This window comes from Streptomyces sp. NPDC017936 (genome assembly GCF_044328485.1).
Classification (GTDB): Bacteria; Actinomycetota; Actinomycetes; order Streptomycetales; family Streptomycetaceae; genus Streptomyces.
This window is the reverse complement of the sequence record NZ_JBIRHK010000012.1, coordinates 57,672-103,416: the sequence shown is the minus strand read 5'-3', so window position 1 is coordinate 103,416 and position 45,745 is coordinate 57,672. Positions and strand designations below refer to the sequence as shown.

Here is a 45,745-nt window from a genome sequence, read left to right as displayed (position 1 = left end):
CATCGCCTCCCGGTACTCGTCCCAGTCCGGGTGCTCGCCCGCGATGTTGCGGTAGTACTCCACCAGCGGCTCGACGGAGTCGGGGGCGTCGATCACCTCGGCCGTGCCGTCGATCTGGACCCACGGTCCGTTCCACTCGTCGCTCAGAACGATCAGGCTCACCCGTTCGTCCCGTTTGGCGTTGCGCGTCTTGGCGCGATCGGGGTACGTGGACACCACGATCCGGCCCGAGTCGTCGACCCCGCAGGTCAGCGGCGAACCCTGGGGACTGCCGTCGGCGCGCCGGGTGAGCAGGACGGCGCGGTGGCGGGGCCGTACGAAGTCCAGCAGCTCGTCGCGGCCGACGGCGGTGTTCGTTGCGATGTTCGGTGCCATGGAGCCAGCGTAGGGGCAGGACCGGTGCCGTGACCGGTCCCGCCGGTCCTACGCCTGCGGCAGGAACTCCCCCTGCACCGCCTGGACGTCCAGCTCCACCTTCAGCGTCGTCCCGATGGCCGCGATGCCCGCCTGCACGACCTGGTTGTAGTTCATGGCGAAGTCCTCGCGGCGCAGCTCCGCCGTCGCCCGGAAGGCCGCGCGGGTGCCGCCCCACGGGTCGGAGCCGGTGCCGAGGTAGGCGAGGTCGAGGTCGACGGGGCGGACGACCCCGTGCAGGGTCAGGTCGCCGTGGACCGTCCAGCGGTCCTGGCCCGCGGCCGTCAGACCGGTCGAACGGTAGGTGATCTCCGGGTACGTCCCGACGTCCAGGAAGTCGGCGGAGCGCAGGTGAGTGTCGCGCATGCCGTTTCCGGTGTCGATGGAGGCGGCCCGGATCACCGCCACCACCCGGGACTTGGTGACGTCGTCCGGCGCGATCTCGAGGCTCGCCGAGAACTCGGTGAACCGGCCGCGCACGCTGGAGATGCCCAGGTGCTGCGCGACCGCGCCGACCGTGGAGTGCGCCGGGTCGACGGTCCAGGGGCCGGGCGGCGGCAGTTCGGTGCCGCCCTGCCGGGCCAGCGTCACCGTGCCGACCTCGGCCCGCCGGGCGGCGGTGACGAGCGCGCTGGAGGCGGCCGGCGCGTAGCCGACGGCCGTGACGATGACGGTGTACGCCCCCGGCTCCAGGGGAGTGTCGTCCCGCACCGCCCCCTCGGCGTCCGCCTCGGCGCGCAGCACCTGCGAGCCGGTCATGTCGGTCACCGTGACGACCGCGTGCGACACGGCCCATCCGTCCCGCGTACGGATCTTCGCGGTCAGTCCCATCTCTTCCAACTCCTCGGAATACGACCGGCCCGTGGCGGGCGCGCGCCTCCGCTCAGAGCGCGCGCCTCGCCACGGGCCGGGGTTCGACTACTCGCCGGGGTGGGCGAGTTCGATGTCGTGGGCGTCGACGCCGGTGCCGCCCACGGTCAGCGCGGTGGCCACCGGCGGGTAGCCGGTCGCGATGACCGTGTAGTCGCCGCCGTCCAGGTCGGTGAAGGCGTACGCCCCGTCCACGCCGGTCGTGGCCGTGCCGACCACGTTGCCCGCCGCGTCCACCAGGGTCACCCGCGCGTCGGCCAGCGGGCCGTGCGGAGCCCGGACCACGCCCTGGAGGTGGGCCCCCGCCTCGAGGACGACCTCGATCCGGGTGACGCCGGTCGTGGCGATCTCGACGGGCAGCGCGCGCGGCCGGAACCCGGCGGCGTTCACCGCGACGGTCACGGCGCCCGGCACCAGCTCGGCGAAGGAGAACTCGCCCTGCTCACCGGTGGCGCCGGTGGCCAGCAGGTCGCCCCGCACGTCGGTGACGATCACCATCGCGCCCTTGACGGCCTCGCCGGACTGCGCGGCCCGGACCAGGCCGCCGAGCCCGCTGGTGCCGCTGAGCAGGATGTCGTACGCGACCGGCTCGTCGCCCACCACGATCGTGGACGCCTGCGGCTGGAACCCGTCGGCGGAGGCGATCAGGACGTACGACCCCGTGCCGGGCGCGTCCAGGGCGTAGGAGCCGTCGGCCTGGGCGACCGACCGGCCGAGCTGCCGACCCGCCAGCGAGATCAGCGTGACCGCGGCCTGCGGGACGGGCGCGCTCTCGGCGCCGCGGACGAAGCCGCGCACGGGGATGCCGCCGCCGGCGGTGGACGCCGCGGGCGCGTCGGCGACGACGGCCGCGAGCCGCTGCGTGCCCTCGGGGCCCGCCCCGGCCGTGACGGCGGACAGGCCGGGAACCGTCTCCCCGCCGTCGGCCGCGTGCCGCTCGACGGAGGCCGCGGCCGGCGCCTGCGCGGCGGCCGCGTCGTCCGGGGTGGCCGCCTGCGCCATCGCGCCCTTGGTCTTCAGCGGGACCTCCTTGATGAACAGGGTGATCAGGAAGGCGACCAGGGCCAGGGCCGCAGCGATCAGGAAGACGTCGGCGATGCCGTGGCCGTACGCGCTCTCCATGACCGTGCGCAGCGGCGCGGGCAGCGTGTCCATGTCCGGGATCTCACCGGTGGAGCCGGAGCCGGACGCCAGGGAGGCGTACTTCGGGCCGAGGCCGGCGATGCCGTCCTGGGCGTAGTCGGTGATCCGGTTCGCCATGACCGCGCCGAGCGCGGAGACACCGATCGCACCGCCGAGGGAGCGGAAGAAGGTGACCGTGGAGCTGGCGGAGCCGAGGTCGGCCGGGGCGACCTGGTTCTGCGTGCACAGGACCAGGTTCTGCATCATCATGCCGATGCCGAGACCCAGCAGGGCCATGAAGACCGCGGTCTTCCAGTACGCCGTGTCGTACCGGATGGTGCCCAGCAGGCCGAGGCCGGCCGTGACGAGCACGCCACCGCTGACCAGCCAGGCCTTCCACTTGCCGGTGCGGGTGATGAGCTGCCCGGAGACGGTGGAGGAGACGAACAGGCCGCCGATCATCGGGATGGTCAGGACGCCCGACATGGTCGGGGACTCGTCCCGGGCCAGCTGGAAGTACTGGGCGAAGAAGACCGTGCCGGAGAACATTGCGACGCCCACGAACAGCGAGGCGAGCGAGGACAGCGTGATGGTGCGGTTGCGGAACAGCCGCAGCGGGATGATCGGCTCGGCGGCCTTCGACTCGATGAGCACGAAGAGCAGGCCGAGGACGACCGAGCCCGCGACCATCGCGTACGTCTGCCAGGACAGCCAGTCGTACTTGTCGCCGGCGAAGGTGACCCAGACCAGCAGCAGCGAGACGGCGGCCGAGATGAAGAACGCGCCGGCCCAGTCGACCTTCACGTCCCGCTTCACGACCGGCAGGTGCAGGGTCTTCTGCAGCACGATCAGCGCGATGACGGCGAAGGGGACGCCGACGTAGAAGCACCAGCGCCAGCCGAGCCAGCTGGTGTCGGTGATGACACCGCCGAGCAGCGGACCGCCGACGGTCGCGACGGCGAAGGTGGCGCCGAGGTAGCCGGAGTAACGGCCCCGCTCACGCGGGGAGATCATCGCCGCCATCACGATCTGCGCGAGGGCGGACAGACCGCCCACGCCGATGCCCTGCACCACACGGCAGGCGATCAGCATGGCGGGGTTCTGCGACAGACCGGCGGCCATCGACGCCAGGACGTAGATGACCAGGGCTATCTGGACGAGCGCCTTCTTGTTGTAGAGGTCGGCGAGCTTGCCCCACAGGGGCGTGGCCGCCGTCATCGCCAGCAGCGTGGCGGTGACGACCCAGGTGTAGGCGGACTGGCCGCCGCCGAGGTCGCTGATGATCTCCGGGAGGGCGTTCGAGACGATCGTGGACGACAGGATCGCCACGAACATGCCGAGCAGCAGCCCGGACAGGGCCTCCATGATCTGGCGGTGCGTCATCGGCGCGTCGCCGGAGTGCCCGGAGGAGCCTCCCCCGTGCTTGGCGTGAGCCCGCACACCGGTCGGTGTGGTCGTTGCCATGGGCTTCCTTCTCTTACGTAGCTTCTGCGGGTGTACGGGTGGACGATTCACGTACGGGAACGGATGGTGGGCCCGGTGGCCGGTGCGAGGCCGAGCGGCAGTCCCCGAAGCTGGCGCGCAGCCGGGTCATCAGCCGTATGAGCTGGCCGACCTCCTCGTCGGTCCAGTCGCTCAGGCGCTCCGCCATCAGATCGGCACTGCGACGGGACAGGTCGAGGAGCGTCGCCTCGCCCTCGGGGGTCAGGCGCAGGATGCGGGACCGCTTGTCCGCCGGGTCCGGGGACCGGTCGACCCACCCCCGCTCCGCCAGGTGCGCCGCGTGCCGGCTGGTCACCGACATGTCGACGGCGAGCAGCTCGGACAGGGCGCTCATGCGCAGGTCGCCGTGGCGGCCGAGCAGCGCCAGCACTCCCGCCGAGCCCGCCGGACAGTCGGGCGGCAGGATCCGCCCCAGGTCCCGCTTCACGGCCCCGACGGCACTGAGCTGACGTGCCAGCTCCTCGTACTGCTCGGACCGCGCCTGCCCTGCCATCACACCTCCCTGATTTGTTGCTTAGGGCAACCATAGGAGCGCTTGGTTGCTACAGGCAAATAAAACGGGGCCGGTGGCCGCAAAAAGTTGGCAAAGGCAAGTATTGCGGGAGTAAACGTGCTGGTGGGAACGGTCGCGAGCAAGGCGGAACGCGGTCGGACGGGGCGGATCCGGCGTTCCCGGACGGCTCGGCGCCCGGATCCCCCGGCGCCCCGGGACGGACCCGGACGCGGTCGTACGGGCCGCCGGGAACCCCCTCGCACCCGGTGGTTCCGGCTCGCCGGCGAACGCTCCCGCGGCGCGCGGGGGGCCCGGCGCCTCGGCGCGCCCCCCGTGACCCCGGGACGGCGGCCGAACGCGACGCGGAGGGAGGGGGAAGGGGGACGGGGAGCGCCTCGGATGTGCCCGCGGCAACCCCCACTTGGGCCGCCCCGCCCGCTTTCGCTAGTGTCTCGGCCCATGGCTAACACCCAGGGCCCCCAGGGCCACCACGACCCCGCAGGCAGCACCCAGATGTTCCGCGCGTTCGTCGACGAGGGCGCCCCCCAGTCCTCCCGCCAGGCCCCCGCGCCGGCCGGTCCGCGCATCGGTCTGATCGTGGGCGTCGTCGCGGCGGTGGTGATCGTGGCGGCGGTGGCCTGGCTGGCGCTGAAGTAGTCCGCCGGCGAGCGGCCGTCCGGGCCGTCGCCGTCCGGTGGGCGGTGTCCTTCCCACCGCACGGACTGTCCTTCCCACCGCACGGACACGGCCCGCGTCGTCATGCGCGTCCCCCGGGGGAGGCGCCAGGCGTCGAGACACCTCTTCCGGCTCCGCCGCGGGCGGGCGCCTTGACGTGCCGCCCGCCGACGCCGGGGCACCCGAACGGCACCCTCCACCGCCGACGCAGTGGTCCTGCCGTGCCGTGCAGTGCCGTCCGTGGCGGGGCCGGGGTGTCCGCCCGGCCTTCCACCGGCACCAGCCGCACCTCACCCGTGGGCGGAATCGCGGCGGCTCCGGGAGCGTCCGGCGCGGCTCATGACCGCCCCGTAGCCCTCGTCGCGGCCGCCCCGCGCGTCGCCGACGGCGCGCCCGGCACGCCCGCGTACACGACGAAGACCGCCGACGCGCCTGTCGAGGCGCCCCGGCGGCCCGGTGTCCCTCTCGGTCGGCGCATCCGCGCCAGGGGGAGTGCGGCGGGCGGTCCGTCGGGAAGGAATCCTCGGGACCGCCACGGACCGCGTCCGCTCCGGCCGGCCTGCTCGCCGGTCGACTTGCTCGCTCGTCGGCCGGCCTGCTCGTCCGCCGGTCGGCTCGCCCGCCCGCCGGTCCGCGCGGCCCGGCCGGCCCGCGCGGTGAGCCGCTCCGTCCCGCCGGACTAGTCGGAGATCAGGCCCTCGCGCAGCTGGGCCAGGGTGCGGGTCAGCAGCCGGGAGACGTGCATCTGGGAGATGCCGACCTCCTCGCCGATCTGCGACTGGGTCATGTTGGCGAAGAAGCGCAGCATGATGATCCGGCGCTCGCGGGGCGGCAGCTTGGCCAGCAGCGGCTTGAGGGACTCGCGGTACTCGACGCCCTCCAGCGCCGTGTCCTCGTAGCCGAGCCGGTCGGCCAGGGAGCCCTCGCCGCCGTCGTCCTCGGGGGCGGGGGAGTCGAGGGAGGAGGCCGTGTAGGCGTTGCCGACGGCCAGGCCGTCCACCACGTCCTCCTCGGACACGCCCAGCACCGCGGCCAGTTCGGCGACGGTCGGGGAGCGGTCCAGCTTCTGGGAGAGCTCGTCGCTGGCCTTCGTCAGGGCCAGGCGCAGCTCCTGGAGGCGGCGCGGCACGCGCACCGACCACGAGGTGTCGCGGAAGAAGCGCTTGATCTCGCCGACGACCGTCGGCATCGCGAACGTCGGGAACTCCACGCCCCGTTCGCAGTCGAAGCGGTCGATCGCCTTGATCAGGCCGATGGTGCCGACCTGGACGATGTCCTCCATCGGTTCGTTGCGCGAGCGGAAGCGGGCCGCGGCGTAGCGCACGAGGGGGAGGTTGAGTTCGATGAGCGTGTCCCGGACGTAGGCGCGCTCGGGGCTGTCCTCGTCGAGGGCGGCCAGCCGCAGGAACAGGGAGCGGGACAGGGTGCGGGTGTCGATGGTCCCCGTGGCCGGGAGGGCCGGGGCCGGGGCGGCCTCGAGGGCCGTGACGTCGTCGAGCAGGTCGGGCTCGACGGGCGTGACGGGCTCGGCGGGCGCGGACTCGCTCTTCGTGAGCGTGAGCACCTTCGAGCTGCCCTGGTCTGCGGACATGCCACCCCCTTTGGGTCGCGGGACGGTCGCGGCGGACGCTCCCGGAGAGGAAGGTCAGCCTTCACCTGAATACCGGCGCCGAAGCCCCGGCAAACGCGCTTCCGGCAGAATGTCACATGTCGGCAACACGCTGTAGTGACATGTCGACATCTGGGTGACGAATCGGCCCTGGAAGGAAGGGGTGTGACGCTGTTTCAGCATCGTCCTGTCGGGATCCGCCCTGGTGGGCGATTCGCTCGCGACGGTGAGCGTTCGCTCCCGTATTCGGTTACGGAAGCTCCCTCGGACGGGGGGCGCGAGGAGGGCCGCACCCGGGCTAGGCGTCGATCCTGTTCGCCGAGCGCAGCCGCTGGAAGCTGCGGGCCAGGAGCCGCGAGACGTGCATCTGGGAGACGCCGAGTTCCGCGCTGATCTGCGACTGAGTGAGGTTGCTGTAGTAGCGCAGCAGCAGGATCCGCTGTTCGCGTTCGGGAAGTTGGACCAGGAGGTGGCGGACCAGGTCGCGGTGCTCCACGCCGTCCAGCGCCGGGTCCTCGTAGCCGAGGCGGTCCAGCAGGCCGGGCAGTCCGTCGCCCTCCTGCGCGGCCTCCAGGGAGGTGGCGTGGTACGAGCGGCCCGCCTCGATGCAGGAGAGCACCTCGTCCTCGCCGATGCGCAGCCGCTCGGCGATCTCGGCCGTGGTGGGCGTGCGGCCGAAGCAGGTCGTCAGGTCCTCGGTCGCGCTGTTGACCTGCACCCACAACTCGTGGAGCCGGCGCGGCACGTGGACCGTGCGGACGTTGTCGCGGAAGTACCGTTTGATCTCGCCGACGACCGTCGGCATCGCGAACGTCGGGAACTGCACGCCCCGGTCGGGGTCGAAGCGGTCGATGGCGTTGATGAGGCCGATGGTGCCGACCTGGACGACGTCCTCCATCGGCTCGTTGCGGGAGCGGAAGCGGGCGGCCGCGTAGCGCACCAGCGGGAGGTTGGCCTCGATGAGCGCCCCGCGCACCCGGTTGTGCTCCGGCGTGCCCGGCTGGAGCTCCTTCAGCTGGGCGAAGAGCACCTGGGTCAGTGCCCGGGTGTCGGCGCCGCGGCGCTTCTCCGGAACGGGGGCGGGGGCGGATGCCTCCTCCTGGGGCGGCGCAGTACTGGCCGACACGGTCAACGCCACCTCTTCATCGATCAATCATCCGTCAAAAGCGGTCATAGCATCACAAGACATGCGCAGTGTGTGCAAGCACCCGATAACGCCGTGTTGAGGGACAAGTTGGGGCCGGACCAGGCGGTTCGGGACATGCGAAAGCCCTCCGCCGTTCCGGTCGGAGGGCCGCGTGCCGAGGACGGCGTGGGTCAGAACGTGTAGTCCGCGATCACCCAGGTGGCGAACTCGCGCCACAGGGCGACGCCCGCCTGGTGGGCCGGGTGCTCGAGGTACCGCTTGAGCGCGTCCGCGTCCTCGACCGCCGAGTTGATCGCGAAGTCGTAGGCGATGGGACGCTCGCTGATGTTCCAGCCCAGCTCCCAGGAGCGCAGGTCCTCGATCTGGTCGCCCAGGGCGCGGAAGGCGGCCTCTCCCGCGACGACCCGGGGGTCGTCGCGCCCGACCCCCTCGTTGAGCTTGAACAGGACCAGGTGGCGGATCATGGGCACTCCCCGTGCGTGCTACTTCGCTCCGTCGGCGAGCCAGGTGAAGAAGTCACCGACGGCCTTCGCGGCGTCCGATATGCCCTCGAAGCCTATCTGGACGTAGTCCGCGGCCTTGGCGGGGTCTGTGATGATCACGTAGAGCACGAAGACCACGAGTACGTAGACGGCGATCTTCTTGGCGTTCACCGCCACCTGGCCTCCCCTGTTGTGGCCCATGAGGCCCCTGTTGACGGCGGCGAGTGTAACCGTAAGTGCGTTTTACCCACCTCCTCTGCGCGTCCGCGGCGCGTTCGTGCAGCGATTTCGCGCGTCCGTGAACCGATCGGGAGGCCTCGTCCGATGAGGGGGTGAACGCCGCTCCGAGCCCGAGCAAGGGAGAAGACGCATGCTGCACCTGATGGACCTGCCGATCCTCGTGCTGATCGCCCTGGTGGCCGCCCTCTCGCTGTGGGCGCTGATCGACTGCGTCCGCACCCCCGCGGACCGCGTCCGCTTCGTGCCCAAGCTGCTGTGGCTGCTCTTCCTGCTCAACGGCTCGGTCTGCGCGGCCCTCGTCTGGGTCCACTTCGGCAAGAAGCCGGCAGCGGACACGGCGAAGGGCCCGGTCCAGCGGACCGAGCCCTTCGCTCAAGCGCGGTAGCGGAGGGATTTGAACCCTCGGTGACTTGCGCCACACTCGCTTTCGAGGCGAGCTCCTTCGGCCGCTCGGACACGCTACCGAGGGAGACCTTACAGCACGGTGGGCCCTGCTTTGAAATCGGTATTCAACGGGACCGGAAGAACTCGGTGAGCAGTTCCGCGCAGTCCCCGGCGAGAACGCCCTCGATCACCTCGGGGCGGTGGTTGAGACGCCGGTCGCGGACGACGTCCCAGAGGGAGCCGGCCGCACCCGCCTTGTCGTCGCGGGCGCCGTAGACGACCCGGTCCACACGGGACTGGACCAGGGCGCCCGCGCACATCGTGCACGGCTCCAGGGTGACGACGAGCGTGCAGCCGGTCAGCCGCCACTCGCCGGTCCGCGCGGCGGCCCGGCGCAGGGCGACGACCTCCGCGTGGGCCGTCGGGTCGCCGCCGGCCTCGCGTTCGTTGTGGCCGGTCGCGAGGACGGTCGTGCCGTCGGCGGCCAGCACGACGGCGCCGACGGGGACGTCGCCGCCCCGGCCGGCCAGGACGGCTTCTTCCAGGGCGAGCCGCATCGCGGCCCGCCAGCGGTCGCGTACGGGGTCGGGCGCCTCGGCGGCCGTGCGGCTCCCGGGGGTCCGGGGGCTCGCGGGGTCCTGAGGGGTCCGACCCGGATCGGATGCGGTCAGCGGACGGTCTCCAGGACCTCCGAGGCGCCCAGGGCCTCGGCGATCTCGGTGAGCGCGTCCTCGGACAGCGACTTCAGCTCCTTCTCGCCGACGCCGAGGTCGTCGAGGATGGCGACGTCACCGACCGGGCCGTGCGGCACGGCCTCGGCGGCGGAGCCGTCGTCCTCGTCGCCGTCCTCGCCGTCCTCGCCGTCCTCCGTGCCGTCGAGGTCGAGGGAGTCGAGGTCGTCATCGGCGTCGGCGTCCCGGCCGAGCAGTTCGTCGGTGAGCAGGATCTCGCCGTACGAGCTGCGGGCGGCGGCAGCGGCGTCGGAGACGTAGATGCGAGGGTCGTCCTCGCCGTCGATGCGGACGACCCCGAACCACGAGTCCTCCTGCTCGATCAGCACGAGCACCGTGTCCTCGTCGGGAGAGGCTTCCCGGGCCAGGTCGGCCAGATCCGACAGGGTCTCCACATCGTCGAGCTCTGTGTCGCTCGCTTCCCACCCGTCTTCGGTGCGCGCGAGCAGTGCGGCGAAGTACACCGTGACTCTCCCACTGGTCATAGGCGTGCCGGTTGGGGGTCCCCCCGGCGGAGGTTACGGGCGGAGAGAGCTGTGCTCCGAGCCCCACCCACTCGGAATCGTGGCAGAAACAAGGCGTTCAGGGGACGTCTTCGGCTCCCTGTGTCCGGCTGTTTTGATCGCGGTCCGGTGCGTACGTCCGCAAGCAACCCACCAGCGCACTCGTTGCCGCCACGAGCGGATCGTACGCGGATTTCGAGTGCGTCCACGCACGCCCACCCCTCGTAACGCCCGTGGCACCGGCGGTCTTCCCCGTGCGGGCAACGGGCGGGCGGCTACCAGCGGAACGTTCGCATGCGCATCGCGTGTCGCAGCCGGGCGGCCTTCGCCCGGCGCGGCTGGACGCGGTCGCGCAGCTCGCGGGCCTCGGCGAGTTCGCGCAGGAACTGGGCGCGTCGCCGACGGCGCTCGGCCTCGGTCTCCGGCGACTCGTCCGCATCGCGCGCCTCGCGGTCTGGCACGTCAGGCATAGGTCCACCACCCCGGTCCGTCCTGACCACCTTCCCTCCCTGGGGGGATTGATGCCAGCGAACGGCCCCATCGCAGGGGAGAGGCTCACTGTGCGTGCGGACGTCGGGCGGGGTCGGCCCGGTTACTGTTGTGGACATGCGTCTCCACGTCGTCGACCACCCCCTGGTCGCCCACAAGCTCACCGCGCTGCGCGACCGGCGCACGGACTCCGCGACCTTCCGGCGTCTCGCCGACGAGCTGGTCACCCTGCTCGCCTACGAGGCCACGCGTGACGTGCGCACCGAACAGGTCGACATCTCCACCCCGGTCGCCGAGACCACCGGCGTCAAGCTCTCCCACCCGCGGCCGCTGGTGGTGCCGATCCTGCGGGCCGGCCTCGGCATGCTGGACGGCATGGTCCGGCTGCTGCCGACCGCCGAGGTGGGTTTCCTCGGCATGATCCGCAACGAGGAGACGCTGGAGGCCTCCACGTACGCCACGCGCATGCCGGAGGACCTCTCCGGCCGCCAGGTGTACGTCCTCGACCCGATGCTGGCCACCGGCGGCACCCTGGTGGCGGCGATCCGCGAGCTGATCAAGCGAGGCGCCGACGACGTCACCGCCGTGGTGCTGCTCGCCGCCCCGGAGGGCGTGGAGATCATGGAGCGCGAGCTCGCGGGCACCCCGGTCACCGTCGTCACGGCCGCCGTCGACGACCACCTCAACGAGCACGGCTACATCATCCCCGGCCTGGGCGACGCGGGCGACCGCCTGTACGGCGCGGCGGAGTAGCCACCCCGCGGCGGACCGCGTGTCCGCCGCCCGGCCCGGCGGGCGCGGCGTGACGTCGCGGGCGTGCCCGCCGGGCGTCCCGTGAGTCTCCGCCGGGCGACCTGTGAGCTGTCGCGGGCGTCCCGTGAGTCTCCGCCGGGCGACCCGCGAGCCGTCGTCGGCCGCCCCCGCCGGGCGGCGGGTTCCGCGGGCCGGAGTGAGGACGATGCAGCGCGGCGAGGCACGGCCGGGCGCCTCCGCGGGGATCCGGATCGACGTCCGCCCGGATCGACGTCCGCCCGGATCGACGTCCGCCCGGTCCGACGTCCGCCCGGACCGACGACCGGCTGGTTCGACGACTGGCCGGTCCGATGTCCGCCCGGACCGACGACCGGCCGGTCCGACGTCCGGCCGGTCCGACGTCCGGCTGGATCGACGTTCGCCGGGTTCGACGGCCGGCTGGATCGGCGGCCGGTGCCGGGGAACCCGGCCTCGGCGGTGATGTGCGGGGCGCGTTCGGCCGCGTCGGACACCGAGCCGGCGGTGAGTACGTGGTTCCGGCCCGGCGCCTGCGCCCGCAGCACGCCCGGACCATCCCCACCTCGTCGACGGCGGGCAGGCAGAGGTGGTCCCCCCCCCAGGGGCGGGACCGGGCCGTGTCGTGGCCGCCGCCGTTCCCCGCGGGGCCGTCCGCCCGCCGGGTCCTAGCAGTCCTTCTTCGCCGTGGCCTTCTGCGGCTGAGGTGCCGTCAGGGCGGTCAGGGCCCTGGTGGCCTCCGCCTGGCCGGTCAGCGCCTTGAACTCGGTGCCGAGGATCAGGTCGATCGTGGCGCCCGTGCGGGTGGCGTCGGTGCGGCGCTCGGCGGTGGTGAGCTGGGTGGCGAGGACCGGCAGCGAGGTGTTGAGGGAGGACGCGGGGCCGAGCAGCACGCCGGTGCCGGCGACCTTCTTGTCGTACTGCGCGCTCGCGTTGCCCACCTGGCCGACCCGGAAGCCGCGCTTCTTCAGCTCGTCCGCGGTGGTCTTGGCGAGGCCGCTGCGGGTGGTGGCGTTGAAGACGTTCACGGTGATCTGCGCGGGCCTGGGCAGCGCGGCGGGAGCCGCGGTGGCCGCGGGGCTCGCCTTGGTCGAGCAGGCGGTCTTGGAGGCGGCGGCCGAAGCCGTGCCCCCGTCGCCGGTGAAGACGTCGATGAGCTGCAACGTGCCCCAGCCGGCCACACCGATCACCGCCCCGCAGGCGACGACCACGCCGACCAGTCGCCCGCGCCGCCGGTGAGGGCGCATCCGGGGGTATTTGTCCCCCGTGATCCGGTACTTGCCGCCCATGCCGGGGGGAGTCAGCATGCTCATGGGCGCAGCGTAGTGCGCCATGGCTGCCGTGCCTACTAGATGATCATTCGACAGTGCCCAGGAGAACCCGAAAGGGCCAACCGGTTGACGGCGGGGGCGGGTCCGGACGTGCCGCGGGAGCGGGACCGGACGGGCAGCACGGAGACCCGGCCGTCGGACGGGGTCCGTGGCCGGGGCGCGGGAGTCGGTGACTCAGTCCAGTTCCAGCACGCGTGCGTGCAGCACCTGCCGCTGCTGGAGGGCGGCCCGTACCGCGCGGTGGAGACCGTCCTCCAGGTAGAGGTCGCCCTGCCACTTCACGACGTGGGCGAAGAGGTCGCCGTAGAACGTCGAGTCCTCGGCGAGCAGGGTCTCGAGGTCGAGCTGCTGCTTGGTGGTCACCAGCTGATCGAGGCGGACCGGGCGCGGCGCGACGTCCGCCCACTGCCGGGTGCTTTCCCGGCCGTGGTCGGGGTACGGCCGGCCGTTTCCGATGCGCTTGAAGATCACACGGAAAGCCTACCGGGCCAGACGTTCCGGGCGCAGCCATGGCGGCCGAGTGCGACGCTGGAAAAGACATGACGAAGAAGGGCGAAAGGGGAAAGAGGGGGCGCCGGCGCGTCACGCGCGTTATGCACAGGCTGTGGACGAAGGGTCGGCGTACGAGAGGCCCGCGGCTCGGGATCCCGACGGACAACAGCAGGTGGGAGTCCGGGCGGAGGCGGTCGCACCGCCTCCGCGGGCGCGTCAGCGGATCCGGCCGTTCTCCGGGACCTGCCGCGCCTTCGTCCGGTCGGCGGCCGGGGCCGTCTTCATCTGCGGTTTCGGGGTGCTGCGTACGGCCTCGGCGCGCAGCAGCGCGCGCAGGACCGCGTAAGGGTCGGTGGGCATGGCTGTTTCCCTCGCATGTGCCTTCGCGTGTTCCTCGCGGTGTCCTGACTGACCCGCGTGTTCCTCGCGGTGTCCTGACTGACCTCGGCGGGGCCGGTCAGCAGCGCAGGACCACGGTGCGCAGGGAGTCCGGGGCGTACGCCGGCCCGGGCGGCACGGGGAGGGGGCGGCTCCGCGGAACGCCGGGGACGGGGGCCGTGCGGGAGGCGGGGCGCGGGGGTGGTGCGACGGTGCGGTGGGAGGCGTACGAGGCGGGGCGCACGGCCGTGTCGAGCACGTCGTACTCGGCGATCTCGGCGGCGGCCACGGGCGGTGTCGCGCCCGTCCCGGCCGGGACGCCCGGCAGCAGGAGGGCGAGCAGCACCACGACGACCCGCGGCCAGGTGCGGCCGGGCGGGAGGCTTCGTGCGCTGCTCATGGCAGGTCATCTCCCCGCGACACGCGGGGCGTCCAGCACGGTGGGGGCGAGAACCACCCGTTCGGCTCACAGGGTGCGGGGCACCTGCCGGGCCCGGCCGCGGATGCGGAGCGCGGTGACGGTCTCGACCGCGCCGACCACCACCAGCCAGACGCCGCCGACGAGGGTGAGCACGGCGACCGACGCGAACGGCCAGTCGATCATCACGATCCCGCCGAGGAAGGTGACGACCCCGAGGAAGATCTGCCAGCCGCGCGCGGGCGCGCTCCGGTCGGAGACGGCGGCCAGGGTCTGGGTGATCCCGCGGATCAGCCAGCTGACGCCGATCCACAGGGCCAGCAGCAGGATCGACTGCATCGGGCCGCGGAAGCAGAACAGGCCCAGCAGGAGCGACACGGCGCCGCTGACGAAGGCGAGCACCCGCAGCGAGGTCGTCCTGTGGGTGCCGAAGGCCGACACCAGGTGGAAGACGCCGCTGACCACGAGGTAGACGCCGAACAGGACGCCGGCCGCGACCAGGGACGGGCCGGGCCACGCCAGGACCAGGACGCCGAGGACGAGGGAGACGAGGCCGGTGACCAGCACGACCTGCCAGGCCGCGCGCGACAGGGCGTGCAGGGGCCCTTCGAGGGGCGGTTCCGGTTCGTGGCCGTGCGGTGGGGCGGCGGCCGGGGCGTGACGGGCGTGGACCTTGCGGTCGTCGTACTCCGGCCCCCAGGGGGAGCCGGTCGGTGACTCGGTCATGATCCATGCTCGGACCGGGCCGGAGCCGTCCGCCACCCGGCACGGGTCAACCGGCTGAGGCCTGCTTCCGGGCCTTGGCCGCGGCCTTCGCCTCCTGCCCGTGCGCCCGCACCCCGGCCGGCGACTCCGGGCCGGTGATGTCGGCGACGGAGCGGAAGGACTCCGCCTCGCCGTGGACGCCGGCCGCGTCCCGCCGGGCGTCCCGGCGGGACGCGGCCGGTCGTACCCCCGGGTGCGGCCCGGGCCGGTGCGCGCCCTCCGGCGCCGGTCAGTCCGCCCGCCAGTACCCCAGCGCGTGCACCCGCTCCTTCGGGACCCCGAGTTCCTTGCGCACGTACGCCGCCAGGGTGCGGGTCGTACGGGTGTCGCAGGCGATCCAGACGTAGGGGGCGGGGGTGTCCTCCAGCAGGGACGGCAGTTCGGCCTTCACCCGGTCGACCAGGGCCGCCCCGGAGCCCTGGCGGGGGACGGGCCGCAGGTCGTGGCGGCCGGGACCGGCGGGCCAGGGGAGGCCGTCGGCGCCGCCCTCGAACCAGACGGTCGCCGGGGCGGGGCCGAGGGCCGCGAGGAGGGAGTTGATCGCGGGCAGGGAGGCCGGGTCGCCGACCGCGAGGACGCGGGAGGGGGCGGGCGCGGGCTGCTCGAAGCCGGTGCCCTGGACGGTCGCCTCGATGGTGTCGCCGGGCTTCGCCGTCCGCGCCCAGTCGCTGGCGGCGCCCTCGTGCAGGGCGAACTCCAGGGAGAAGGCGCCGGCGGCCGGGTCGGGATCGACCAGGGTGTACGCCCGCTGGTGCGGCTTGTCCGCGTTGGTGAACCACAGCCGCACCCACATCGTCGGGTGGACGCCGGTCGCGGCGAGCAGTCCGCCGTCGGTGAGGCGCAGCCGGCGGTAGTCCGGGGTGACGTCCTGCGCGTCCGTCACGGTGAGCGTGAAATCCTTCGCCCGCATCAGCCTGAGGACCGCGCCCTCCCAGCCCCGCCCCTGCGCCATGGCCCCGTCACCCCTCGCGTACGATTCCTGCACCGATCGATTAGGTAAGGCTAACCTAAAAGGTGAAGGGGTTGCAGGGTGATGAGCGAGACCGACCGACCTGAAGGCGTCTTCCGGGACGCCTGGGGCATCCCGCACCTGCGCGCCGGCGACGCCCGTGCACTCGCCCGCCTCCAGGGCCTGGTCACCGCTCGCGACCGCGCCTGGCAGCTGGAGGTCGAACGCCACCGCGCCCGCGGCACCTCGGCGTCCTTCCTCGGTCCCGAGGCACTCCCCTGGGACCGCTTCGTCCGCCGCGCCCGCCTGGACGACACCGCCCGGCGCTGCTTCGCCACCCTGGAGGAGCGCGATCCGGAGACCGCCGACTGGGTGCGGTCGTACGTCGACGGCGTCAACGAGGGCCTGGCGGCGACCGCCGCCGACCTCGGCGCCGGCGCGCACTCGACTGCGGGCGGCTCCGGTACCGGTACGCGCGCGACCGCGGGTGGTTCTGGCGAGGGCGCGCCTTCGGCCGCAGATGGTGCCGGCGAGGGCGCGCGTTCGACTGCGGGCGGCTCCGGCGATGGTGCGCCTTCCGCCGTGGGCGGCGCCGGCGAGGACACGCCTTCCGCCGTGGGTGGCTCCGGCGAGGGCGCGTCCTCGGCCGCCCCCGGCCCGGGCGACCTCCCCCGCGTCGCCGGCGCGAGCGGTGGGGTCCCGGACGGCGGGCCCGCCCCGGAGTTCCTGCGCGTCGGTCTCGCCCCCGGACGCTGGGAGCCCTGGACCCCGCTCGCCGTCTGGCTCTCCACCCACATCCTCTTCGCCGGGTTCCCCGCCAAGCTGTGGCGCGAGGAGGCCGTCCGCCACCTCGGCGAGGACGCGGTCGGCCTGTTCGCCACCGACGGGCCCGGCACCTCCGGCAGCAACGGCTGGCTGGTCGGCGGGGAACGGACCGGCACCGGCCGGGCCCTCATCGCCGGTGACCCGCACCGCTTCATCGAGGACCCCGGCGTCTATCAGCAGATCCGGCTCGCCTGCGACGAGTTCGACGTCGTCGGGCTCGCCGTGCCCGGCGTCCCCGGCATCGCCCACTTCGGCCACACCGGCACCGTCGCCTGGGCCATCACCAACGCCATGGCCGACTACCAGGACCTCTACCGCGAACGGCTGCGCCGCACCGGCGCCGGGGTGGAGGCCCTCGGCCCCGACGGGACCTGGCGGCGGGTCGCCCGGCACACCGAACTCGTCCGGGTCGCGGGGGAGGAGACCGTCGAGGTCGAGGTCCTGGAGACCGAGCGCGGCCCGGTGATCGCGGGCGGCCCCGAGGGCCTCGACGACGGCACCCCGCTCGCGCTCGCCCTGCGCCACCCGCCCCGCGTCACCGGGGACCTGGGCTTCTCCGCGCTCCTGCCGTTGCTGCGGGCCCGCCGGGTCGCCGACGTCGACCGCGCCTTCGACGTCTGGGCCGAACCGGTCAACGTCGTCCAGGCCGCGGACACCGACGGCGGACTGCTGCACCGGGTCGCCGGCCGGGTGCCGGTGCGCTCCCGGGCCAACCGCGTCCGGCTCGTGCCCGCCTGGGAGCCCGGCCACGAGTGGACCGGCTGGCACGAGATGCCCCGCGCCGGACTCACCGACGGCATCGCGGTCATGGCCAACCAGCGCGGCCCGGCCGCCCCGCTCGGCGTCGAGTTCGCCCCGCCGCACCGCGCCGACCGCATCCGGGAACTGCTGGACGGGCGCCGCACCTGGTCCGCCGACGACATGGCCGCGATCCACACGGACACCCATCTCGCGTCCGCCGCCCCGCTGCTGGACCACCTCGCCGCCCTCGACGACCTGACCGGCCCGGCGGCCGGCCTGCGCGACCGCCTCCTGCGCTGGGACCGCCGCATGGACGCCGACAGCGAGGACGCGGCACGGTTCGCGGCCCTGCGGAGCGCGCTCGTCCGCCGCCTGGCCGCCCAGCCGGCCTTCGCCGCCCTCACCACCCCGCCCGCCTACCCCGAGGTCCTCCTCCCCTGGCTGGCCCTCCTCCCCCGTGTCGGCTACGCCCTCGAACACCTCCTGCGCGCCGAGGACCTCTACGGCATCGACCGGCCGGCGCTGGTCCGGGAGGCCGTCGAGGAGGTCGCCGCGCAGCCGGCCGCCCGCTGGGGCGACACGCACCGCCTCGTCCCCTGGCGGGCCCTGCCCGACCCGGCGCAGCAGGCCCCGGCGCTGTCCGGCGACCACGACTGCGTGCTGTGCACCTCGGCCGTGCCCGGCCTGACCGACCTCGCCGCCCGCGGCCCCGCCGCCCGCTACGTGTGGGACCTGGCCCGCCGCGAGAACAGCCGGTGGGTCGTGCCCCACGGCGCCTCCGGCCATCCCGGCAGCCCCCACCACCACGATCAGCTCCCCCTCTGGCTCACGGGCGAGCTGGCCCCGGTCGTCACCGACTGGGCGCACTTGACGAAGGAGAGCGATGTCTGACCGCTACGTCCACGAGCAGGTGTTCGACGGCTTCGGCACCGTCGGCCTCCGGCCCCTCGACGCCGAGGGCGACGCGGACGTCGTCCACGGCTGGGTGAGCCAGGAACGGGCCCGCTTCTGGGGCATGAACGGCCTGACGAGGGACCAGGTCGCCGAGATCTACGCCCACATGGCGGGCCTCGACACCCACCACGCCTTCCTGGCCGAGCTGGACGGCACCCCGGCCGGCCTGCTGCAGACCTACGAGCCGGCGGAGGACCGGGTCGGCGAGTGCTACCGGGTGGAGCCCGGCGACATCGGCGTCCACGTCCTCCTCGCGCCGGCCGACGGCGGGGACGCGCGGCCGGGCTGGTCGTCGGCCCTGTTCACCGCCTTCGCGTCGTACGTCCTGCTGAGGTTGGACCGGCGGCGGGTGGTGGTCGACCCGGACGTGCGCAACGACAAGGCGATCGCCCGCTTCCTCCGGCAGGGATTCGAGGCCGGGCCGGTCGTCACCCTGCCGGAGATCGACCTGCCGGACGTGTACCTGCCGGAGAAGCAGGCGCAACTGGCGTTCCTGCGGCGGGAGGCGGCCTTCCCCGGGTGACCACCCACGGCCCGGTGACCGCCGAAGACCTCGTCGCCCTCCCCCACGCTCGGCTTCGCTCGCGCGGGGGGACCCCCACCGGGACGGAGCCCATCCCCCGGGAGGGCGGGCTGTTCCGCCGCACCTGGGCGGGGCCCGAGGGGCCGGACGGCCGCCCGGCGGGCACCGCGATCGTCGCCCTGCTCACCGCGGACGACTTCTCGGCCCCGCACCGCCTGCCCGCCGACGAGGTCTGGCACTTCTCCCTCGGCGACCCCCTGGAGCTGCTGCTCCTGGCGCCCGACGGCACCTCCCGCACGGCCGTGCTCGGCCCGGACGTCCTCGGCGGACAGCAGCCGCAGCTCACCGTCCCCGCGCGCACCTGGATGGGCGCGCGGGTGACGGCGGGCGGGTCCTGGACCCTCTTCGGCTGCACCACGGCCCCCGGCTTCACCTACGAGGACTACGAACACGGGAACGCGGCCGACCTCACGGCGCGCCACCCGGACCGGGCCGCCCTGCTCACGGAGCTCTCCCGTCCATGACGCGCCGGCGGGCCGGGCGGCCTGCCCCGGTGCGGAGGGGACCGGCTGCACCGGTGAGCAGGACCGGGCCGCCGTCCGTACGTATCCCCGAGCACACGAGTCCGAGGTACGGAGCGGCGACGTGACTGCAGGGCGCGAGGGCGGACGACGAGGCGGTACGGCCGGGACGGCAAGGACCCCCGGACGCCCCGGAGCCGGCGGCCGCCGGCTCCGGGGGCCGGTGCTGCTGGGCGCCCTGCTGGTCCTGCTCCTCTTCACCGGCGCGGGACCGGCGTCGGCCCACGCCGCCCTCCGCGGCGCCGACCCCGCCGACGGATCCGTCGTCAAGACCGCTCCCCGCAGCATCACCCTGACCTTCACCGAGTCCGTCGGCCTGCTCGACGACTCCTTCCGCGTCCTCGACCCCGGCAACCGGCGGGTCGAGACGGGCGAGGCACGGCACGCGGACGGCCGGGCCGACACCGCGCGGGTCACCCTCCCCGCCGAGCTCGGCACCGGCACCTTCACGGTGGCCTGGCGGGTGGTGTCCGCGGACAGCCACCCCATCGCCGGCGCCTTCACCTTCTCCGTCGGCCGGCCGTCGGCGACCTCGGCGCCCCTGTCCACCGGCCCCGTCGAGGAACCGGCCACCGCCGGCCTCCACAAGATCGGCCGCTACCTGGCGTACGGCGCGGCCGCTCTCCTCGTCGGCATGGCCGTCTTCGTGGCCGTCTGCCGCCCGCCGGACGTCCGCCCCCTGCACCGGCCGCTGGTGGCGAGCTGGTCGGTCCTCACCGGCTCGACCGTGCTGCTGCTCCTGCTCCGCGCCCCCTACGAGACGGGCGCCGGGCCGGGGCAGGCCCTCGACCCGGCCGGCCTGGCCCGCACCCTGGACGGCCGCCCCGGCCTCGCCCTGGCGGCCCGGCTGGCCCTGCTGGCGGCGGCCGCCGTCCTCCTCGTACGACAGCGGCGGCGCGAGCGGCCCGCGCGGACGGACCTGGCCGTCGGCGCCGTCCTCGCCGTGGGCCTGGCCCTGAGCTGGGCCGCCGCCGAACACGCGTCGGCCGGCATCCAGGTCCCGGTCGCGATGGCGTCCTCGGTGCTGCACCTGCTGGCGACGGCGGCCTGGCTCGGCGGCCTGACCGCCCTGCTGACCCTGCTGCGCCGGGACGCCCTCCCGGCTCTCGTGGCGGCCCGCTTCTCCCGGCTGGCGGCCGTCTCGGTCGCCGTCCTGGTGGTGACCGGCGTCTACCAGTCCTGGCGCGGGCTCGGATCCCCCGGCGCGCTGACGGGGTCCCCGTACGGCCGGCTCCTGCTCGCCAAGCTGGTCGCGGTGGCGCTGCTGCTGGCGGCGGGCACGCTGTCCCGGCGGTGGACCGGACGGCTGGTGACGGAGGCGGCACGAGCGACGACGGCGCCGGAGACGACGCCGGCGGGAACGGAGGCACGCGTGCGCGTGGACGCGGACATCGAGAACCGGGCCGCGGTACGGACCCGCGTCCCGCAGCCGGTGGGCGGCCCCCCGCCGCTCGACGGACCCCCGGCCGACGGGCCCCCGGCCGACGACCCGCCGCTCACCCCGGCCGAGGACGCCCACCGGCGCGCCCTGCGCCGCTCCGTCCTCGCCGAGGTCGTCGTCTCGGTCGTGGTGCTGGGCCTCACGACCGTCCTGACCGGCACCCTGCCGGCCCGCTCCGAGGCCGCCGCGGCCGCCGCCGAGCAGTCCGCCGGGCTGCCCGTCGCCTCCGTCACCACCGTCCCCTTCGATCTCAGCGCCCCCGGCACCCCGGGCGCCCGCGGCACCGTCCAGATCACGCTCGACCCCGGCCGCGTGGGCGACAACGCGGTCCAGGCCGTCGTCTACGGCCCCGACGGCGGCTTCATCGGCATCCCCGAGCTGCGCCTGTCCTTCACCCTCCCCAGCCAGGACATCGGCCCCCTCGACGCCAAGCTCGCCGACCGCGGCGGCTACTGGGCCGCGAGCTCCTTCAACCTGCCCATCCCCGGCACCTGGGAGATGAAGGTGACGGTGCGCACGTCGGACATCGACCAGGTGAGCGAGACGAAGACGGTGCGGATCGCGCGCTGAGGGGCCGAGGGTGCCGGGCGGGCCCGAGGGGTCCGCTCAGTGGGCGTACGGCGGCTCGAAGCAGCCGGTCTCCGGGTAGGGGCCGGTGGCCCGCACCTCGTAGTTGCTCTTCTGCACGAAGCCCGACACGCAGGCGTCGTCATGGACGCGCACGGCGACCAGCGCCCCCTCCGGCGTGACGTACCCGCCGTCCCGGTAGCGGGGGAACATCGACCGGACGGTCAGGGTGCCGCCGAGCCGCCTGCCGTCCGGTGCGACGCGCTCCTCCTCGTAGCCGAGCTCGAGCAGGGCCGCGCGCACGGCCGGGGGATCCCACTGCTTCCGCTTCCACAGCCGCTCCAGCACCGGCCGGACGCGGTCGGCCTCCCGCTGGGCGTCACGCGCGTGGGCCGGAGACATCTCGCCCTCCTGCCGGTGGCCGTTGTTCTCGTGGTGGTGGGGTGCGCCGTCCCCGGCCCCGGGCTCCACGTACGGAGAGGTTCCCCCGGTGCTCGGCGAGGCGCTGGGCGCGGCAGCCGGCGAGGAACCGGACGTGGCCCCGCCGGCCACCGGATCCGCGGCGCGCACCTGCCCGCACGCCGTGAGGGTCAGGGAGGCGGCGAGAACGAGGCCGGCACCGGCGAGAGGACGGCGACGGGCGGACGTCGGCAAGGGCATGGGGGTGACTCTGCCAGGCGGGCCGGGACGCCGTCACCAGCCGTTCGGCGGGTGGGTCCTGAGTACGCGTACTCAGGACGGGGCGGGGGAGGTGCCGCCGACCGGCCCTGCCGCCCGACGAACTGTCCGACCGTCACATCAGATGAACGGCGTGTCCGATATGGGCGAAATGGCAGTGCGGGGCATTCTCGACCCGTGTGCGAGGCCGCGCCGGACCCGGCGCCCAGGCCTTCGACGACGACACCGACACGACCCCGGAAGGTGGTCAATGAAACCGACGAGGATCCGCGCGACAGTCGTCTCCGCCGCGCTGGTGACAGTGCTGGCGACCGCGAGCGGCGGCGCCCAGGCCCGGACCGGGGCGGAGGACGCGCCACGGCCCCCGGCATCGGGCGCTCCCCCCGCCACGAACGCCTGCCTGACCCCTGACGGCACCGATCTCAACGCGCTGCTCTCCATCAGGGAACCGATCATCGGTCCCCCCGCCTGCCGGGTGGCGCCGGCGGGTGAGAAGTGGGTGCGGTCGTTCCCGGGCTGGGTCACGGCGCCCGGCGCCGAAGGCGCCGTGTACCCGGCGGGCTACACCCCGTCGCTGCCCGAGCCGACGGACGACTTCGTCCTCAAGTTCCTGGGCGCGCGCATCGTCCAGGACATCGGCACGCCCCGCGAGCGGAGCGTGTCGTTCGGCCCCGAGGTGCTGCGCCTCGTCGTCGTGTCCGGTGGTCTGCCGGTCGCCACGTTCGCCACGCCCCCGCTGCGTCCGCTCAAGCCGGGTCACCACACCTCCACGGTGTTCGTGCGGCTGAGCGCCCGGCACTGCGACGGCCTGGGCACCGACCCCGAGGCCAACTGCCTGCCCGGCGGCGAGACGCAGTACACCGCCGCCACCCCGTTCGAGGTCGTCGAACGGAAGCGCTGAGGCGCGACGGGCCCGTCGGCGACAGGGGCACCGTCGCCGGCGCCACCGTGCCACCGTCGATCGCCCGGGACGCTCACGGCGCCGCGGACGCGGCGGCATCCGTGTGGCGGGAGTCATACCGCGCGAGGTCGCCCGGCGGGTCGGGGAGCTGCTCGGGGAGCCCCCGCAGCCGGCCGGAAAGCCGACCGGGACGGAAACCGAGGCGGGGAAAAGCCAGAGGGCCGGACCGCTTGCGCGGTCCGGCCCTCTGGGCCGGCGGAGGATACGAGATTCGAACTCGTGAGGGGTTGCCCCCAACACGCTTTCCAAGCGTGCGCCCTAGGCCTCTAGGCGAATCCTCCGCCGGAAACATTACATGACCGAGAGGAGTGCTCGCGAACTCGTTCCTCCCGGCCGCCATCGGGTACTGTGGGCGCAGCCCCTCACGCGGCGCTATCTGACTGAACTCCCCCAGGGCCGGAAGGCAGCAAGGGTAGGTCGGCTCTGGCGGGTGCGTGGGGGGCGCTCGCGTTCCCGGGCCCGATCTGGGTGCGTCCGGTTGTCAGTGGGCGCCTATAACCTCGTATGCGTGTCGTCTCTCGCGCTGTACCGCCGCTACCGCCCGGAGTCCTTCGCCGAGGTCATCGGGCAGGAGCATGTCACCGACCCGCTGCAGCAGGCACTGCGGAACAACCGGGTCAATCACGCGTACCTGTTCAGCGGGCCGCGCGGATGCGGCAAGACGACCAGCGCCCGCATCCTGGCCAGGTGCCTGAACTGCGAGCAGGGGCCCACGCCGACCCCGTGCGGGGAGTGCGATTCCTGCCGGGACCTGGCGAGGAACGGACCGGGTTCCATCGACGTCATCGAGATCGACGCCGCCTCGCACGGCGGTGTGGACGACGCCCGTGACCTGCGGGAGAAGGCCTTCTTCGGGCCCGCCCGCAGCCGCTACAAGATCTACATCATCGACGAGGCCCACATGGTCACGTCGGCCGGCTTCAACGCGCTCCTCAAGGTCGTCGAGGAGCCGCCGGAGCACCTCAAGTTCATCTTCGCCACCACCGAGCCCGAGAAGGTCATCGGGACCATCCGCTCGCGGACCCACCACTACCCGTTCCGGCTGGTGCCGCCGGGGACCCTCCGGGACTACCTGGGCGCGGTGTGCCGGCAGGAGGACATCCCCGTCGAGGAGGGCGTCCTGCCGCTCGTCGTGCGCGCCGGCGCCGGCTCCGTGCGTGACTCGATGTCCGTCATGGACCAGCTCCTCGCCGGCGCGGGGGCCGACGGGGTGACGTACGCCATGGCCACCTCCCTGCTCGGCTACACGGACGGCTCCCTCCTGGACTCCGTCGTCGAGGCCTTCGCCACGGGGGACGGGGCCGCCGCCTTCGAGGTCGTGGACCGCGTCATCGAGGGGGGCAACGACCCCCGGCGCTTCGTCGCCGACCTGCTGGAGCGGCTGCGGGACCTGGTGGTCCTCGCCGCCGTCCCGGACGCGGCGGAGAAGGGGCTCATCGACGCCCCCGCCGACGTCCTCGAGCGGATGCAGGCCCAGGCCGGCGTCTTCGGCGCCGCCGAGCTCAGCCGCGCCGCCGACCTCGTCAACGAAGGCCTCACCGAGATGCGCGGCGCCACCTCGCCCCGACTCCAGCTCGAGCTGATCTGCGCCCGCGTCCTGCTGCCCGCCGCCTACGGCGACGAGCGCTCCGTCATGGCCCGCCTCGACCGCATCGAGCGCGGGGTGAACTTCTCCGCCGCCGGCGCCACCGCCATGCCGGCCATGGGGTACGTGCCCGGCCCCGAGGCCCACGGAGGAGCGGCCGCCGCGCCGATCGCGCCGGGCGGCGGCGCGGCGGCCGCCCGCGCGGCCGTACGCGGCGGCCAGGCCGCTCCGCCCCACGCCGCTCCGCCCCACGCCGCGCCGCCGCAGGCCGTCCCGCCGGCACCGGCCCCGGCCGTGCCCGTACCCCCGGCACCCGCGCCCGCCGCGCCGGCGCCCGCTCCGCCGGCGCCCGCTCCGCCGGCGCCCGTGCCCGCTCCGGCCGCGGCCTCCGCGTCCGCCGAAGCCGCTCCCGCGACCGGCCCCGCCTCCTCGGCTCCCGCTCCCGGGGCCTGGCCCACGGCCGCGCCCACGGGCGGCGGACGCCGGCCCGGCGGCTGGCCCACGGCCGCCCCCGCGGGCGGCGGCGCCCGCCCCCCGGCGACTCGCGCGACCCCGCCCGCGGCGCCGCCGGCCGCGCCCGCACCGGCGGCGGCCCCCGCGGCCTCCGCCTACGCGCCCCCCGCCGGCGGCCTCGACCCCCGTACGCTCTGGCCCGACATCCTGGAGGCGGTCAAGAACCGCCGCCGCTTCACCTGGATCCTCCTCAGCCAGAACGCGCAGGTCATCGGCTTCGACGGCACGACCCTGCAACTCGGCTTCGTCAGCGCCGGAGCCCGCGACAACTTCGCGAGCAGCGGCAGTGAGGACGTGCTGCGCCAGGCGCTGACCGAGCAGTTCGGCGTCCAGTGGAAGATCGACGCGATCGTCGACGCCTCCGGCGGTTCCGCACCGCCGGCCGGCGGATTCGGCGGCGCCACCGGCGCGCCCGGCCCCTCCGGCTTCGGCGGGGGCGGCGGTGCGGCCGGCGGATTCGGCGGCTCCGGCGGGTACGGCGGTGGCGGTACGGCCTCCCCGGCTGCTCCCGCGCCCCGGCCCGGCGCAGGCCAGGGCCCGGCGCCGGCCCGTCCCGCGCCCGCGGCGGCGCCCACGGCCGCCCCTGCCCCCACCCCCGCCCGGCAAGCCGCACCCGCCCCCGAACACGTGGCCCCCGAGGACGACATCCCCGAGGACGACGACCCCGACCTCAACGAGTCCGCCCTGTCGGGCCACGAACTGATCGTGCGGGAGCTGGGGGCGACGGTGATGGAGGAGTTCACGAACGAGTAGGGGCGGCCGGCGCCCGGCTCGTGTCCCCGCGCCGGGCTCGTGTCCCCGCGCCGGGCCCGTGCCCGCGCGCCTGACGCCCGCCCGCGCGAGCTTCCGCGTCCGGGCCCCGTGTCGGAGGAACCTACGAACGATCCGCGCCCCTCCCTTCGGAAGCCCGCACAAAGCACCCCGGCCGACGCCCGTTAGGCTGGCCCCCGTGAACGTCCTCGTCATCGGCAGCGGCGCCCGCGAACACGCCCTGTGCCGCTCACTGTCCCTCGACCCCGCCGTCACCGCGCTGCACTGCGCCCCCGGCAACGCCGGCATCGCCGAGGTCGCCGAGCTGCACCAGGTCGACGCCCTGGACGGCGGCGCGGTGTCCGCGCTGGCCCGGGAACTCGGCGCCGACCTCGTGGTCGTGGGCCCCGAGGCCCCGCTCGTCGCGGGGGTCGCCGACGCCGTGCGCGAAGCGGGCATCCCGGTCTTCGGCCCCTCCGGGGAGGCCGCGCAACTGGAGGGCTCCAAGGCGTTCGCCAAGGACGTGATGGCCGCGGCCGGCGTGCCCACCGCCCGCTCCTACGTGTGCGTCACGCCTGACGAGGTGGCCGAGGCCCTCGACGCCTTCGGCGCCCCGTACGTGGTCAAGGACGACGGCCTGGCCGCCGGCAAGGGCGTTGTGGTGACCGGCGACGTCGAGGTGGCGAAGGCGCACGCGGCCGGGTGCGAGCGGGTCGTCATCGAGGAGTTCCTCGACGGCCCCGAGGTCTCCCTCTTCGCGATCACCGACGGCGAGACGGTCGTCCCGCTCCAGCCCGCCCAGGACTTCAAGCGCGCGCTGGACGGCGACGAGGGCCCGAACACCGGCGGCATGGGCGCGTACTCCCCGCTGCCCTGGGCCGACCCGAAGCTCGTCGACGAGGTCGTGCGGACCGTCCTGCAGCCGACCGTGGACGAGATGCGCCGCCGCGGCACCCCCTTCTCCGGGCTGCTCTACGCCGGCCTCGCGATCACCGGCCGGGGCGTCCGCGTCATCGAGTTCAACGCCCGCTTCGGCGACCCCGAGACCCAGGTCGTCCTGGCCCGCCTGAAGACCCCGCTCGCCGGTGTCCTGATGGCGGCCGCCACCGGCAACCTGGGCGACCTCGCGCCCCTGCGCTGGAGCGACGAGGCGGCCGTCACCGTGGTCGTCGCCTCGCACAACTACCCGGACACCCCGCGCACCGGCGACCCGATCACCGGCCTCGACGAGGTGGCCGCCGAGGACGCGCCGCACGCCTACGTCCTGCACGCCGGGACCAAGCGCGACGGCGACGCCGTGGTCAGCGCCGGCGGCCGGGTCCTCTCGGTCACGGCGACCGGCAAGGACCTCGCGCAGGCCCGCGAGCGGGCGTACCGGTCCGTCGCGCGGATCGGGCTCGACGGTTCCCAGCACCGCACGGACATCGCCGAGAAGGCGGCGGCGGGCGCGTAGCGGCTCGCGGGCGGGCGCCTTCCCCAGGTCCCTGACCTCGACTTTCCGGGCCCCGGATTCCCCATGGCAGCGCCATGGGATCCGGGGCCTGCTCTTTGCCCACAGTCATCCACCTCTCCCCAGAGCCATTCCATCGAGTGAGCGCGGGCTCATCCGGCTGACGGAGGGCGGGGGGCCAACTAGGGTGCGGCGCAAGCGTTCCGGCACTTGGCCCACCGGCATTGCGATGTCAGTCGCGGGTGCCACAGTGGGGGAGTGGGCAAGAGCCGAAAAGTCAGGACTGAGGGGAGGGGGTGAGGTCCGGCCGTGACCGGTATGGCAAGGGAAGCGGGCGCGCAGGCCGCCAGGGCCCGGGCGCTGGCCGTGCTGCGCATCCGCGGCCGGGCGCTCGCGGTGGCGCTGCTGCCCGCGGCGGCGGCCGTCATCCTGCTGGCGGGCGGGTCCGCCGGGCACCTCGTGGGTCCCGGCTGGGACGTCGCCCGCTGGGTCCTGTCCGTGCTCGCGCTCCTCGTGCTGCCGGCCGCCGGCGTCGTGGCCCTGGTCGTCGCCCGTGCCCGTCCCGCCGTCAGCCCCACGGTCGCGATCGCCGAGACCGCCGCTCCCGACCTGTACCGGCTGGTGCGTGACCTGGCCGACCGGCTCGACGTCCCCGCGCCGTCCGCGATAGCGCTCACCCCGGACTGCGACAGCTGGCTGGAGGACCGGGCCCATCCGGCCCACGGTCCGCCCGTGTCCCGGGGCCCCGACGAGATAGCCGGGCCGGGCCGGCACCTCCACCGCCGCACGCCGACCGCTCCCGTCCTCGTCATCGGCTCGCCGTTCCTGTGGTGGATGCGGGTGGGCGAGCTGCGCGCCGTCCTCGCGCCGGTCGTCGCCGGTACGGGACCCTCGGCGCACCCCGACATAGCGGCCGCCCGGCGCTTCGTGCGCGGACTGGACGCCGCGGTGGCCGTCTCCGCCGACCGCGACCGCTGTCCCGGTGTCCGCCTGGTCTGCGCGGGCATCGGCTGGGTCGCCCGGCTGCTGCTCCGCAGTTGCCGGGCGCACGCGACGGAGATGGAGCGGGGCGTGGCGGCGGCGGCCGCCGAGCGTGCACAGGCTGTGGATTACGGCCTGCGGATCGTCGCCCAGGAACAGGTGGGCCTGGCCTACGCGGGCTGGGACCGGCTCCTCACCCGCGTGGCGCTGCCCGCCTGGCGGATGGGCCGCTGGCCGTCCCGGCTGGACGCGGGGGTCGTCGCCGCCCTGACGGAGCTGTCCCGGCGCGACCGGCTGGCCGAGGGTTTCGCCTCCCGTCTCGGTGAACGCCCCGCCTGCGACCTTCTCGAAGAGCCCGGCGCGGTCGACGAGGCCGCCTCCCTGCTGGCCGCCCGCCTCTTCCACGGCGGCCCGCCGGAGCCCGGTCCCGGCTGGTCGCCGGTGGACTGGCAGGAGTACCCGGACGAGGTCGTGGACCGCAAGTGGCGCACCGACGCGGCCCGTCTCCACCGCGTCCTGGACGCCCTGGGCGTCCGTCGCCCGCCCGATCCCACGACCCCGGCCTCCGACGGCCCGACGCTGGCCCGGGTCCTGGACCACCTGACGGGCACGGACCCCGACGCACCACGCTGGAACGCCCACCGCCCCCCGACCACCGTGACGATCACCCCGACGACCCCGCCGACCGCCACCCCGACGGCGCCGGCCGCCACCCCGGCCCCACCGGCCACCGCACCGGCCGCTGCGACGGGCGGTACCGGGTCCTCAGACGTGACCGCCCCGCCTAGGGCCGCCGCGGACGGTTCCGCGTCCGCTCCGACGACCGCGGCGCCGGACACTGCGACGGACGGTTCCGGTCCTACCTCGGCGATCACCTCGGGAGCCGTCCCCGCGGACGCCTCCGGATCCGCCTCCACGGACGTCTCCGGGCCCGTGTCTCCCGTCTCCACGGACGTCTCCGGGTCCGCCGCCACGGACGCCGGCGCCCCCGACCCGACAGGTGCTCCGGCTCGCACCCCCGAAGCCCCGGCCGTCGAGGCGGACTCCTCGGCGACCACAGCGGAAAACGCGGTCGCCGGAGCGGGCACTCCGGCGACCACGGGGGAAAGCCCGGTCGCCGGGGCGGTGGGCGCCCCGGCCGCCACCCCGGAAGCCCCCGCGCCGTCACCGGCTGCGCCGGTCGGGACCACCCCCACCCCCGGCCCCGACACCACCCCGCCCGCCGCCGCCCCCGTCGGCCCGGGGGGCGACGAAGACCTCCCCGCCCCCAACCCCCGCAGCGCCGCCCTCGCCGCGCGTCTCGGCGCGGAAGTGGCGCGGGAGGAGACCGAGGCCGCGCCGCCGCCGGACCCGGTGGGCGCCCCGGCGGCCGGGCAGGGCGCGGACCCGGCCGCCCTGGGGGACGGCGGCACGCTCCCGCTCTTCCCCCTCCAGCCGCCGCGCACCGACCGCGAACTGCTCACCGACCACGTCACGGCGATGGTCTGCTGCGCCGCGATGGACACCGTGGGAGCCACACCCGGTCTGGACTGGCTGGACGGCCCGACGCTCCTGGTCGACGGGATGCGGGTGACCGACCTGGCGCCCCGCGTCCTCAGCCTGGTCGAGGACGGCGACGCGGCCCCGCTGCGCAGTTGGCTGGTGGAGCTGGGGATACGCCCGGAGAAGCCGGTACGCCTCGGCTGACGCGCGCCGACGAAGTCACCCGCGCGCCGGCGGAGCCACCCGCACACCACCTGCGGACAACGGAGTGTTCAATTCCACTTTCGGCCAATTCGCAACGAATAGTGACTGTCTGCGCGCGTTATGTGATGTGCTGGGATCGTTCACGCCCATGGCATGGGCGTGTGACATAGGACAGCCACACGAACGACCGTGCCCCGCAGCGCCGTCGGCACCACCCGCACGACGCGCACCAGGGCACGTCAAGCACCACGGACGCCCCGCAGCACCAGTCGGCAGCACCGCACACGACGAAGCCGCCACGCGGGCGACACCCGCCGCGACGGCCGACCCGCCGCGACGGCCGACCCGCCGCGGCGGCGGACCACCACCGCACGGCACACCGGCACGGGGAGCCACAGGGAGGGGAGCACCATGGGACAGGACCACATCCGCCGGTGGGAGTCGGGAGCGCTGGCGCACGCCGTGACGGACCCCTTCGGACAGGGTCCCCTCCCCTGGCTGCGCGGCGGCGAGACGTACTTCGGCGACACCGGCCAGATGGTCCCCTGGTACGTCGACCCGATGCCGGTTCCGGCCCCGACGCGGTCCCCGGAGTCCGCCCCCCGGATCCCGTCGCCCCGGAGCGCCGGAGGCCCCCGCTCCGCGGACGACGTGCGCCGTCAGATCAAGGGCTTCATCTCCACCGGCGCGGTCGCTCCGGGCGAGGCCGCCGACTTCCACGTCACCGTCGACCCGCCGCAGGAATTCAGCGTCGACATCTACCGGATCGGCCACTACCGGGGCGAAGGCGCCGCCAAGATCACCACCAGCCCGCGCCTCTCCGGCATCGTCCAGCCCCCGCCGCTGACCGCCGACCGCACCGTCTCCTGCCACCACTGGTGGCTCTCCTGGCGCCTCCAGGTCCCGTCGGACTGGAAGGTGGGGGCGTACGTCGCCGTCCTCACCACCGTCGGCGGCTACCGCTCGCACATCCCCTTCACGGTCCGCGACACCCGCCCGGCCGACCTGCTCCTGGTGCTGCCCGACGTCACCTGGCAGGCCTACAACCTGTACCCGGAGGACGGCCGTACCGGCGCCAGCCTCTACCACGCCTGGGACGAGAACGGCCGGCTGCTGGGCGAGGCCGACGCCGCGACGACCGTCTCCTTCGACCGCCCCTACGCCGGCTCCGGCCTCCCCCTCCACGTCGGCCACGCCTACGACGTCATCCGCTGGGCCGAGCGCTACGGCTACGACCTCGCCTACGCGGACGCCCGCGACCTGCACGCCGGCCACGTCGACCCCACCCGCTACCGCGGCCTGCTCTTCCCCGGCCACGACGAGTACTGGTCGCAGGCCATGCGCCGGACCGTGGAAGTCGCCCGCGACAGCGGCACCTCGCTGGTCTTCCTCTCCGCCAACACCCTGTACTGGCAGGTGGAGCTGGGCCCGTCGCCCTCCGGCGTCCCCGGCCGCCTCCTGACCTGCCGCAAGCGCAAGGGGCCCGGCCGTTCCGTCCTCTGGCGGGACGTCGACCGCGCCGAGCAGCAGGTCCTGGGGATCCAGTACGCGGGCCGGGTGCCCGAACCGCACCCCCTGATCGTCCGCAACGCCGACCACTGGCTCTGGGAGTCGACCGGCGCCCACGAGGGCCAAGCCATCGAGGGCCTGGTCGCGGGCGAGGCCGACCGCTACTTCCCCCGCACCCCGCTCCCGCCCCACGAGGAGCGCACCCTCCTCGCCCACTCCCCGTACACCGATGGCCAGGGCGTCCTGCGCCACCAGGAGACCTCCCTCTACCGGGCCCCCTCCGGCGCCCTGGTCTTCGCCTCCGGAACCTTCGCCTGGTCCCCGGCCCTGGACCGCCCCGGCCATGTGGACCCCCGCATCCAGCGCGCCACCGCGAACCTCCTGGACCGCATCTGCAAGCACGACTGACGCCCGCGCCCCGACCGCGGCCTCCGACCCTCTGTCCTCGATCAATCCTGGTGTAAGGAACAATCAAGCCATTGGACAGAACCACGGGGAGGAACCGTGTCCGGATTCGTAGAAAAGCCCGAGCCCCAGCAGGTACCGGGCCTGGTGCACCTCCACACCGGCAAGGTGCGCGAGCTGTACCGGAACGAGGCGGGCGACCTCGTGATGGTCGCCAGCGACCGCACGTCCGCCTTCGACTGGGTGCTGCCGACCGAGATCCCGGACAAGGGCCGCATCCTCACCCAGCTCTCCCTGTGGTGGTTCGACCAGCTCGCCGACCTGGTCCCCCACCACGTCCTGAGCACCGAGCTCCCGGCCGGCGCCCCCGCCGACTGGGCCGGCCGCACCCTGGTCTGCAAGCCGCTCCGGATGGTCCCGGTGGAGTGCGTGGCCCGCGGCTACCTCACCGGCTCGGGCCTGGCCGAGTACAAGGAGTCCCGCACGGTCTGCGGCCTCGCCCTCCCCGAGGGCCTGGTCGACGGCTCCGAGCTGCCCGCCCCCCTCTTCACCCCGGCCACGAAGGCCGCCGTCGGCGAGCACGACGAGAACGTCTCCTACGAGGAGGTCGCCCGCCAGGTCGGCGCGGACACCGCCGCCCAGCTGCGCCAGACGACCCTCGCCGTCTACGGCCGCGCCCGCGACATCGCCCGCGACCGGGGCATCATCCTCGCCGACACCAAGTTCGAGTTCGGCTACGAGGGCGACACCCTCGTCGTCGCCGACGAGGTCCTCACCCCGGACTCGTCCCGCTTCTGGCCGGCCGACCGGTGGGAGCCGGGCCGCGCGCAGCCGTCGTACGACAAGCAGTTCGTGCGCGACTGGCTGACCTCGGACGCGTCCGGCTGGGACCGGGCGAGCGAGCAGCCGCCGCCGGAGCTGCCGCAGGAGATCGTGGACGCCACCCGCGCCAAGTACGTCGAGGCGTACGAGCGCCTCACGGGCATGAGCTGGACGTAACGAAGAAGCCCCGGGTCCCGCGCGGAAGCCCCCGGCGATCCGCGCGGAAGCCGCCGGCGACCCACGCGCAGCTCCCGGCAACCCCCGCGGGGGCCCCGGCGATCCGCCACGCTGCCCCCCGATGACGACCGGGGGGCAGCCGGCCCCGCCCCGGACGGGGCACGAAAAAACCCCCGGTGAAACCGGGGGTCTGATCCGGAGCGGACGACGAGGCTCGAACTCGCGACCTCAACCTTGGCAAGGTTGCGCTCTACCAACTGAGCTACGTCCGCGTGCACCGTGGTGCGAAAGCAACTATACCCAACCTCGCTCGCGAGCGAGTCGCACCGCCGCATGACGGTTCTCCGCCCCGAGCTTGGAGACGGCCGACGAGAGGTAGTTCCGCACGGTCCCCGGCGACAGCGCGGCCCGCTCGGCGATCTCCGCGACGGGCGCCCCGTCGGCGGCGAGTTCGAGCACCTCGGCCTCCCGCGAGGTCAGCGGCGAGTCCCCGGCGGCGATCGCGTCGGCGGCCAACTCGGGGTCGACGTAGCGGTTCCCGGCGTGCACGGTCCGGATGATCTCGGCGAGCCGCTGCGCGCTCACCGTCTTCGGGACGAACCCGCGCACACCCGCCTCGAGCGCCCGCTTCAGATGCCCGGGCCGACCGTGACTGGTGACGATCAGCGCCTGGCAGGCGGGCAGTTCGGCCCGCAGGGATGTGGCGACCTTCACACCGTCCGCGCCCGGCATCTGCAGGTCGAGGACGGCCACGTCCGGCTCGTGCGCCCGCGCCATGGCCAGCGCCTCCGGACCGGTGGCCGCCTCGGCGACGATCGTCAGGTCGTCCTCCAGCGACAGCAGCGCGGCGAGCGCGCCCCGGATCAGATGCTCGTCGTCGGCGAGCAGCACCCGCACGGTCATGCGGAGACCTCCTTCCTCACGGCCGCCTCTCCCAGCGGCACCTCGGCCACCACCCGGAACGTCCCGGCCCCGGCGAAACCCGCTTCCAGCGTCCCGTCCACCCGCGCCAGCCGCTCCCGCAGCCCGGCGAGTCCCGACCCGCCGCCGGCGTCCACGCCTCCCCCTCCCGGAGACCCCGCCGGGGCGCCGGGGGCCGTCGTCCCCTCCCCGGAGGCCTGCACGCCGTCGTTCTCCACCGTCAGGACCACGCGTCCCTCCGTCACCAGCAGTCCCACGGAGCACCGTTCGGCGTCCCCGTGCCGCAGCACGTTGGTGGTCGTCTCCCGCACCACCCAGCCGAGCGCCGACTGCACCTCGGCGGGCAGCCGGTCGGTCTCGCCGACGGGGGCCCGCACCGCGCACTCGATCCCGGCCGCCGTCAACACCCCGTGAGCGCCCGCGAGTTCCACCCCGAGGTCGGCCTCCCGGTAGCCGCGGACGACGTCCCGCACCTCACGCTGCGACTCCCGCGCGATCCGCTGCACCTCGATCATCTGCTCCACGGCCTCCGGCCGCCCGCGCCGGGCCAACTGCACGGCCAGCTCGCTCTTCAGGGCGATCACCGCCAGGTTCCGCCCCATCACGTCGTGCAGGTCCCGCCCGAACCGCAGCCGTTCCTCGGCGACGGCGAGCCGGGTGCGCGTCTCGCGGGCCTCGTCGAGCGCGTAGACGGCCTCTAGCAGCCAGACGGAGAAGCCGGAGGTGGCGGTGAGGAACGCGCCGCCGATCAGCACCGCCGTCATCGAGACCAGGACGGCGGCACCGGGCAGCCCGAACGGGAACGCCAACGCTCCCGCGCCCAGGGCGTAACCGACGACGACCGCGGACCCGCGCCGCCACCCGCGGACGCCGAGCGTGGTGGTGCCCGCCCCGAAGATCAGGGCGACCCCGAACACCCCGCCGGCCGCGGTGTCGACGTCCTCGCCGCCCGGTCCGTGCTCGGCGAGCCACATCGCGACGGCGCCGACCACGGCGCCGGCGGCGGTGAGCGTCCACAGCAGCCGGACGGGCCGGGGGCGGCGTCCGCACACCCAGTCCAACGCCCGGGACGCCGTCACCGCACAGAGCACGCAGTGCGCGACCATCACGACCGGCAGCACGAGCCCGCTCCCGGTCCACATGCCGCCGCCGAACGGCACCCCCACCGACGTGAACTCGGCGACGGCGAAGAAGTGGTAGGACCACCGTGTGTAGGCCTCGACCTTCGCCGGTGTGCTCTTCCGCCGCCACCACCCCCCCGGCCTGCGCATGTGTGCGTCGCCCCCGTTCCCCGGCATGTCGGCGCCCCCGTCCCCCGGGGCCGTCAGCGTCGCGGCTCCCACCGGAACCACCGCCGTACAGCAAACACCGCGATCACCGTCCAGGCCAGCGCGGTCGCCAGGGTGCCCAGAGCCTCGTACGCCGAGAGGTCACCGGTCCAGCCGCCGCGGACGAGCGTGACGACCGGGCTGAGCGGCAGCAGTTCGCACACGGAGGCGACCCGGTCGGGCAGCAGTTCCAGCGGGACGCTCACCCCGGAGGCGACCATCGACACCAGCACGAACGGCAGCGTCGTCACCTGCGCGCTCTCCACGCTCCGGGTCACGCTCGCCGTGACCGCCGCCAGCGCCCCGCACATCACCAGCCCCGACAGCACCCCCAGTACGGCGAGATGGGGCGCCTTCGGAGCCGGCAGGTCGAGGAAGGCCGTACAGCCCGCCGCGAGCACCAGGCTCTGGACCAGCCCCGTGGCGAGCACCGGGAGCGCGGAACCGGCGAGGATCTCCGTGTCCCGCAGTTCACCGGTGCGCAGCCGCTTCAGCACGAGTTCCTCGCGCCGGGCCGCGTAGATGCCGGTGAGCGCCGCGTACACGCCGAACAGCAGCGAGAACCCGACCGCGGCCGGCAGCAGCACCAGTCCGACGGTGAGCCCCGCCTTCCCGACGTCCATCTCGTCGACCACCGACCGCAGGCTGAACGGCAGCGCGAGCGGCACCAGGACGGCCGTCATGAGCGTGGCCTTGCTCCGGCCGAGCAGCGTCAGCTCGGCCCGCGCGAGGGCGGCCATCCGGCCGGCCGTCGTGGTCACCGGCCTCCCGTCCGCGCTCACCGGTCCCCTGACCGTCACACCGCTCATGCCGCGACCTCCGTCCCCGTCGAACCCGCTGAACCCGCCGAACCCGCCGAACCCGCCGCACCCGGCGCATCCGACGCCTCCCGCGCGATCCGCAGGAACGCCTCCTCCAGCGAGGCCGACCGCACGTCCAGCCCCCGCAGGGCGACCCCGGCCCGCTCGGCCCACACCAGCAGCCCGGTGGCCGCCCGCTGCAACTCCCGCGTCCGCAGCCGGACGCAGCGCCCGTCGACCTCGTGGTCGCACACCCCCAGCTCGCCCAGCGGCGGCAGATCGCCGACGAAGTAGCCCTCGGGCAGCTCGAAGGAGATCCGGGACGGCTGGGCGGCGGTCACCTCGGCGGGTGTCCCGGCGGCCGCGATGCGCCCCTGGTGCAGGATGGCCAGCCGGTCGGCGAGGCCCTCCGCCTCCTCCAGGTAGTGCGTGGTCAGCAGCACCGTCGTCCCGGCGTCGCGCAGGGCCCGGACCAGCGCCCAGGTGTCCCGGCGCCCCTCCGCGTCGAGTCCGGTCGTCGGCTCGTCGAGGAACAGCACCTCCGGCTCCCCGAGCAGCGCCAGCGCCAGGTCGAGCCGCCGCCGCTCACCCCCGGACAGCTGCTTCACCCGCACGCCGGCCTTGCCGGCCAGTCCGACCAGCTCCAGCGCCTCCCCGACCGGCCGGGCCCCGCTCACACAGCCGGCCCACATCCGCGTGGTCTCGCCGACGGTCAGCTCGGAGGGGAAGCCGCCCTCCTGCAGCATGACCCCGGTGCGCGGCCGTACGGCGGCCCGCTCGGCGTGGGGGTCGTGCCCGAGGACCCGGATCTCTCCCCCGTCGGGCCGCTCGAGCCCCTCCAGCAGTTCCACCGTCGACGTCTTGCCGGCCCCGTTGGTGCCCAGCAGCGCGAAGATCTCCCCCCGGCCGACGTGGAAGGAGATTCCGCGCACCGCCTCGAACCCGCCCCCGTACACACGCCGGAGGTCCGTGACCTCTATCACGTGCTCTTCCGTGTTCCTGGCTTCCATGGCTCAAGCGTCCCGGCCGCCGGGCCCGGGCGGCAGTGCGCGCTGTCACCGCTCCGTATGACAAATGTCAGGAGCCCGCGGGCACACGAAAAGACCCCGGTCCAGGGGACCGGGGTCTCTTTCCCGAGCGGACGACGAGGCTCGAACTCGCGACCTCAACCTTGGCAAGGTTGCGCTCTACCAACTGAGCTACGTCCGCATTGCCTCCGACCGGCTCTCACCGATCGGCGCGAGCACCAGCCTACCTGATCCACCGGAGTGGTCGGGACGGCGGTGCGGAGCGGGTGACAGGAATTGCACACTGCGCCTTCCCCCTGGAAGGGGGATGTTCTGCTACTGAACTACACCCGCACGGCCTCCGTGAGCTGGGCTTTTCGGCCCCGCCCGGCGGCGTGCTCCAGACATTAGCCGACCATGTGGGGGGTAGCGCAAGTCGGTTGTCCACGGGGCCCGCCGACGGGGCCCCGGGACGTCCGTCCGCGTCGGGTCACCGGGCCTCGGCGAACGCCTCGTAGACCTTCTTGGGGATCCGCCCGCGTGCGGGCACCTCCATCCGGTGGGCCAGGGCCCAGGCCCGGACGGCCGCCGGGTCGGGCGCGACCTCGGTCTGCTGGTACGCCTTGCCGGACCTCGACCGCTTGCGGCCGGCCTCCACGTACGGCGCGAGCGCCTCACGCAGTTTCCCGGCATTGGCTTCATTCAGGTCGATCTCGTACGACTTGCCGTCGAGTCCGAAGGCGATCGTCTCCGCCGCTTCCGAGCCGTCGATGTCGTCAAAGAGAGTGACCACGACCTTCTGCGCCACGAATATCGGTCCCTTCGTGCGACAGCTCCGCCATGACGTGCCAAGACGTCACGGAGTTGTCGGCTGTCCGCCTGTTATGGGGCAAAGTATCGGCTATTGCCATTTCATTTGTACAGTGCCCGCCAATGGAATGTGACGTTCGACTAAATCTGCCAGCGTGTCCCGGCGCAATAGGGAAGCCGGGTACCGGTGGGATCTTTCCCGGAACTTTTCATGAACGGCCGTCCGGTCACCCGTTCCGTTCCCCGATCGTGATCGCGCTCACGTAGATTCCTCCAACTCTACTCGCGTAGAAATTTTGTGCGGGTACGCTGAAGGTGCCTGTCGGGGACACCTGCAGGAACCTGCTCAGCACCACAACACCGGGAGTGCCAGTGGCACGCGTCGTAGTCGACGTCATGCTCAAGCCGGAGATCCTCGACCCCCAGGGCCAGGCGGTGCAGCGCGCACTGCCGCGGCTGGGTTTCGAAGGCATCTCCGACGTACGTCAGGGAAAGCGATTCGAGCTGGAAGTCGAGGGTCCGGTCGACGAGGCCGTCCTCGCCCGCATCCACGATCTTGCGGAATCCTTCCTCGCCAACACCGTGATCGAGGACTTCACCGTCAAGGTCGAGGAAGTCGCGGAGGCCGCGAAGTGACCGCTCGTATTGGCGTCGTCACTTTCCCGGGCAGCCTGGACGACCGGGACACCCAGCGCGCGATCCGCCTCGCGGGCGCCGAACCGGTCGCCCTCTGGCACAAGGACAAGAACCTCCACCAGGTCGACGCCGTCGTGCTGTGCGGAGGCTTCTCCTACGGCGACTACCTGCGCGCCGGCGCCATCGCCCGCTTCTCGCCGGTGATGGAGCCCCTCATCGAGCAGGCGAAGGCCGGCCTCCCGGTCCTCGGCATCTGCAACGGCTTCCAGATCCTGACCGAGGCCCACCTGCTCCCCGGCGCGATGCTCGGCAACGACCACCTGCACTTCATCTGCCGCGACCAGAAGCTGCGGGTGGAGAACGCGGACACCGCCTGGACGGCCGACTACAGCGCCGGCCAGGAGATCCACATCCCGCTGAAGAACATGGACGGCCGGTACGTCGCCGACGCGTACACGCTCGACGCGCTGGAGGCCGAGGGCCGGGTCGCGTTCCGGTACCTCGACGTCAACCCCAACGGCTCGCTCCGCGACATCGCCGGCATCACCAACGAGGCCGGCAACGTCGTCGGCCTCATGCCGCACCCGGAGCACGCCGTGGAGCCCCTCATCGGGTCCGGCCGCACCGACGGCCTCCCCTTCTTCACCTCGATCCTCAAGAAGCTGGTCAACGCATGAGCCGGACGCCTCTGGACACGGTCGAGCACGCGGCCGCGACCCCCGACGTCGAGCTGCCCTGGGCCGAACTCGGCCTGAAGAAGGACGAGTACGAGCGGATCGTCGAGATCCTCGGCCGGCGCCCCACCGGCGCCGAGCTCGCCATGTACTCCGTCATGTGGTCCGAGCACTGCTCGTACAAGTCCTCCAAGGTCCACCTCCGCCAGTTCGGCGAGAAGGCCCCGCAGTCCGACGCCCTCCTCGTCGGCATCGGCGAGAACGCCGGTGTCGTCGACGTCGGCCAGGGCTACGCGGTCACCTTCAAGGTCGAGTCGCACAACCACCCGTCGTACGTGGAGCCCTACCAGGGCGCGGCCACCGGCGTCGGCGGCATCGTGCGCGACATCATCGCGATGGGCGCCCGCCCGGTCGCGGTCGTCGACCCGCTGCGCTTCGGCGCCGCCGACCACCCCGACACCAAGCGCGTGCTGCCCGGCGTGGTCGCCGGCATCGGCGGCTACGGCAACTGCCTGGGCCTGCCGAACATCGGCGGCGAGGTCGTCTTCGACGCCTGCTACCAGGGCAACCCGCTGGTCAACGCCGGCGCCATCGGCGTCATGCGGCACGAGGACATCCACCTCGCCAAGGCCTCCGGCGCGGGTAACAAGGTCATCCTGTACGGCGCCCGGACCGGCGGCGACGGCATCGGCGGCGCGTCGATCCTCGCCTCCGAGACCTTCGACGACGCGAAGCCCTCCAAGCGCCCGGCCGTCCAGGTCGGCGACCCCTTCCAGGAGAAGCTCCTCATTGAGTGCACCCTGGAGGCGTTCCGGGAGAAGCTGGTCGTCGGCATCCAGGACCTCGGCGCGGCCGGTCTGTCCTGCGCCACCTCCGAGCTGGCCTCCAACGGCTCCGGCGGCATGCGCGTCACCCTGGACGACGTTCCGCTGCGCGACTCCACGCTCTCGCCCGAGGAGATCCTCATGAGCGAGTCGCAGGAGCGCATGTGCGCGGTCGTCGAGCCGGGGAAGGTCGACCGCTTCCTCGAGATCTGCGAGAAGTGGGACGTCATCGCCACCGTCATCGGCGAGGTGACCGACGGCGACCGCCTGGAGATCTACTGGCACGGCGGCAAGATCGTCGACGTCGACCCGCGCACGGTCGCGCACGAGGGCCCGGTCTACGAGCGCCCGTACGCCCGTCCGGAGTGGCAGGACGCCCTCCAGGCCGACGACGCGAACGAGCTGCCCCGGCCGAGGACGAGCGAGGAGCTGAGGGACCAGGTCCTGAAGCTGGTCGGATCCCCCAACCAGGCCTCCAAGAAGTGGATCACCTCGCAGTACGACCACTTCGTGCAGGGCAACACCGTCCTCGCCCAGCCCGAGGACTCCGGCATGATCCGCATCGACGAGGAGACCGGCCTCGGCGTCGCCATCGCGACCGACGGCAACGGCCGGTACGCCAAGCTGGACCCGTACCACGGCGCCCAGCTCGCGCTCGCCGAGGCGTACCGCAACGTCGCCACCACCGGCGCCAAGCCGCTCGCCGTCTCCGACTGCCTGAACTTCGGCTCGCCCGAGGACCCGGCCGTCATGTGGCAGTTCGCGGAGGCCGTCCGCGGCCTGGCGGACGCCTGCCGGCAGCTCGGCACCCCGGTGACCGGCGGCAACGTCTCGCTCTACAACCAGACGGGCGAGGCGGCGATCCACCCGACCCCGGTCGTCGCGGTCCTCGGCGTCATCGACGACGTGGCCCGGCGCACGCCGGTCGCCTTCCAGGAGGAGGGCCAGCTGCTCTACCTCCTCGGCGACACCCGCGAGGAGTTCGGCGGCTCGGCCTGGTCCCAGGTCGTCCACGACCACCTCGGCGGCCTGCCCCCGAAGGTCGACCTGGAGCGCGAGCGGCTGCTCGCCGAGATCCTGATCTCCGCCTCCCGCGACGGCATGATCGACTCCGCGCACGACCTGTCCGACGGCGGCCTGATCCAGGCCGTGGTCGAGTCGGCGCTGCTCGGCGGCAAGGGCGCGCGCCTGGTCGTACCGGACGGGCTCGACGCGTTCACGTTCCTGTTCTCCGAGTCGGCCGGCCGCGCCGTCGTCGCCGTGCCGCGCTCGGAGGAGGTCCGCTTCAACGACATGTGCGGCGCCCGGGGCCTCCCGGTCACCCGCATCGGTGTCGTCGACGGCGACACCGTGGACGTCCAGGGCGAGTTCACGCTCACCCTGGAGGAGCTGCGCGAGGTGCACGAGCGGACGATCCCGGCGCTGCTCGCCTAGTCCCGTACCGCCCTCGGAGCCCCCGTCCGGTCCGCCGGACGGGGGCTCCGCCCCGCCTCCGGCGTTCCGCCGCTCGCAGGGGCCGACGCCGGCGTCGTGCGTGCGGTCGGCGGGCAGCGCGACCACCTCAGCCGCACCTCGCCGCCGGGGGCGCCGCACCTGACGACCGCGGAGGCGTCCGCGCGCGACCCGTCCGGTGCCGAGCGGGTCGTCGGCGACCACGCCGCCCTCGACCTCGGCGACGGCGCCCACGCGCTCCACGCCCCTCTGCGGCGCGGCTCGCTCACCGTCCGCGAGGGCGACCGGGTGGGCGCCGGGCAGCCGCCGGCCCGGTGCGGCGACTCGGGCAGCCCCACCGAGCCCCACCCGCACTTCCCGCTGACGGACGGCCCCGCCCCGGACACCGCCCGCGGCATCCCCTTCACCGGGCGCGGGCTCGGAGCGCCCCGCAACGGGGAGATCCTCGAGACGCCTCCGGCGGTGCCGCGGCGCGCATAGGCTGCCGTTCATGTCCCCGGCCAAGAAGCGCGCCCGCACCTACGACCCGGCCAAGATCCGTACGGCCGTCCTCGGCCAGCTCGGCCACGTCCACGACGCCGTCCGCGGCCTCGCTCCCGAGCAACTGGACCTGCCCACGCGCCTGGACGGGTGGAGCGTGCGGGAACTGGTCGCGCACATCGGGATGGCCCTCACGGCGATCGGCCGGTCCCTGGACCTGCCGGAGCCGGCGAAACAGGACGCCACGGTCCTCGACTGGCCGTTCGCGACCTCCGCCGACGCCGCGGCCATCGACGAGTTCACCCGCCGGCTCGCCGAGCGGAACCCCGACCCGGACGCCTACCTCACCGGCGTGGCGCAGGGCCTCTCCGAGCAGCTCGACGCCCACCCCGGCACCCGGCTGCTCCGGACCAACGCCGGCGCGCTGCCCCTGGCCGACTACCTGGTCACCCGCACCGTCGAGCTCGTCGTCCACACCGACGACCTCAACGCCGCGGTCCCCGGCCTGGACGTCCCGTACGACCGCCAGGCGCTCGCCGCCGCCACCCGCCTCCTCGCCGACGCCCTCGCCGTGAAGGCGCCCGGCGGCGCGACCGAGGTGCGCGTCCCGCCGTACGCCGTCGTGCAGTGCGTCGAGGGCCCCCGGCACACCCGCGGCACCCCGCCCAACGTGGTCGAGACCGACCCGCTGACCTGGATCCGGCTGGCGACCGGGCGGCTGGCCTGGAAGGACGCCGTCGAGGACGCGAAGGTGAGCGCGAGCGGCGAGCGCGCGGACCTCGCGCACCTGCTGCCGCTGATGAGCTGAGCCGGACCGCGGCACGGCCCCCGCCCGGGACCGGGGGGACGCGGGGAACCGGCCGCCCCACCCGCCCGTCGAATCGGCATGCATGAGCAGAGGTACACGCGGAAACACCCGTGGACGCCCCGGCCGGGGCCCGGGCGCACGCGACGCCTGCTGCTGACCGCCGTCGTCGCCCTCGTGCCCCTCGCGGCGGCCTGCGGCAGCGAGAAGGCGGACGGCGGGCGGCCCGGCAGCGGTTCGGTGGGCGTCGAGCAGGCCGTCACCGGCGTCCGGTGGAACGTCGACAGCGTCACCGTGGACGGCACCACCCACCGGGCCCCGGACGACGCGCACATGACGATCGAGGACGGCACGGCGGCCGGCACCTGGGGCTGCAACACCTTCCACGCCGACGCCGCCGTCGAGGGCGACCGTGTCCGGCTCACTGACGTCAGGTCGACCAGGATGGCCTGCGCACAGGCTCCGATGGCCTTCGAGCGCCTCCTGTCCCGCACCCTCACCGAGGGCGTCCTCACCGCCGGGGTCGACGACGGCGAGCTGACCCTGAGCACGCGGGACGGCGACCGGGTGCGGCTGACCGAGGGCTGAGACCCCGCCCCGCGCCCCCCGCCCCACCGACCCGAATGATGTGCGACACCTCACTCACGGATCCGCGCCGGCGGACCGGCGGGCCGCCCCCGGAGCCCGCCCGAGGCCCGGAACGATCGCCGAAACGCCGTGCTGACCTGCGGAAATGGTGAGGAGGGGGGAAGGGGCGCGGGACCGAGATCAAGTTACCGGCAAGTATCCCCAATTCGGACCAGTGGTCGACCTCGCCTACACTCGATGGCGTGCCACGTGGTGACGGTCGACTCAATCACGATCTGCTCCCCGGTGAGAAAGGCCCCCAGGACGCGTGTGGCGTCTTCGGTGTCTGGGCTCCGGGCGAAGAGGTCGCAAAGCTCACGTACTTCGGGCTCTACGCCCTCCAGCATCGGGGCCAGGAATCCGCGGGAATAGCGGTCAGCAACGGCTCCCAGATCCTCGTCTTCAAGGACATGGGCCTGGTGTCCCAGGTCTTCGACGAGACCTCGCTCGGTTCGCTCCAGGGTCACATCGCGGTCGGACACGCCCGCTACTCGACCACCGGCGCCTCCGTGTGGGAGAACGCCCAGCCGACGTTCCGGGCCACCGCGCACGGTTCGATCGCGCTCGGCCACAACGGAAACCTCGTCAACACCGCCCGGCTCGCCGAGATGGTCGCCGACCTGCCCAAGCAGGAGGGCCGCTCCCCGCGCGTCGCGGCGACCAACGACACCGACCTGCTCACCGCGCTCCTCGCGGCCCAGGTCGACGAGGACGGCAAGCCGCTGACCATCGAGGAGGCCGCGCACCAGATCCTCCCGCAGGTCCAGGGCGCCTTCTCGCTCGTCTTCATGGACCAGCACACCCTCTACGCGGCCCGCGACCCGCAGGGCATCCGCCCGCTGGTCCTCGGCCGCCTCGAGCGCGGCTGGGTCGTCGCCTCCGAGACCGCCGCCCTCGACATCACGGGCGCCAGCTTCGTCCGCGAGATCGAGCCGGGCGAGTTCATCGCCATCGACGAGCACGGCCTGCGCACCTCCCGCTTCGCGGAAGCGAAGCCCAAGGGCTGCGTCTTCGAGTACGTGTACCTGGCCCGCCCCGACACCGACATCGCCGGCCGGAACGTGTACCTCTCCCGCGTGGAGATGGGCCGCCGCCTGGCGAAGGAGGCCCCCGTCGAGGCCGACCTGGTCATAGCGACCCCGGAGTCCGGCACCCCCGCCGCCATCGGCTACGCGGAGGCCTCCGGCATCCCCTTCGGCAGCGGCCTGGTGAAGAACGCCTACGTCGGCCGGACCTTCATCCAGCCCTCGCAGACGATCCGCCAGCTCGGCATCCGCCTGAAGCTGAACCCGCTGAAGGAAGTCATCAAGGGCAAGCGCCTGGTCGTCGTCGACGACTCCATCGTGCGCGGCAACACCCAGCGGGCCCTGGTCCGGATGCTCCGCGAGGCGGGCGCCGCCGAGGTCCACATCCGGATCTCCTCGCCGCCCGTGAAGTGGCCCTGCTTCTTCGGCATCGACTTCGCCACCCGCGCGGAGCTCATCGCCAACGGCATGTCCATCGACGAGATCGGCACCTCGCTCGGCGCCGACTCCCTGGCGTACATCTCCATCGACGGCATGATCGAGGCGACCACCATCGCCAAGCCGAACCTCTGCCGCGCCTGCTTCGACGGCGAGTACCCGATGGACCTCCCCGACCCCGAGCTGCTCGGCAAGCAGCTGCTGGAGACGGAGCTGGCCGCGGGCCCGGCCGCCACGGCCGCGACCGACGCGATCCGCCGCCCGTAAGCCTCGTAGAAACCAACCCGAAAGATCCCAGGCAATGTCTGAGACTGCTGTTCCCGGTGCTTCCTACGCGGCTGCCGGCGTCGACATCGAGGCGGGCGACCGCGCGGTCGAGCTGATGAAGGAGTGGGTGAAGAAGACGCAGCGCCCCGAGGTCCTCGGCGGCCTCGGCGGCTTCGCCGGCCTCTTCGACGCCTCCGCCCTCAAGCGCTACGAGCGCCCCCTGCTCGCCTCCGCCACGGACGGCGTCGGCACCAAGGTCGACATCGCCCGGCAGCTGGGCGTGTACGACACCATCGGCCACGACCTGGTCGCCATGGTCATGGACGACATCGTGGTGTGCGGCGCCGAGCCGCTGTTCATGACCGACTACATCTGCGTCGGCAAGGTCCACCCCGAGCGCGTCGCCGCCGTCGTCAAGGGCATCGCCGAAGGCTGCGTGCTGGCCGGCTGCGCCCTGGTCGGCGGCGAGACGGCCGAACACCCGGGCCTGCTGGGCGAGGACGACTTCGACGTCGCCGGCGCCGGTACGGGCGTCGTGGAGGCCGACCGCCTGCTGGGCGCCGACCGCATCCGCACGGGTGACACGGTGATCGCCATGGCGGCCTCCGGCCTTCACTCGAACGGGTACTCGCTCGTCCGGCACGTCCTGCTGAACCAGGCCGGCCTCTCCCTCGACGCGCGCGTCGAGGAGCTCGGCCGCACCCTCGGCGAGGAACTGCTCGAGCCGACGAAGATCTAC

At 73.7% G+C, this 45,745-nt stretch carries 44 protein-coding genes, 5 tRNA genes, 1 other RNA gene and 1 pseudogene (1 of these 51 running past the window's edge); 22 read left to right on the top strand and 29 right to left on the bottom strand.

Going from position 1 to position 45,745, the window contains the following annotated elements; all coding sequences use genetic code 11:
* The 4 genes from ACH4F6_RS24710 to ACH4F6_RS24695 all read right to left on the bottom strand — a co-directional run.
* Positions 1-375: PPOX class F420-dependent oxidoreductase (locus ACH4F6_RS24710; RefSeq protein ID WP_397962485.1), on the bottom strand; the 375-nt coding region annotated here is incomplete at its 3' end.
* A 48-nt stretch (positions 376-423) separates the two neighbouring features.
* A complete protein-coding gene (locus tag ACH4F6_RS24705) occupies positions 424-1,245 on the bottom strand; it encodes a YceI family protein (RefSeq protein WP_397962484.1) in 822 nt (273 codons plus the stop codon).
* 87 nt (positions 1,246-1,332) lie between these two features.
* Positions 1,333-3,870 (bottom strand): MFS transporter, encoded by a 2,538-nt coding sequence (locus ACH4F6_RS24700; protein ID WP_397962483.1) that lies wholly within the window; start codon positions 3,868-3,870, stop codon positions 1,333-1,335.
* 13 nt (positions 3,871-3,883) lie between these two features.
* On the bottom strand, positions 3,884-4,402 hold the full coding sequence (locus ACH4F6_RS24695) for a MarR family winged helix-turn-helix transcriptional regulator (RefSeq protein ID WP_397962482.1): 519 nt from the start codon (positions 4,400-4,402) through the stop codon (positions 3,884-3,886).
* A gap of 459 nt (positions 4,403-4,861) precedes the next feature.
* Between ACH4F6_RS24695 and ACH4F6_RS24690 the strand changes: the two genes are divergently transcribed.
* Positions 4,862-5,059, top strand: a complete 198-nt coding sequence (locus ACH4F6_RS24690; RefSeq protein ID WP_397962481.1) for a hypothetical protein — start codon at positions 4,862-4,864, stop codon at positions 5,057-5,059.
* A 697-nt stretch (positions 5,060-5,756) separates the two neighbouring features.
* Here ACH4F6_RS24690 and ACH4F6_RS24685 read toward each other — a convergent pair.
* The 4 genes from ACH4F6_RS24685 to ACH4F6_RS24670 form a co-directional block, all read right to left on the bottom strand.
* Positions 5,757-6,668, bottom strand: a complete 912-nt coding sequence (locus ACH4F6_RS24685) for an RNA polymerase sigma factor SigF (RefSeq protein ID WP_397962480.1) — start codon at positions 6,666-6,668, stop codon at positions 5,757-5,759.
* A 316-nt stretch (positions 6,669-6,984) separates the two neighbouring features.
* Positions 6,985-7,824, bottom strand: coding sequence for an RNA polymerase sigma factor SigF (locus ACH4F6_RS24680; protein ID WP_397962638.1), 840 nt, complete (start codon positions 7,822-7,824; stop codon positions 6,985-6,987).
* Between the two features lie 179 nt (positions 7,825-8,003).
* On the bottom strand, positions 8,004-8,297 hold the full coding sequence (locus ACH4F6_RS24675) for a Dabb family protein (protein WP_397962479.1): 294 nt from the start codon (positions 8,295-8,297) through the stop codon (positions 8,004-8,006).
* Positions 8,298-8,315: 18 nt separating this feature from the next.
* Positions 8,316-8,516 carry a hypothetical protein gene (locus ACH4F6_RS24670; RefSeq protein WP_397962647.1) on the bottom strand — a complete coding sequence of 67 codons (201 nt, stop codon included), beginning with the start codon at positions 8,514-8,516 and terminating at the stop codon, positions 8,316-8,318.
* Positions 8,517-8,685: 169 nt separating this feature from the next.
* On the opposite strand from ACH4F6_RS24670, the gene ACH4F6_RS24665 reads away from it, so the two are divergent.
* Positions 8,686-8,940, top strand: coding sequence for a hypothetical protein (locus ACH4F6_RS24665; protein WP_397962478.1), 255 nt, complete (start codon positions 8,686-8,688; stop codon positions 8,938-8,940).
* On the opposite strand, the gene ACH4F6_RS24660 is transcribed toward ACH4F6_RS24665, so the two are convergent.
* From ACH4F6_RS24660 to ACH4F6_RS24645, 4 genes are all read right to left on the bottom strand, one after another.
* Positions 8,935-9,019: transfer RNA gene (locus tag ACH4F6_RS24660), tRNA-Ser, on the bottom strand. The genes ACH4F6_RS24665 and ACH4F6_RS24660 overlap by 6 nt on opposite strands.
* A gap of 45 nt (positions 9,020-9,064) precedes the next feature.
* Positions 9,065-9,496: a tRNA adenosine(34) deaminase TadA gene (tadA, locus tag ACH4F6_RS24655; RefSeq protein WP_397962476.1), complete on the bottom strand. Its 432-nt coding sequence runs from the start codon at positions 9,494-9,496 to the stop codon at positions 9,065-9,067.
* Between the two features lie 110 nt (positions 9,497-9,606).
* Positions 9,607-10,134, bottom strand: coding sequence for a hypothetical protein (locus tag ACH4F6_RS24650; RefSeq protein WP_397962637.1), 528 nt, complete (start codon positions 10,132-10,134; stop codon positions 9,607-9,609).
* Between the two features lie 314 nt (positions 10,135-10,448).
* On the bottom strand, positions 10,449-10,643 hold the full coding sequence (locus ACH4F6_RS24645; protein WP_397962475.1) for a hypothetical protein: 195 nt from the start codon (positions 10,641-10,643) through the stop codon (positions 10,449-10,451).
* 136 nt (positions 10,644-10,779) lie between these two features.
* On the opposite strand from ACH4F6_RS24645, the gene upp reads away from it, so the two are divergent.
* Complete coding sequence (gene upp, locus ACH4F6_RS24640; protein WP_397962474.1) at positions 10,780-11,415, top strand: uracil phosphoribosyltransferase; 636 nt, start codon at positions 10,780-10,782, stop codon at positions 11,413-11,415.
* A gap of 683 nt (positions 11,416-12,098) precedes the next feature.
* Here upp and ACH4F6_RS24635 read toward each other — a convergent pair.
* The 7 genes and pseudogenes from ACH4F6_RS24635 to ACH4F6_RS24605 all read right to left on the bottom strand — a co-directional run bounded on the left by ACH4F6_RS24635 (position 12,099) and on the right by ACH4F6_RS24605 (position 15,766).
* Entirely contained in the window at positions 12,099-12,743 is a 645-nt protein-coding gene (locus ACH4F6_RS24635; protein ID WP_397962473.1) for a LytR C-terminal domain-containing protein, read from the bottom strand.
* A gap of 192 nt (positions 12,744-12,935) precedes the next feature.
* Entirely contained in the window at positions 12,936-13,232 is a 297-nt protein-coding gene (locus ACH4F6_RS24630) for a type II toxin-antitoxin system VapB family antitoxin (protein ID WP_004943146.1), read from the bottom strand.
* 237 nt (positions 13,233-13,469) lie between these two features.
* Positions 13,470-13,613, bottom strand: a complete 144-nt coding sequence (locus ACH4F6_RS24625; protein ID WP_397962472.1) for a hypothetical protein — start codon at positions 13,611-13,613, stop codon at positions 13,470-13,472.
* Between the two features lie 97 nt (positions 13,614-13,710).
* Positions 13,711-14,031 (bottom strand): hypothetical protein, encoded by a 321-nt coding sequence (locus ACH4F6_RS24620; protein WP_397962471.1) that lies wholly within the window; start codon positions 14,029-14,031, stop codon positions 13,711-13,713.
* Between the two features lie 66 nt (positions 14,032-14,097).
* Complete coding sequence (locus ACH4F6_RS24615) at positions 14,098-14,775, bottom strand: HdeD family acid-resistance protein (RefSeq protein WP_397962470.1); 678 nt, start codon at positions 14,773-14,775, stop codon at positions 14,098-14,100.
* Positions 14,776-14,821: 46 nt separating this feature from the next.
* Positions 14,822-14,968: pseudogene (locus ACH4F6_RS24610) on the bottom strand (Fe-S cluster assembly protein HesB); the annotation flags it as partial.
* A 75-nt stretch (positions 14,969-15,043) separates the two neighbouring features.
* Positions 15,044-15,766, bottom strand: a complete 723-nt coding sequence (locus tag ACH4F6_RS24605) for a siderophore-interacting protein (RefSeq protein ID WP_397962469.1) — start codon at positions 15,764-15,766, stop codon at positions 15,044-15,046.
* 81 nt (positions 15,767-15,847) lie between these two features.
* On the opposite strand from ACH4F6_RS24605, the gene ACH4F6_RS24600 reads away from it, so the two are divergent.
* The 4 genes from ACH4F6_RS24600 (at position 15,848) to ACH4F6_RS24585 (ending at position 21,398) form a co-directional block, all read left to right on the top strand.
* Positions 15,848-18,220, top strand: a complete 2,373-nt coding sequence (locus ACH4F6_RS24600; RefSeq protein WP_397962468.1) for a penicillin acylase family protein — start codon at positions 15,848-15,850, stop codon at positions 18,218-18,220.
* A complete protein-coding gene (locus tag ACH4F6_RS24595; protein WP_397962467.1) occupies positions 18,213-18,806 on the top strand; it encodes a GNAT family N-acetyltransferase in 594 nt (197 codons plus the stop codon). Before ACH4F6_RS24600 ends, ACH4F6_RS24595 begins: the two co-directional genes overlap by 8 nt.
* A 14-nt stretch (positions 18,807-18,820) precedes the next feature.
* Entirely contained in the window at positions 18,821-19,330 is a 510-nt protein-coding gene (locus ACH4F6_RS24590; RefSeq protein ID WP_397962466.1) for a cupin domain-containing protein, read from the top strand.
* A 220-nt stretch (positions 19,331-19,550) separates the two neighbouring features.
* Positions 19,551-21,398 (top strand): copper resistance protein CopC, encoded by a 1,848-nt coding sequence (locus tag ACH4F6_RS24585; protein ID WP_397962635.1) that lies wholly within the window; start codon positions 19,551-19,553, stop codon positions 21,396-21,398.
* Positions 21,399-21,434: 36 nt separating this feature from the next.
* Here the strand turns inward: ACH4F6_RS24585 and ACH4F6_RS24580 are convergent, their stop codons facing one another.
* Positions 21,435-22,055: a hypothetical protein gene (locus tag ACH4F6_RS24580; protein ID WP_397962465.1), complete on the bottom strand. Its 621-nt coding sequence runs from the start codon at positions 22,053-22,055 to the stop codon at positions 21,435-21,437.
* 268 nt (positions 22,056-22,323) lie between these two features.
* Between ACH4F6_RS24580 and ACH4F6_RS24575 the strand changes: the two genes are divergently transcribed.
* The gene (locus ACH4F6_RS24575) at positions 22,324-22,974 is read left to right on the top strand and encodes a hypothetical protein (RefSeq protein WP_397962464.1); all 651 of its coding nucleotides are present in this window, start codon (positions 22,324-22,326) and stop codon (positions 22,972-22,974) included.
* Between the two features lie 256 nt (positions 22,975-23,230).
* Here the strand turns inward: ACH4F6_RS24575 and ACH4F6_RS24570 are convergent.
* A tRNA-Ser gene (locus ACH4F6_RS24570) sits at positions 23,231-23,315 on the bottom strand.
* 72 nt (positions 23,316-23,387) lie between these two features.
* Here ACH4F6_RS24570 and ffs point away from each other — a divergent pair.
* The 6 genes from ffs (at position 23,388) to ACH4F6_RS24540 (ending at position 32,912) form a co-directional block, all read left to right on the top strand.
* Positions 23,388-23,486: signal recognition particle sRNA small type (gene ffs / locus ACH4F6_RS24565), an RNA gene on the top strand.
* A gap of 56 nt (positions 23,487-23,542) precedes the next feature.
* On the top strand, positions 23,543-25,885 hold the full coding sequence (locus tag ACH4F6_RS24560) for a DNA polymerase III subunit gamma and tau (RefSeq protein WP_397962463.1): 2,343 nt from the start codon (positions 23,543-23,545) through the stop codon (positions 25,883-25,885).
* Between the two features lie 196 nt (positions 25,886-26,081).
* Complete coding sequence (purD, locus tag ACH4F6_RS24555) at positions 26,082-27,335, top strand: phosphoribosylamine--glycine ligase (RefSeq protein ID WP_397962462.1); 1,254 nt, start codon at positions 26,082-26,084, stop codon at positions 27,333-27,335.
* 315 nt (positions 27,336-27,650) lie between these two features.
* The gene (locus tag ACH4F6_RS24550; protein ID WP_397962633.1) at positions 27,651-29,999 is read left to right on the top strand and encodes a hypothetical protein; all 2,349 of its coding nucleotides are present in this window, start codon (positions 27,651-27,653) and stop codon (positions 29,997-29,999) included.
* Between the two features lie 411 nt (positions 30,000-30,410).
* Positions 30,411-31,916 carry a N,N-dimethylformamidase beta subunit family domain-containing protein gene (locus ACH4F6_RS24545; RefSeq protein WP_397962461.1) on the top strand — a complete coding sequence of 502 codons (1,506 nt, stop codon included), beginning with the start codon at positions 30,411-30,413 and terminating at the stop codon, positions 31,914-31,916.
* 96 nt (positions 31,917-32,012) lie between these two features.
* Complete coding sequence (locus ACH4F6_RS24540) at positions 32,013-32,912, top strand: phosphoribosylaminoimidazolesuccinocarboxamide synthase (protein WP_397962460.1); 900 nt, start codon at positions 32,013-32,015, stop codon at positions 32,910-32,912.
* 199 nt (positions 32,913-33,111) lie between these two features.
* Here ACH4F6_RS24540 and ACH4F6_RS24535 read toward each other — a convergent pair.
* The 8 genes from ACH4F6_RS24535 to ACH4F6_RS24500 all read right to left on the bottom strand — a co-directional run bounded on the left by ACH4F6_RS24535 (position 33,112) and on the right by ACH4F6_RS24500 (position 37,776).
* A tRNA-Gly gene (locus ACH4F6_RS24535) sits at positions 33,112-33,184 on the bottom strand.
* A 22-nt stretch (positions 33,185-33,206) separates the two neighbouring features.
* Positions 33,207-33,815 (bottom strand): response regulator, encoded by a 609-nt coding sequence (locus ACH4F6_RS24530; protein WP_397962458.1) that lies wholly within the window; start codon positions 33,813-33,815, stop codon positions 33,207-33,209.
* A complete protein-coding gene (locus ACH4F6_RS24525; RefSeq protein ID WP_397962457.1) occupies positions 33,812-35,104 on the bottom strand; it encodes a sensor histidine kinase in 1,293 nt (430 codons plus the stop codon). The genes ACH4F6_RS24530 and ACH4F6_RS24525 overlap by 4 nt, the downstream gene beginning before the upstream one ends.
* Before the next feature lie 53 nt (positions 35,105-35,157).
* On the bottom strand, positions 35,158-35,970 hold the full coding sequence (locus tag ACH4F6_RS24520; protein ID WP_397962455.1) for an ABC transporter permease: 813 nt from the start codon (positions 35,968-35,970) through the stop codon (positions 35,158-35,160).
* Entirely contained in the window at positions 35,967-36,971 is a 1,005-nt protein-coding gene (locus ACH4F6_RS24515; RefSeq protein WP_397962454.1) for an ABC transporter ATP-binding protein, read from the bottom strand. Before ACH4F6_RS24515 ends, ACH4F6_RS24520 begins: the two co-directional genes overlap by 4 nt.
* A gap of 126 nt (positions 36,972-37,097) precedes the next feature.
* Positions 37,098-37,170: transfer RNA gene (locus tag ACH4F6_RS24510), tRNA-Gly, on the bottom strand.
* Between the two features lie 80 nt (positions 37,171-37,250).
* Positions 37,251-37,322: transfer RNA gene (locus ACH4F6_RS24505), tRNA-Gly, on the bottom strand.
* Positions 37,323-37,458: 136 nt separating this feature from the next.
* Positions 37,459-37,776, bottom strand: a complete 318-nt coding sequence (locus ACH4F6_RS24500; RefSeq protein WP_397962453.1) for an Lsr2 family protein — start codon at positions 37,774-37,776, stop codon at positions 37,459-37,461.
* Between the two features lie 374 nt (positions 37,777-38,150).
* Between ACH4F6_RS24500 and purS the strand changes: the two genes are divergently transcribed.
* The 8 genes from purS to purM all read left to right on the top strand — a co-directional run.
* A complete protein-coding gene (purS, locus tag ACH4F6_RS24495; RefSeq protein ID WP_391696662.1) occupies positions 38,151-38,414 on the top strand; it encodes a phosphoribosylformylglycinamidine synthase subunit PurS in 264 nt (87 codons plus the stop codon).
* The gene (gene purQ / locus ACH4F6_RS24490) at positions 38,411-39,091 is read left to right on the top strand and encodes a phosphoribosylformylglycinamidine synthase subunit PurQ (protein ID WP_397962452.1); all 681 of its coding nucleotides are present in this window, start codon (positions 38,411-38,413) and stop codon (positions 39,089-39,091) included. Before purS ends, purQ begins: the two co-directional genes overlap by 4 nt.
* Positions 39,088-41,346: a phosphoribosylformylglycinamidine synthase subunit PurL gene (gene purL, locus ACH4F6_RS24485; RefSeq protein ID WP_397962451.1), complete on the top strand. Its 2,259-nt coding sequence runs from the start codon at positions 39,088-39,090 to the stop codon at positions 41,344-41,346. Before purQ ends, purL begins: the two co-directional genes overlap by 4 nt.
* A 96-nt stretch (positions 41,347-41,442) precedes the next feature.
* Positions 41,443-41,844 (top strand): M23 family peptidase, encoded by a 402-nt coding sequence (locus tag ACH4F6_RS24480; RefSeq protein WP_397962450.1) that lies wholly within the window; start codon positions 41,443-41,445, stop codon positions 41,842-41,844.
* Positions 41,845-41,854: 10 nt separating this feature from the next.
* Positions 41,855-42,652, top strand: coding sequence for a sterol carrier family protein (locus tag ACH4F6_RS24475; RefSeq protein WP_397962449.1), 798 nt, complete (start codon positions 41,855-41,857; stop codon positions 42,650-42,652).
* Positions 42,653-42,730: 78 nt separating this feature from the next.
* Positions 42,731-43,237, top strand: coding sequence for an META domain-containing protein (locus ACH4F6_RS24470; protein ID WP_397962448.1), 507 nt, complete (start codon positions 42,731-42,733; stop codon positions 43,235-43,237).
* A gap of 242 nt (positions 43,238-43,479) precedes the next feature.
* Positions 43,480-45,006, top strand: a complete 1,527-nt coding sequence (gene purF, locus ACH4F6_RS24465; RefSeq protein ID WP_397962446.1) for an amidophosphoribosyltransferase — start codon at positions 43,480-43,482, stop codon at positions 45,004-45,006.
* Positions 45,007-45,040: 34 nt separating this feature from the next.
* Positions 45,041-45,745, top strand: partial view of a phosphoribosylformylglycinamidine cyclo-ligase gene (purM, locus tag ACH4F6_RS24460; protein ID WP_397962445.1) — the 5' portion only. Its footprint extends 369 nt past the window's final position; 705 of the gene's 1,074 nt are visible here — the first part of the coding sequence; its start codon is at positions 45,041-45,043; the stop codon falls past the right edge of the window.

What these genes read in the sequence shown, in the direction of transcription:
- purL (WP_397962451.1), top strand. Translation starts at nt 39,088, where the DNA reads ATGAGCCGGACGCCTCTGGACACGGTCGAGCACGCGGCCGCGACCCCC.
- ACH4F6_RS24620 (WP_397962471.1), bottom strand. Translation starts at nt 14,031, where the DNA reads ATGAGCAGCGCACGAAGCCTCCCGCCCGGCCGCACCTGGCCGCGGGTC.
- ACH4F6_RS24475 (WP_397962449.1), top strand. Translation starts at nt 41,855, where the DNA reads ATGTCCCCGGCCAAGAAGCGCGCCCGCACCTACGACCCGGCCAAGATC.
- ACH4F6_RS24670 (WP_397962647.1), bottom strand. Translation starts at nt 8,516, where the DNA reads ATGGGCCACAACAGGGGAGGCCAGGTGGCGGTGAACGCCAAGAAGATC.
- ACH4F6_RS24515 (WP_397962454.1), bottom strand. Translation starts at nt 36,971, where the DNA reads ATGGAAGCCAGGAACACGGAAGAGCACGTGATAGAGGTCACGGACCTC.
- ACH4F6_RS24675 (WP_397962479.1), bottom strand. Translation starts at nt 8,297, where the DNA reads ATGATCCGCCACCTGGTCCTGTTCAAGCTCAACGAGGGGGTCGGGCGC.
- ACH4F6_RS24520 (WP_397962455.1), bottom strand. Translation starts at nt 35,970, where the DNA reads ATGAGCGGTGTGACGGTCAGGGGACCGGTGAGCGCGGACGGGAGGCCG.
- ACH4F6_RS24575 (WP_397962464.1), top strand. Translation starts at nt 22,324, where the DNA reads ATGAAACCGACGAGGATCCGCGCGACAGTCGTCTCCGCCGCGCTGGTG.
- ACH4F6_RS24615 (WP_397962470.1), bottom strand. Translation starts at nt 14,775, where the DNA reads ATGACCGAGTCACCGACCGGCTCCCCCTGGGGGCCGGAGTACGACGAC.
- ACH4F6_RS24625 (WP_397962472.1), bottom strand. Translation starts at nt 13,613, where the DNA reads ATGCCCACCGACCCTTACGCGGTCCTGCGCGCGCTGCTGCGCGCCGAG.
- ACH4F6_RS24530 (WP_397962458.1), bottom strand. Translation starts at nt 33,815, where the DNA reads ATGACCGTGCGGGTGCTGCTCGCCGACGACGAGCATCTGATCCGGGGC.
- ACH4F6_RS24600 (WP_397962468.1), top strand. Translation starts at nt 15,848, where the DNA reads ATGAGCGAGACCGACCGACCTGAAGGCGTCTTCCGGGACGCCTGGGGC.
- ACH4F6_RS24605 (WP_397962469.1), bottom strand. Translation starts at nt 15,766, where the DNA reads ATGGCGCAGGGGCGGGGCTGGGAGGGCGCGGTCCTCAGGCTGATGCGG.
- tadA (WP_397962476.1), bottom strand. Translation starts at nt 9,496, where the DNA reads ATGCGGCTCGCCCTGGAAGAAGCCGTCCTGGCCGGCCGGGGCGGCGAC.
- ACH4F6_RS24580 (WP_397962465.1), bottom strand. Translation starts at nt 22,055, where the DNA reads ATGCCCTTGCCGACGTCCGCCCGTCGCCGTCCTCTCGCCGGTGCCGGC.
- ACH4F6_RS24470 (WP_397962448.1), top strand. Translation starts at nt 42,731, where the DNA reads ATGCATGAGCAGAGGTACACGCGGAAACACCCGTGGACGCCCCGGCCG.
- ACH4F6_RS24550 (WP_397962633.1), top strand. Translation starts at nt 27,651, where the DNA reads ATGGCAAGGGAAGCGGGCGCGCAGGCCGCCAGGGCCCGGGCGCTGGCC.
- ACH4F6_RS24645 (WP_397962475.1), bottom strand. Translation starts at nt 10,643, where the DNA reads ATGCCTGACGTGCCAGACCGCGAGGCGCGCGATGCGGACGAGTCGCCG.
- ACH4F6_RS24595 (WP_397962467.1), top strand. Translation starts at nt 18,213, where the DNA reads ATGTCTGACCGCTACGTCCACGAGCAGGTGTTCGACGGCTTCGGCACC.
- ACH4F6_RS24525 (WP_397962457.1), bottom strand. Translation starts at nt 35,104, where the DNA reads ATGCGCAGGCCGGGGGGGTGGTGGCGGCGGAAGAGCACACCGGCGAAG.
- ACH4F6_RS24705 (WP_397962484.1), bottom strand. Translation starts at nt 1,245, where the DNA reads ATGGGACTGACCGCGAAGATCCGTACGCGGGACGGATGGGCCGTGTCG.
- ACH4F6_RS24635 (WP_397962473.1), bottom strand. Translation starts at nt 12,743, where the DNA reads ATGAGCATGCTGACTCCCCCCGGCATGGGCGGCAAGTACCGGATCACG.
- ACH4F6_RS24545 (WP_397962461.1), top strand. Translation starts at nt 30,411, where the DNA reads ATGGGACAGGACCACATCCGCCGGTGGGAGTCGGGAGCGCTGGCGCAC.
- ACH4F6_RS24665 (WP_397962478.1), top strand. Translation starts at nt 8,686, where the DNA reads ATGCTGCACCTGATGGACCTGCCGATCCTCGTGCTGATCGCCCTGGTG.
- ACH4F6_RS24690 (WP_397962481.1), top strand. Translation starts at nt 4,862, where the DNA reads ATGGCTAACACCCAGGGCCCCCAGGGCCACCACGACCCCGCAGGCAGC.
- ACH4F6_RS24685 (WP_397962480.1), bottom strand. Translation starts at nt 6,668, where the DNA reads ATGTCCGCAGACCAGGGCAGCTCGAAGGTGCTCACGCTCACGAAGAGC.
- ACH4F6_RS24695 (WP_397962482.1), bottom strand. Translation starts at nt 4,402, where the DNA reads ATGGCAGGGCAGGCGCGGTCCGAGCAGTACGAGGAGCTGGCACGTCAG.
- upp (WP_397962474.1), top strand. Translation starts at nt 10,780, where the DNA reads ATGCGTCTCCACGTCGTCGACCACCCCCTGGTCGCCCACAAGCTCACC.
- ACH4F6_RS24700 (WP_397962483.1), bottom strand. Translation starts at nt 3,870, where the DNA reads ATGGCAACGACCACACCGACCGGTGTGCGGGCTCACGCCAAGCACGGG.